Genomic DNA, 56307 nt, shown 5'->3' with positions numbered 1-56307 from the left:
CTCCCCCTGGCGAATGGCCAGTGCCAGATCGTCCTCACTGAGCGAGGGATGGGCGGCCCAGGTAAGCTGACTGCCATCTATACGATGGCGGGCAAGCAGCCCCTGCAGCAGATGGCTGACACCGGCATCGGGCTGGCGGTGGGCAAGGCGAAGGCCTGGTCGGGCGATATCCTCAAGCCGCGTGAGTCCGTGAGGGTTGCCGGGCGCCAGGAGGAGCCCCTGCTGGCGCTTGGCCCAGCGAATCAGCACCAGGTCCCTCATGCCAGTCAAACCCAGGGTGGCCGGATCGTTGTATCGCTCACTCTCCGCGTGCCAGATGTGCATGCCAGCGACCATCGCGCGCCCGTCCACCAGGCGCTGAACCCCATCGCCGCTACCCTGGCACAACATGGCAAGCTCGGCGTTGCTCTCCTTTACCGCCCACTCCAGCAGCGGGTCCTGGCTACCCACTAGCACCGGCAGCGTTGGAGCACTGATCGCATCGTCACCTTCAAGGTGGTTCATCAACCACAAATCAATACGCTGGCGCGGGAACAATAGCTTTCCTGTGACCCGAACGCAGGGAATAACACCCTGGCTGACGAGATCATAGACCTTGCGTTCTTTCAGGCGCAGATACTCAGCAGCCTCGGCCGTAGTGAGGTAGGCGGGAAGGGGCATCAGAATCTCCGGAGGATCAGGTAAAGCATCAGGCTGTTTTTGACTGCATATTTTTCAGCAGGCTGTGCAAAGCGTAGTTAAAAACGCCACGATGCTCAACATTAAAGGAGACGCAGCTGTGGAAGAAAATGCGTTTTACGTGGCGCTGTCGCTACTGGTGAACCTCGACGCTTCGCTGTACCAGATCGTGGTGCTTTCGCTACAGGTTTCGCTTCTGGCGGTCCTGATAGCGGCGTTTTTGGGGTTTCCCCTGGGTGCGGCAGTTGCATTGTGGCAATTCCCCGGGCGCGGCGGTGTGGTTGTTGCGCTGAATGCCTTGATGGGGTTGCCTCCGGTTGTGGCCGGGCTCGGCGTTTACCTGCTGTTATCGCGGGCCGGACCTCTGGGTGAACTGGGCCTTCTGTTCACGCCCAGCGCCATGGTGATTGCGCAGGTGATACTGGTATTGCCCATTCTCGCCGCGCTCTCGCGCCAGAAAGTGGAGGAGTTACTGGGTGAGTACCGGGAACAGTTCGTATCGCTGGGCATGTCCCGGGCGCGGATGATGCCCACCCTGTTGTGGGACGCCCGCTTTGCCTTGCTGACTGTTCTGCTCGCAGGGTTCGGCCGGGCCAGCGCAGAAGTGGGCGCTGTCATGATGGTAGGCGGCAATATTGATGGCGTGACCCGGGTCATGACCACGGCCATTGTGCTGGAGACAAGCAAGGGTGCCCTGCCCCTGGCGTTGGGCCTGGGCATTGTCCTTCTGACACTGGTCATGGTGATCAACGCCACGGCCTACATTTTGAGTGAAACGGCTAAAAGGCGCATGGGATGACTTCACTGAACGTGCCCGTTAACAACCCGATCGAACTCAGTGCACCGCCGTCGCTGCAATTCGAGAGCGTCGAGTTCAACCCTTTCGGCCACCGGCTTTTTGGCCCCTGTTCGTTCAAGCTTGACGGACCCGGCCCCACGCTGGTGATGGGCCCCAATGGCGCCGGCAAAAGCCTCATGCTGCGACTGGCGCACGGACTGCTCACACCGACGGAGGGCGCCGTGAGCTGGTCAGGCGCCAGCGCGCCCCGCCAGGCCATGGTTTTCCAGACGCCGATCCTTTTGCGCCGTTCGGCGCTGGCCAACCTCCGGCACGCACTGGCGGTCAACAATGTGCCACGCAAGTTGCGCACAGAGCTGGCTCTCGAAGCCCTGGCCCGGTTTGGCCTCTCCTCCTGCGCCGACACGCCTGCGCGGGTGCTGTCCGGCGGCGAGAAACAACGCCTGGCACTGGCACGTGCCTGGTCGCTTTCACCGGCAGTGTTGTTTCTGGATGAACCCACCTCCGCACTGGATCCTGCCGCGATTAAGGCCGTGGAACTCGCCGTACAGGAATTTCACAAGCAGGGTACACGCGTCGTAATGACCACCCACGATCTCCACCAGGCCCGGCGACTGGCCGGCGATGTCCTGTTTCTTTCGGAAGGCAAGGTACAGGAACACACACCAGCGGACATGTTTTTCCGTGCCCCGGTCTCGCGGCAGGCACAGGCCTATCTCAACGGCGAGCTCGTAGCCTGACCCACCAATAAGAAACCGCATCGGACCACCGATTTCTTGGTGAATGAATACCAAAAGGAGAAAACAAAATGAAAAAGACCCTTAACCTGGTTCTTGCAGCCGTCACTACCGTGGGCCTGGCCTTCAGCGCCCACGCCGAAGATTACATAACGCTGGCCTCGACAACCTCAACCGAGAACTCGGGCCTGTTTGATTCGATCCTGCCAAAGTTCGAGGACGCCACTGGCATCGAAGTGCGCGTTGTCGCCGTTGGTACCGGCCAGGCCTTCGAAATCGCCCGCCGTGGTGATGCCGACAGCCTTCTGGTGCACGACACCGCCGGCGAAAAACGTTTTGTGGAGAACGGCTACGCCACAGAGCGGGCCGACGTGATGTACAACGACTTTGTATTAATTGGCCCTGCCGATGATCCGGCCAACATCAGCGCAGCGAAAACCGCCGCTGAAGCGCTGTCTGCCATTGCCGAAGCAGAGGCACCGTTTGCCTCTCGTGGTGACGACAGTGGCACCAACCGTGCAGAACTTCGCCTGTGGGAAAGTGCCGGTGTTGAACCGGGCGGCAGCTGGTATCGCGAACTGGGCAGCGGCATGGGCCCGACCCTGAACACTGCCGCCGCCATGGATGCCTATGTGATGTCAGACCGCGCAACCTGGGTCGCGTTTGAAAACCGCCAGAACCTGAAGCTGCTCTTCGAAGGTGACAAAGTGCTGTTCAACCAGTACGGCAGCCTGCTGCTTTCTGAAGAGAAGCACCCGCACCTCAAGCATGAGATGGCCGCGAAATGGCACAACTGGCTAATCTCCGAAGAAGGTCAGCAAGCGATTGCCGACTTCAAGGTGGATGGACAGCAACTGTTTTTCCCGAACGCCAAGTAATTCAGCAGGGCCAAGGGTCACTGGCCTCACCCTGTCTAACCCTGTATTACCTGAACCCCGGCGCTGCCGGGGTTTTTTATTGGTGTAAGGCAGCTGTTTTTCCCCAATGCCAAATAGGCTAATCTCTGGCAATCTCCGTAGATATTCCATTCCGCGGCATTCACGAAACGGCTACAACAAAAATGACGATTGATCCCATACTTCCCGATCCCAAAGATCCCCGACTGTCCCGGCCGGTGGAGGGTGTTGACGAAAACGGCGAGGCCAAATCGATCAGCGTGATCGAGGAACGCCCCCTGACGATCTACCTGAACAGTCAGGAAATCGTCACCGCCATGACCATTGGCGATCACCCGGAGTATCTGGCCCTTGGCTTCCTGTTGAACCAGGGCATGCTGAAAGAGAGCGATCAGGTCACCGGGATCGATTTCGACGAGGAACTTGAGGTCGCGGTGGTGCGCACGGCGGGCGTTACCGATGTTGAGGACAAGCTGGAGAAGAAAACCCGTACCTCCGGCTGCGCCGTGGGCACGGTCTTCGGCGACATGATGGCGGGCCTCGAAGGGCTGTCGCTACCGGACACCCCGGTACACACCAGCAGCTTTTACGATCTCTCCTATCAGATCAACCACACGCCCAGCCTGTACATGGAAACCGGCGCCATTCATGGCACCGCGCTTTGCCAGGGCCAGACAATCCTGGCCTACATGGAGGACGTTGGACGGCACAACGCGGTCGATAAAATTGCCGGCTGGATGCACCTGAACAACATTTCTGCGGCCGACAAGGTCCTCTACACCACCGGACGACTGACCTCGGAAATGGTGATCAAGACATCGCTGATGGGCATTCCCACGCTGATCAGCCGCTCGGGTTTCACCGCCTGGGGCGTTGATATCGCCCGGCAGGTCGGACTGACTCTGATCGGACGGATGCGAGGCAAGAAATTCACCTGCCTGAGCGGCCAGCATCGTCTGGTGTTCGATCAGGACTTGTCGCAGGTACCCGATGAAGACAAGAAGCTGCGTCGCAAAGGCGCTCAGAATGATTAATGGAGGCACTGCATGACTGATTGTGCAGTCATCCTGGCGGGCGGCCAGGCAAACCGCATGGGCGGCGGCGACAAAGGCCGGCTCATGCTCGGCGACCAGTCACTGATCCAGCGGGTAATTGAGCGGATCACGCCTCAGGTCGACGCCGTGGTGTTGAATGCCAACGGCGATTCAAGCCGGTTTGACGACCTGGGGTTGCCGGTAGTGGCCGATTCCATCGAGGGTTTTCCGGGGCCGCTGGCAGGCGTGCTCGCGGGCATGGACTGGGCCGCCGAACAGGGCCATGACTGGCTGATCAGCGTTGCGGCCGATACTCCGTCCTTTCCCAGGGATCTGGCTGTCAGGCTGGCTGAACATGACACCCCGGTGGTGCTGGCGGCCACGCCGGACCCCGAACGGGGCCGGCTGCCCCAGCCGACCTTCGGCCGCTGGCAGGTCGCTTTGCGGCATGATCTGCGAGCCGCCCTGAACGATGGCGTGCGCAAGATCCGCCAGTGGACACAGGCCCAGGGCGAAACCCTGGTAGTGTTCGACGAGGGCGACTTTTTCAACATCAATACGCCGGACGATCTGGCCTGGGCGGAGCAGCACCTGAAGTGAACGTAATAGGCATCGTAGGTTGGAAAAACTCCGGAAAGACCACACTGGCCGCGGCTCTGATTCGGGAGCTCTCCAGCAGAGGGCTAACGGTCAACTCGATCAAGCATGCCCACCACATGGTGGATGTGGATCAGCCCGGAACAGACAGCTACAAGCACCGGTACGCCGGTGCCCGTGAGGTCATACTGGCCGGTGGTCAGCGCTTCGCGATCATGCACGAACTCCGGGGGGCAACAGAGCCAACGCTGGACGAATTACTGTCCCGGCTGGGCCCCTGCGACTGGGTGGTGGTGGAGGGTTTCAAGACCCACTCCCACGCCAAGATCGAGGTGCACCGGCGGGAGGGTTCGCGGTCACCGCTGTTCACCGAGGATCCGAGCATTGTTGCCGTGGCGTCGGACTACGCTGCCGAGTTCTCGGGACCCGTGTTCGACATCAACGATATCCCCGCCATCGCTGATTTTATTCTCAACCGTCAGCCAGCCTGAACAGCCCAACCAGGAGCCGAAGATCCATGAAACCGCTTCGCAACGACTGCTTTGCCCTACCCCCCGGCGTCAACTGGACCCCGGTTGAAGAGGCCCTTGAGCGTTTGCGTTCACGGTTACATCCTGTGGTGGAGATTGAGCGCGCCGTTCCCCTCTCCCAGGTAAACGGCCGCATCCTGGCAAACGATGTCCATGCGCCCCGGGCTCATCCCCCAAGCAACAATTCCGCCGTCGACGGCTATGCCCTGGCCGGACCGGTGACGGACGTGCCCTGCACCCTACCCCTGGTCGAAGGTCGCAGTGCCGCCGGTGAGCCATACACAGGCCAGGTGCCCGAAGGCCACGCAATCCGGATTCTGACCGGAGCGGTCATTCCAGCCGGCACAGATACCGTGGTTCTGGAAGAAGACTGCGATGTCGCGGATGGCCATCTGCACCTGAACGGCACGCTAAAAGCAGGCGCCAATGCCCGCAAAGCCGGAGAAGACATAAAGGCAAAGGACAAGATCCTCACAACCGGAACCCGCCTGAGCCCGACCCAGATTTCGGTACTAGCCAGCGTGGGCGTGGAATCCGTCGACATCTATCAACGACTGCGAGTTGGTGTGCTGTCCACTGGTGATGAAGTGAAACCGGTCGGGGCAACTGTTACCGACTGGCAGATTTACGACGCCAACCGCCCTATGCTCAGCGCCCTGGTTTCGCAACTGGGCTACGAGCTCGTGGATCTAGGCCATGCGCTGGACCGGGCCGAAGAGGTGAAAGCAGCGCTTGAGCGCGGCGCGGAACACTGCGACCTGATCCTGACCAGCGGTGGCGTGTCTGCCGGCGACGAAGACCACGTGTCAAAAACACTGAAAGCCCATGGCGACATCAGCAACTGGCGCATCGCCATTAAACCCGGCCGGCCTCTGGCGCTCGCCATGTTCCAGGGCACGCCGGTCGTTGGGCTGCCGGGTAATCCGGTGGCCGCCTGGGTCTGTGCCCTGCGGTTTGGTGCTCCGGCCATGGCGTTGTTGGCAGGCGCGGAATGGTTTGAGCCACAGGCCTATGTGATGCCGGCCAATTTTTCCAAGAACAAAAAACCCGGGCGCAGCGAGATGCTGCGGGCACGGGTTCGGGATGGGCAGGTTGAGGTGTTCGGTTCGGAAGGCTCCGGCCGGGTGACCGGCCTGGCCTGGTCCGACGGACTGGTGGAACTGGATGAAAGCGCCCAGCAGATAGAGCCGGGCACCCCCGTGCGGTTTATTCCCTACGGCAGCTTCGGGCTGTAATCAGTCAACGCTGCCGTGCACCGCAAAGGCCTCCAGTGAAGCATCCTGCGGCCCCCGGGAACGGTAGGTTTCCTCGACACCCAGCTCGGTCAGCGTGCGGCTGACCATCAGCAAGGTGTTGTCCTCGAAGTCTTCACACATGTTGCGCATCTGATCGATTTCTGCACAGGCCACCGGATAGGCAGCATCAATACTCGGCGCGCCATAATGGTCAACAAATGTCTGGGCGAGGGTTCGTCGCACCTGCTCCAGTTCCGGCTCGGTGATATTGCATACACCCACGAAACTGGCGCGGCCGCCAGACTCAATGCTGTACCAGCCATTAGTGAACGCCTGGCGGGCTTTCCCTTTCAGGTCTGCTTCGGTCCAGTTGGAAAACTCGAAGCCACCGGAGATCGCCCATTCGCCGCTGGGCGCAGGCTTTTCAAATACGTTCTCGTCCGATATATCCAATTGCAGGGTTCGGGCCAGCTTCATACGTGCTCCGCGAATTCAATCAAGCTCAATGTCTCGGTCATCACATCCTGACGCAACAGCATCCGGCCTTTCTCATCCAGGCCAACAAAAAGTCCGGGCCGGGGCCGTTCGATTGTCTTGCCCAACGTGTCACAGCGGGGCCGCCATTCGTTGTGCACCCGCTCGAAGCCACTGTCCATAAAGTAGGTCAGCCACAACAGCGTGTGTTTGGACCAGCTTTCCAACAGGGCCATGGGCGTGATTTCAACGCAGCCTTCTTCGTACAGACAGGTTTCGTTCGGATTTTCTCCCGGCTCGTCGGTCATCGGGATAAAGGGCACCTCAACGCCAATGACCAACCAGTTAGGATGCGCTTTCGGATCAGACACGTCCGCAGCAAACCGGACGATTCCGCAGACAGCTCCGTTGACCTTGATGCGGTCGGGCCATACAAAGTGTACGGGGACTTCGGGCGGGGCCAGAGCACCCAGACTCTCGGCCAGACCTATCTGGGCGACATAGACCGCCTGAATGGCCTCTTCCAGGGGTGTTTCCGGCGCCAGCACCAGGGCCGCACGCAGGCTGTCGCCTTGCTCGGAGTAGAACACCGTGCCGGAGTCAACGCCCGCAATGGCCCGGCTCACGGCCTTGTCAAAAGGGTCGGTGTGCCTGGGTACCACCTCCCCGGTCAGTAACGGTGGGAACTGGGGTGTATCGATCATTGGATGGCCCGGGCGTAGACGTCAGAGGCAACAATTTCATCGGCGATGCGCTGGAACGCTTGCGCCTGGGGACTATCCGGCTTGGATACCACAATCGGCACTCCGCCATCCGATCCCACCCGGATATCGAGATCCAGCGGAATCTCTCCCAGGAACGGCGAACCGAGTTTCTCGGCTTCCGCCCGCGCGCCACCGTGTCCGAACGGATGGTGCTCTTTGCCGCAGCCATCGCAGATAAACGAGGCCATGTTTTCAATCAACCCGAACAGCGGCACATCCATCCGCTTGAACATATCAATACCCTTGCGGGCATCCATCAGGGCGATGTCCTGGGGCGTCGAGACGATAACCGCTCCTGCAACAAAGAACTTCTGGCTCAGGGTCATCTGGACATCGCCCGTGCCCGGCGGCAGATCCACCAGCAGCACATCCAGCCGTCCCCATTCCACCTGGTTCATCATCTGTTGCAGGGCGCCCATCAGCATCGGCCCGCGCCAGACGATGGCTTCGTCTTCCGGGGCCATCAGGCCCAGGGACATCAGCGTTACGCCGTGGTTTCTCAGCGGCAGGATGGTGCTTCCATCCGGGCTGGACGGCCGACCGGAAACCCCCAGCATGCGGGGCTGGCTCGGGCCGTAGACGTCGGCGTCCAGCAGGCCGACCTTGAGACCTTTCGAGGCCAGGGCAACCGCCAGGTTGGACGACACGGTGGATTTGCCAACGCCACCCTTGCCCGAGGCGATGGCGATGATCCGATCAACGCCCCTGGGGTTTTTGTCCTGAGGCCGGGGAGCGTCGGTTCCGATCAGGTTCGGTTTTTTTCCTACTTCGGTGTACTCAACCATGATGTGTCCTGTTGTTTTTAGCTGTCCAGATAATCATCACTGGTGCGGACCCTGGGGCGTTCACCGGCCGCCATGGGTGCGTTGTCACCATGGAACTGGGATTTGACCCGACAGTCGTCGCACATCTTGATCAGCTGCACGTTATCAGAGTTCTTGTACATCCAGTGCTGGTTTTCCAGTTTCTCGACGATCCGGTTAATGGTGCTGGCAACGCCGAACGGGGTTCCGCACTTGATGCATTCGAATGGCTCCTCACCGTGCAATGCCCGGGCACTCAGCGCCGCCTTGGACACATCCAGCTGGGGCTTCAGGGTGATGGCGGTCTCAGGGCAGGTACTCTCGCAGATACCACACTGGACACAGGCGTTTTCCGTGAACTGGACCTCGGGGCGATCCGGGTGGTCACCAAGGGCGCCCGTCGGGCAGAGTGATACACAGGCAAGGCAGAGCGTGCATTTATCGGAATCAATTTCGATCGCACCGTATGGCGCGCCTACAGGGAGCGGAATCGGCTCTTCGATCTTGTCCGACATCGCAGCCACTGTCACCCGTGTGATATCCCGGCGACCGCCAACCAGCAGAACCGGATCGCTCACTCGCCCGGCATTGTCACCCGCATCGCAGAGTTCGATGGCGGAAATGACCCGCACCCGGCTCGGCGAGTTGTGGGTGCCTTTGAGCATGGCCTGGGCCAGTTCCACTTCCGCAGTCACCGCCCGGCGATCCAGCTCATTGTCCGCAAGGATCAGAACCTCGGCGTAGCCGGCGCCGAACGCCGCCATGATTTCAGCGTGCCCAATCCGGTCGACATGCTCGAGCCCCATCGGGATCAGATCATCCGCGAGGCCATTATCGTAGCGGGCCAGGTTGGCAATGGCCTCTGTGCCAGCCTCCAGGGTATGGAACACCAGGCGTGGCGATTCGTGAGTATGCTCGCGATAGACCTTGGCCATCACTTCAACAGCCTTGGTGATCGCCTCGAATGGCGTCTCATTCATGGTCACCGCAGAGGTGGGACAAACGGCGGCGCAGGAGCCACAGCCGGCGCAAATGTCCGAATCGATCTGAATATGGTCGCCAAAGGAGAAAATGGCTTCCGTCGGGCATACATCCAGGCAACGGGTACAACCGGGCTTGTTGGCCCGGGAGTGCGCGCAGAGCGACTCTTCGAGCCTGAAGTACACGGTTTTTTCGAACTCACCCACCATTTCCCTGGCCGTCAGGGCAATGCGCTCCAGCTCGCCGGTCTTCTTCGGGTCGGCCCAGAAGTAACCGTTGCGCTTCTCGTGGCTGGGAAATGCCGGGGCACCGCCACGCAGATCGATGAACACGTCGCATTCGCTGCGGGCGGTGGGCTTGGCTGCCTCATAACCCAGCTTACCGCGACCGGCCGGATGCAGGGGTTGCAGGTGCGCAAATTCCAGCTTGAAATTGCCCAGTGCGCCGTAGGCGCCCGTCAACTGCCCTTTGGCCACGTCGTAGGCAGCAGATGGCAGCTGGATCGGGCCGGCATCATTAACAATGCAGGTCACGCCCAGTTCGTCCTGCACCAGTCCGGCCATCCTTATGGCCTGTTCGGTGGGACCCACAATGCAGCACACGCCGCTGGACTGGATGGTTTTTGCCGGCGCCATTGGTGCCGGCAGCTGGGCAGCGGCAACCAGGGCGGCCTGCTTGGCGTGCAACCGTTCGGGCTTCGCGTCGGGGGCACTCCAGCCGGCGCGATCCCGGATATCAATGGATTGGAGCGGCGCTGAGTGCTGGGTCTCGGCGTAAACGTCCTCCGCAAGGCGCTCGAAAAAAGCCGCCTGCTGGCCACAGGCAATAAGCACGTCACTGCTGGCGCCCAGGTGCTCGGCGGCAATACTCATTTCGTTGCCGCACAGTTGATCCACTGCGATGACCTGATCCGCGGCCGCGGCTTTGCGCAGGGCCTCTGAATCGAAGGTCTGTGATTTGTCGCAGCTACATAGTAATAAGGTCTTATGTGCCGTCATCAGGAAATTGACTCTTTCGTTGTTTTTATACGTATACGCTTACGTATCGCTTTTCGAGCATGCCACAGGCATTATCTTTTGGACAATTGGATAATCTTTTGGGCCCTGCTAGTTTTACGCTATAACAAAAAATGAGAAGCACCATGAGTAGTCGTACAGAACAGTGGAAACGCGAGCTGAGGGTTGGCGCTGTCGTTCGTCGATCCCCGGGCGTCACTCGCTGGGTAAAAGAAATCTGGAAGCCGGTTGCCGTCATACCTGGTGCACCTGATGCATTCTGGAAAGAATTGGTTCGCGAGGGCGACGTGGTCGATTACCACGCGGGCACGGTTACGATGGAGCTGTTCCGGGCCGATGTTGAAGGCTATCTGGTCTCCCTGAACATGGCTGCCCCTTCGGTCTGGATCATCCTGGACAAAGATGTAACGAGCCAGTCGCCGTCCGGGTGGGTTGTCAGCACCGTCACAGCCAGCGCCCATGAGGCTCTGGATGCCCTCGACAGTGGCGAAAGCATTGTCGAGGCGGTTCCTATTCCTGAATCCCTTGCAGCCTGGATAAAAGAGTTTATCGATATGCACTATATCGAGGAGCCGTTCAAAAAACGTCGTCGCGACGAAGTCCGCGTGGATGGCGTTGAGGACGCCAAGGGCGACCCGCGCATACGTCAGGAAAGTGACGTTTTTCGTGCTCCCTCGAACATCAAAAAGCCGAGAATTCAGTGATGGCCGAATCACGTCTTCAGCGCTGGGCTCGCAAGAAGGCCGAAGCCGCCAAGCGCCCGGAACCATCCCCTCCTCCGGTTATCGAGGCTGAGCCAGCCCCGGAGGAGCAGGAACTGGCAATCAATGAAGCATTGCCGGAACACGAGCTGCTAGAGAAGTATGGCCTGCCTGACCCGGAAAACATTGAGCTGGGTACGGACATCACCGGTTTCATGCGCAAGGAAATTCCGGAGTTCCTCCGCCGCAAGGCCCTGAGGGGACTCTGGAAATCCAACCCGGTACTGGCCGTTCTGGACGGCCTCAATGATTACGATGAGGACTACACACTGGCCTCGACGGCCGGACAGACAGTGAAAACTTTATACAAGGTTGGAGAGGGGCTCGTCGACAAAGCCAAAAAAGCCGCGGACGTCGTGGACGATCAGTCGGAAAAGCAGGCAGTCTCGTCGTTGGCAGGGCCTGATTCCACAACCGCCGAGGAACCGGATTCTGAGGACAGTCCCGAACTGGAAGATATGGCAACGCCGACGGAACTTCCCGAGCAGCAGCTTGCCCAAGAAGAGGCGACCTACTCGGAAGAGGAGCCGGAACCACGATTCCGTCCTCGTATGCGTTTTGACTATTAGCAGAATACGTTTCAGCTATTAGCAAGTTAAAGGTCGGTCAGGCCAATATTCTGGATTGTGTACTAGAATAGCGTGACAGGCCGCACATAATAATTAGAAGGAACAGGAATTGAGTAACACTGCGGAAATCCAGTGCCCGCGTTCGATCTCTGAAGAAGATCGTGCCAGGGCCCAGATCTATCAGCTGCTTGGCGTCCTGCTTGTAGACCCGCCCTCCAGTGAATTGCTGAAAGGGCTGGCTTCATTACAAGGCGACGAGACGCCACTCGGTTCGGCCTGCAAAAACCTGGCAGCCCTCGCCGAACGCACCAACCCGTATGACGCCGAGCGAGAGTTCAACAATCTGTTTGTCGGACTCGGTCGCGGAGAACTGCTCCCCTATGCCAGCTACTACCTCACCGGCTTCCTGAATGAGAAGCCCCTGGCGGAGCTGCGTACGGATCTCATGACCCGCGGTATCAAATCCCGCAGCGACGTAAAGGAGCCGGAAGATCACATCGGCACCCTCTGCGAAATCATGGCGGGCATCATCACCGGGGAATTTCCATGCGACAGCGGACTGCCGTCGCAAAAAGCATTTTTTGATGCCCACCTGGCAAAGTGGGCAGCCTTGTTTTTTACCGACTTGGAAGAAGCGCAAAGCGCCATTTTTTACGCACCAGTGGGTTCGCTCGGTCGAGCCTTCATGGCGGTAGAAGCCGACGCCTTTGCAATTCAGTAACCGGGATCTCAAGGTCCCATAAACCCAGGGGGAGGTGTCCAATGGACAACCCGAAGCGTGAAAACAGCCGTCGCCGTTTCCTGCAAATGGCCGCTGCTGCAGCACCGGCTGCGGTGGCAATGACGGTTGCACCGAACGCCGCAGCGGAGGTCGTCAGACAAGACGCGCCGAAAAGCCGCGGTTTACGTGATACCGAACACACACGTAAGTATTTCGAATCGGCTCGCTTTTAACGGGGATTTGAGTTGATCGAGGTTGCGAAAGGCCCTTGAGAGATTCAGCTTTCCGAAAAAACGAGAATAATAAAGAGAGAGGTAAACGACATGTTAAGGAAGAAGACCAACGGGGTAGCGAAAGGCTCCCGTGCAGGCTCTTTGCTTTCTTCTCTCGCTGCCAAGACTCTGGACCGTCGTCAGTTCCTGACAACGTCTGGCGTGGCAGTGGGTGGTCTGGCCGCACTGTCGCTGTCATCGGGACGGGTTGAAGCTGCGGCCCCAACGACCGGGGGTGGCGAAGTCGTCGTCAAAAAATCCGTTTGTACGCACTGTTCGGTAGGCTGCACGGTCGAGGCTGAAGTGCAGAATGGAACATGGATCGGGCAGGAGCCTGGTTGGGACAGCCCCTTCAATCTTGGCGCGCACTGTGCCAAAGGGGCTTCTGTACGGGAGAGTGCCCATGGCGAACGTCGTCTCAAGTCGCCCATGAAGATGGTCAACGGCCAGTGGCAGAAAATCTCCTGGGATACCGCCATCAACGAAATCGGCGACAAGATGCTCGAAATTCGTGAGCAAAGCGGTCCCGATTCGGTCTACTGGCTGGGCAGCGCAAAGTTCAACAACGAGCAGGCCTACCTGTTCCGTAAGTTTGCGGCCTACTGGGGCACCAACAACGTGGACCACCAGGCTCGTATCTGCCACTCCACCACCGTCGCCGGCGTAGCCAATACCTGGGGCTACGGCGCAATGACCAATTCCTACAACGACATCCACAACTCCAAAGCCATCTTCATCATCGGGGGTAACCCTGCCGAAGCGCACCCGGTCTCGCTGTTACATGTGCTTAAGGCGAAGGAAGAGAATAACGCACCTCTCATCGTCTGCGATCCGCGTTTCACACGCACTGCCGCGCACGCCGATGAGTTCGTCCGTTTTCGTCCGGGCTCCGACGTTGCGCTGGTCTGGGGCATACTTTGGCACATTTTCGAAAACGGTTGGGAAGACAAAGAGTTCATCCGCACCCGGGTGTGGGGCATGGATGAGATTCGTGAGGAAGTAAAACGCTGGAATCCGGAAGAAGTCGAGCGTGTAACCGGCGCTCCGGGCGCTCAACTCGAGCGTGTGGCCCGCACTCTGGTCAACAACCGCCCGGGTACCGTTATTTGGTGCATGGGTGGTACCCAGCACACCAATGGTAACAACAACACCCGGGCCTACTGCATTCTCCAACTGGCACTGGGCAACATGGGCGTTGCTGGCGGTGGCACCAACATCTTCCGGGGGCACGACAACGTTCAGGGTGCTACCGACTTGGGCGTGCTCGCCGACACTCTGCCCGGCTATTATGGTCTGTCCGCTGGCGCCTGGGCCCACTGGTCAAGAGTCTGGGAAGAGGATCTGGACTACCTGAAAGGCCGCTTTGCCGTGTGGGACAAGAACGGCAAATCCAAAGCCATGATGAACGAGAAAGGCATTCCGGTATCCCGATGGATTGACGGTGTCCTGGAAGCCAAAGAAAACCTGGAGCAGCCAGACAACACCCGGGCCATGGTGCTGTGGGGCCACGCGCCCAACTCCCAGACCCGTATGACGGAAATGAAGGAAGCGATGGAAAAGCTCGACCTGTTGGTTGTAGTGGATCCCTTCCCGACCGTTTCTGCCGTACTCCACGATCGCAAAGAGGGTGCCTACCTGCTGCCCACGACCACCCAGTTCGAAACCTACGGCTCGGTAACCGCGTCGAACCGTTCTCTGCAGTGGCGAGAAAAAGTAGTAGAGCCGCTGTTCGACTCCAAGGTCGATCATGAAATCATGAAGCTGTTTGCGGACAAGTTCGGCTTCACCGATCGCATGTTCCGCAACATTGCCATTGATGGAGACGAACCGTCGATTGAGGACATCACCCGCGAGTTCAACCGTGGCATGTGGACCATTGGCTACACCGGCCAGTCCCCTGAGCGCCTCAAGAAGCACATGAAATATCAGCACCACTTCGACAAGACTACGCTGCGTGCAGTCGGTGGACCTTGTGATGGTGATTTCTACGGCTTACCGTGGCCTTCATGGGGCACACCGGAGATGAACCATCCGGGCACTGCCAACCTGTACGACATGTCGTTGCCGGTTTCCGAAGGCGGCCTGACGTTCCGGGCCCGCTTCGGAGTCGAGCGTGATGGCGAAAGCCTGTTGGCAGATGGCGTCTACTCGAAGAACTCCGAGATCAAGGACGGCTACCCGGAATTCACCATGCAGATGCTAATGGATCTGGGCTGGGATGGCGATCTGACGGCTGAGGAGCGGGCCAGTATTGAAGCCGTGGCCGGCCCGGAAACCAACTGGAAGACAGACCTGTCTGGCGGCATTCAACGTGTGGCAATCAAGCACGAGTGCGCACCTTTCGGTAATGCCAAGGCCCGCACCGTGGTCTGGAACTTCCCGGATCCGATACCGCTGCATCGCGAACCGCTATATACCAACCGTCGTGATTTGGTTAAGGATTACCCGACATACGAAGACAAGACTTTCTGGCGGGTGCCTACCCTGTACGAGTCCATTCAGAAGAACGACTTCAGCAAGGAGTTCCCGATCATCCTTACCTCCGGCCGTCTGGTCGAATATGAGGGTGGTGGTGATGAGACTCGCTCAAACCCCTGGCTGGCTGAATTGCAACAGGAAATGTTCATCGAGGTTAACCCACGCGATGCCAACAACCTGAACATCCGTGACGGCAATGATGTCTGGGTTTCCGGCCCCGAAGGCGCGCGGATCAAGGTCAAGGCCATGGTGACCGAACGTGTCGGAGAGGGGGTGGCCTTCATGCCATTCCACTTTGGCGGGCACTATCAAGGCAAGGACCTGAGGGACAAGTATCCCAAGGGCGCAGACCCCATCGTTCTGGGCGAATCCACCAACACGGTTCAAACATACGGGTATGACTCGGTCACGCAGATGCAAGAGACCAAAGCCACCCTGTGTTCGATTATGCCGGCATAACAAGAGGTGTAAATCATGGCACTTGAGGGAAAAGCACGCGCAAAATTCCTGGTCGATGCCGAACGCTGCATCGAATGTAATGCTTGCGTAACGGCCTGTAAGAATGAGAATGAAGTCCCCTGGGGTATCAACCGCCGGCGCGTGGTGACCATCGGAGATGGTAAGCCTGGCGAACGCTCGATCTCGGTAGCTTGCATGCACTGTTCAGACGCGCCTTGTATGGCCGTTTGCCCTGTGGATGTCTTCTACCAGACCGAAGACGGTATCGTGTTGCACTCCAAGGATCTGTGTATTGGTTGTGGGTATTGTTTTTATGCCTGCCCCTTCGGTGCGCCTCAGTTCCCCCAGGCGGGCAACTTTGGCAGCCGGGGCAAGATGGACAAATGCACGTTCTGTGCAGGCGGCCCTGAAGAAGACAATTCAACAGCTGAGTTCACCAAGTACGGCCGCAACCGCATTGCCGAGGGCAAGCTGCCAATCTGTGCCGAAATGTGCTCGACCAAAGCGCTGCTGGCCGGTGATGGCAGCGAGGTGGCAGACATCTATCGCCAGCGTGTGGTGAGCCGTGGTTTCGGTTCCGGCGCCTGGGGATGGGGCACGGCCTATGGGAAGAAGGTCCCTTAAGCCCGCCATGAGTTTCGGGGCCCCCCGGGCCCCGCAAAACTCATGGCGGCAACGAACTCTTCTTCTTGATTCTTTTGGGGTGCTCGCATGAAGCGTAAGTTGTTAGGTGCTGTCGTCCTTGCACTGGCGACACTGGTGTTTAATCCTGTCTGGGCGCAAGAGGCCCCCGCGGTTGATCGCACGTCTACCGGGGGTGCTCAAACCCTGGAAGACATCCTGGCTCGTCAAAAACAGTTGGAAATTGACGAGTCTTTTCGCTCGGAAAACCTGGGTAATCCTGCCAATGCGGCACCGATCAGTGGTCGACTCGGCACCCTGGGAGGGCGCTCGGATTCCGACATCTATCGTGCCATTCGATACAACAAGATTGACCCCAGTACCCAGGCCCGGGGGCCTGCCGCTGACGTCCTGATCCAGGACGGAGGCATACCCTGGTACAAGTTACGAGAGGGGCCGGTCATCACTTACGGTGGCAGTGCAATCCTGGCTATCATTGCGCTACTGGCAGTGTTCTATTTTGTGCGCGGAAGAATCAAAATCACAGGCGGCCCTGCGGGCACCACGGTTGAACGATTCAAAGCCATCGAACGATTTGGTCACTGGCTGTTGGCGGGCTCGTTTGTCGCATTAGCTATAACGGGGTTAATCACCTTGATGGGTCGCAGTTTCCTCATTCCGGTTATGGGGCCCGAGGCCTTTGCCACTCTGGCTGCCGGCTCCAAATGGCTTCACAACAACATTGCGTGGGCCTTTATGTTGGGGCTGGTGATGACCTTCTTCATGTGGGTGGCGCACAACATCCCCAACAAGCTCGATTGGCAGTGGCTCAAAGTGGGCGGCGGCATCTTCACCAACGCCCATCCGTCAGCGAGGAAGTTCAACGCCGGTCAGAAAATTGTTTTCTGGACCGTGATGTTGCTGGGTTTTTCAGTCTCGTTGTCGGGCCTGTCATTGTTGTTTCCGTTTGAAATTCCAATGTTTGCCAAGACGTTTGGCGTCGTGAACACTGTTTTGGGAACGGATTTGCCGACAGTGCTGACGCCGCACGAAGAGATGCAGTATGCCAACATCTGGCACTCTATCGTGGCGTTTGTGATGATGCTGGCCATCATTGCCCACATCTACATCGGCTCGGTCGGCATGGAAGGTGCCTTCGACGCTATGGGTAACGGCCAGGTTGATCTCGAATGGGCTCGTCAACACCACGATCTGTGGGTCGCTGAGGTTGAAGCCAAACAAGGCAAAGGAGGTTCGTCGTGAAGGTAATGATTTCGGCTTTTATCGCGGCCCTGCTCATTGCCACGGCTGCACCAATGGTGCTGAACCAATTTGGCTGGTCGTCGGCGGAACAAACCAGCGCAGAGAGCGTTCGCCTTGACTGATCAGTCCGAGGTATACCAGATCGACGCCGTCGGTCTGGTATGTCCTCTCCCCATCCTGCGCTTCAAAAAACGGACCAAAGACCTGCCCGGCGGAACACTGGTCGATTTCCTGGCGGATGACCCCACCGGCCGAAAGGACCTTCAGGCCCTCTGTGATATCACCGGCCACCGGATTGAATGGACCAGAGAAGAAGAAGCTGGCGTCACTCGTTACCGCATTTCCCTGGCATAAAACGGCATCGAAATCGTCAATCTTTTCCTACACTTCACCACGCCCTCTTGGAAAATCAGGCGCCAACCCCCTATCTTAAATTAGGACTCCTAATAATTGGAATTCCGATGAGTTCAGACCCACTGTGGGAAATGATGATGCCTGAAAATGTCGAGGGACTGGCCCGGTCGATTCCTGGTGCTGCGGAAACCATGACCTTCTGGAGGCACGAGTGGCGGATCAAGTCAGCATCCGGTGTTGTGAAATGACTGAGTGGTACCGGCACTCCCAAACAGCGTGAAAACGGAGACATATGCTGGAATAGCGTGATCATTGATGTAACACGGGAACGTCAGATCCATAGCAAGCAAACCACCGTAAGCCTACCCTCATTTCTATTTAATACAGACTAAAAGGCCAAACAATGAGCGACAACAGTCGACCGGTAATTCTGACTGCCCGGCAAATAAGATTCCTGCAGGACCTGATCCTCGAAAAGCAGTACCAGCTTGCCGCTCAGCAGTCAGAGAATCAGCAGAGCACTGATTACAGTCAACTCAGCGAGCAGATGAGCCACACAACAGATCTGCTGATGCAGCTGACCGACGCATTGCCGGAAGATTGCGCAATTCCCCTCCAGGAAACTCCGGAAATCCCGGCGAGCACCTGCCCCTAGTGACCACCTCGTGGATGCTTGCGGGCTTCCAGGTTACCCAGCGACATTTTCACGTCTCGATCCGAAAGTTCTGGAAGATCGTCAAAATTCGAAACTCGCGGAAATTTCGAATCGATCACAGTCGCCAGCGTATCGTCGATGCACAGGGTGTCTGCCACGGCCTGATGACAACCGGGCATCAGGATTGCCCTGATCTCGCCGATTTCTCTTGTTCCCGTCTCAACGTCTCCGGAGCGACTGGCGCTGATCACGGTGAGCTTTTCGGCCCAATCCACAGCGCGGCCATCAACAGGTTTCGCCTCAATCCGCTCACAGGCTGTCAGGGTTGCTTCAAGCAACGTTCGGAAGTTAGCTGATTCAGCCAGCCGCTCGGCCTTTTCGCGAGCACTGCGATCTTCGTCAGGCACCAATAGTATGTAGGGCGTATTATCAACAAAGACACCCCAGTAGTCGGCCGCAATGGCTTCGGGTTTCGGGTAATAAACCCCAGCGGTCAGGGTCGAATGCTTTTTCCTTCTAGCCAGGAAGGCGCCTTTTTTTTCACAATCCAATTCTTTGCCTCGGTCTTTTCCGGTTTTCACTTCTTGCACGGGTCGTCCAGCAATGGCCATTGAACGATAGGCTCGAGCCCCATCGGTGGATCATTTCGTGGACGCAGAAATATGGTGATTGCAAGAAGGTTTTACAAATCCGCAGCCAGGCCTGTGCCTGCCGAGCGACATTTCCGCTCTTTTGGCAGCACATATGCGTCGTAATCTCTGGAATGATTCACGAATGACGCAATAATGATTAAGGAAGCATCGATCCCGGCCGATATAAAAAAAGATCGCAGTAATTTGCGTGCTCCAATAGTCCGTAAAGCTTATAGATTCTGGGGAATCAGCATGTCTATCAGAAAACTGTTCATCGTCTCGATTGCCGCTGTTCTGCTGGTCATCGCAATACTCGCAAGCGTTGTGATCGCTTTAAACACGCAGAAAACGATCACGGCAGATGTCGCTGAAAGGCAGAGTGATCTTGTCGAGGAGATCACCGGAATGCTCTCCATCACCGACGAGCTCATGTCAAAACGGGTGAAGAATTCGCTGAATCTGCTCATTGAACGCGGCCAGCAACTCGGAGCCGCCAGGATCCAGGGAACCGAACCGGTCGCAGGCAAACCCGTTCCGGCACTGTTTCTCGGCGACACCATGATCAACAACAACTTTGACCTGGTGGATGGCATAACCGGGATCATGGACGGCACAGCCACTCTATTCGTCAGGGATGGACAGGACTTTGTCAGGGTTTCCACAAACGTAAAGAAAGACGATGGATCCCGTGCCATCGGCACCAAACTGAATATGGCGGGCGCGGCCGGGCAGGCCATTAGCCGGGGCGAAGCCTACTTCGGACAGGTCGATATTCTCGGCAATCCCTACCTCACCGCTTACAGCCCTATCCGTAACGCCTCAAACCAGATTATCGGCATCTGGTATGTGGGCTATTCAGCGGACCTTGAAGAACTTGAAGCGGACATCACCTCATCCAGCCTGCTGGAAAGAGGATTTCTCGCCCTGGTGGACGACAAGAATCGACTGCGCATGCACTCCAGCTCCATTGAGTCCGATCCACTGCAAAACCTGCTGGAATCTGAGCCGGAAGACTGGAACCTTGCACGTACTGCGTTCGATGCCTGGGGGTACCAGATTATCACCGGCTACTCGGAAGACGAAGTGGCAGCCATGGTTCGCAATCAGACCATCAAGACGGTCATGGCAATTCTGATCGGCGGACTGGTGCTGATCGGCTGCCTGAGTGCCCTGGCACAACTGGTTGTGGCTCGACCTCTCCAAAAAATGATCGATGCCATCAACGACATTGCCAGCGGCGAAGGCGACCTGACGGTGAGGTTCAATGCAACCGGCAAGAGCGAATTGGACGTCATGGCCCAAGGCTTCGATCGCTTGCTAGACCGGTTACAAACTACAATTTCAGAAACCAAAAGATCCTCGGAAAGCCTGCTTGAGGCCTCGTCGAGTCTAAGGGGCATAGCATCAGACTCCGCCACCGTCGTCTCGCAACAAACCGAGGAGACCGAGCAGGTTGCAACCGCCATGAATGAGATGACAGCAACCGCTCAAACTGTTGCCGAAAGCGCCTCCAGGGCTGAAAACATTGCCAAAGAGGCGGATGGTCTGGCCGAAAGTGGCCAATCGCTCATTGCCAAAACCACGGCGAAAATACAGAGCCAGCTCGACAACAACCAGAGCTCAGTGCAAACCAGTGCTTCGCTGAGAGCTGCATCGGATAACATCGGCAATATTCTTTCCGTCATAGAAAACATTTCGGAACAGACTAATCTCCTGGCGCTTAATGCAGCGATTGAGGCAGCGCGAGCCGGAGAACACGGCAGAGGTTTTGCGGTGGTGTCAGACGAAGTCAGAAACCTGGCCCGTCGGACCCAGGAGTCCATCAAAGAGATCCAGGACCAGATCAATCACCTGCAGGAAGGCGTTGCCGGTGTCACCGACGTTATTGAGGTGGGCAGTCAGCTAGCAACTGAAACCAACGACATGATCCGCGAAACCGGCAACGCGATCGAGGCACTGCGCGAGGGCGTTCGAACCATTCGGGACACCAACATTGAAATGGCAAGCGCCGCCGAGCAGCAGAGCCAGGTTTCTGAGGACATCAACCAGCGCCTTGAGCACATTCGGCAAATGGCTGGTAGCAGCCAGGAGAACGCCGCATCAACCAATGAGGCGGCAGAAACGTTGAAGCAACTAGCGGAAAAACTGAAGTCTCAATTGGACTCTTACAGGACCTGACCCAGTTTCCATACCCGGCAATCATTCTTAAATAACGAACGAATCGATCGGATATATATATTTTTGTTCACAGCAAAAGCCTCGGATACTACGCGTATTAAATACTCCTGATTCCGAGGCCCTCGCATGTTCGATGTTCAGGCGATCGAATCCTTGTTCTCACTGCTGGTACCGCTGCTTTTCGGTGCCGGAGCAGTCGCGACCGGATTGGCAACCAACCAGAGCAACCTTCTCGCACGGTCATTGACCTTCAAGCTTGCCTTTGTATCGGCTTTGGCCGCCGCAATCGGAAGTTGGTGGTGGCCGGTCGATGGCGTCTGGTTCAGTCACGCGCCTCTGGCCTCAATCATGTTGCTGCTTATCACTTTGCTGGGAATGGTGCTGGGACGCTTCTCGGAGAGGTATCTTGCGGGGGATCCCGGCCAGCGCCGATTTATGATCTGGCTTCAGGTGATCCTCGCCAGCGTTGCCATGATCGCCATCACCAATCATTTGCTGGTGTTCCTCGTCAGTTGGATTGCCATCAGCGTAAGCCTGCACCAGTTGCTGATGTTCTTTCCTGATCGCCCGCGCGCCGCCCTGGCCGCGCACAAAAAATTCATCTTTGCGCGAATTGCGGAGTTCTGCCTGGCACTGGCGTTCCTTCTGCTTTATGTCCAGTACGACACGCCCTTTATTGATCGGATTCTGGTCCAGGTATCCGGTGCAACAGAGGTGCCCGCCGGCGCCCAGATCGCTGCGGTTTTGATGGCCGTGGCTGCTTTGCTCAAATGCGCACAGATGCCGTTCCACGGTTGGCTGATTCAGGTGGTGGAATCACCCACGCCGGTTTCTGCCCTGCTTCACGCTGGCGTTGTGAACCTTGGCGGTTTCCTGATGATTCTGATGGCACCGCTTATTTCAGAAGTAAGCGCCGCCCAGTGGCTGCTGCTTGCAGTGGCAGGGCCCACGGCGGTGTTTGCCAGCCTTGTTATGATGACCCGTATTTCCATCAAGGTAAGACTGGCCTGGTCAACCTGCTCCCAGATGGGCTGGATGCTGGTTGAGTGCGCTCTGGGGCTGTACGAGCTGGCACTCCTGCATCTGGTTGCCCATTCTGCTTACAAGGCCCACACCTTCCTGAACGCCGGCAACACCGTTGAGTTGTCGATGAAAAAACGCCTGGTTACCGTCAATGAGCCCGGGGCAAAACAGTGGCTGGCCGCTGCCGCCCTGGCCGGCCTGTTCATGCTGCCGACTGTTTTTCTGTCCAATGAGACCAGCACAGCACACATGTTTTCATGGCTTGTCCCGGGCATCGCCCTGACGATTCTGCTCTCAGAATTCCTGTCGGCCGGGGGCGGCGTTGTAACGGTCGGGCGTGGCCTGATTATCGGCGCCGCCTTCTGGGCATTGTACTGGCTTCAGAAAACCTTCTTCGGCATGGTGCTCGCCCCACCGGAGAGCCAGGCAAGCCTGCTGGAAGTGGTTTTTGTCGCGGCCCTTATCGCAATCCTGGTACGCGGCTACTACCAGATTCGCTACCACCGTTTCTCACCCGCAGGCGCCAGGCTTTACCGGTTCCTGTTCGCCGCGGGCTACCTCGATGAGTGGTCCACCCGTCTGACCCTGAAAATATGGCCTGCCAAACTGCCTGATGTCGTGCGGCCGCGAGCCGTGGTCAGCGTGTCTTCAACCTCTGGTTCCAGGGAGTCCGCATAATGTTAGCGTCGAACCTTAATGCCACCACCGAAGCAACCACTCATACACCAGATTGGCAGGCGGCCGTCACCGATGCCTGCGCGCGAATCGCGCCCTCCTGGCCATTGGATCAGATGATCGCCGTGAACCCGTTCTGGGAAATGCGGGACCTGCCATTCACCAGGGTCGCTTCGCGCATGGCGGCACTCAATGGCACCTGCTGCCAGAATCAGGCCGCGCTTGCCGGGCAGGGCAACGGCCCGGCAGCCGCGGAGACCGCCAGCATGCCCGAACACTGGCAGAACCTGAGCGCCCAGCTGGATCGCAATCGCGACACCGCCCATCAGGTAGGCTGGCAGGATGAAGTTGTGCATCAGATAAGCCAGTTCTGCGGCGACTATTTCCAGCGTCTGGATGCCGGTGATTTCAAGGCGGATGCCCAGGACCTTTACCATAGCTGGCTGCAAATGACCCGGGCTGACCGCGGCATTGCCATTGTTATGGGAGAACCATCCCTGCCCTCCCAGTTTCAGGTGTTGCCGGATCAGCATGAAAAACTGATTACCGATGCCCTCGAAGCCCTGGCATCCCAACCGGACTATGCGCCAGATTATGCCCATGCGCTCCTCCTGGATATCAACGGCTGGTCATCCTGGGCCGCCTACTTGCGGTGGCAAGCGCGACTCAGTGGCCACGAGGAAGACCTGCTGCCGGGTCTACTGGCCATCCGACTGGCCTGGGAGCTCGCCATATGGCGGCACGTCCAACACGTTGGCGGGGCCATCTTTGCCGAACTGAAACAACGCTGGCTCAAACAGTGGGATGGCTGGCCAGAGATGCTCCAGACCCACGAGCAATCTCAAACCACAGGTTGGCGCCAGCAAACAGAGGCTGAGTCGGCCTACCAGTCACAGATGGCTGAAAAGCTTCTTACCAGGCCTGAAAATCCCTCGTCGGACGATCAGCCGCTGAAGTTACAGGCGGCCTTCTGCATCGATGTTCGGTCGGAGGTCTATCGTCGTGCGCTGGAAGCCCAGAATCCAGCTATCCAGACCCTCGGGTTTGCCGGCTTCTTCGGCCTCCCGATCTCGTATCGACCCAAGGGCACCGGGTTTTGCCGGCCGCAATTGCCGGGCTTGCTGGCGCCGGCGCTCGAGGTTACTGAGGCCGAACCTGCCGGCAGTTTCAGCCGGCAGTCATTAGCCAACCACTCCCACTGGTCACAGTTTTCCAACGCCGGCCCGGCGAGCTTCAGCTTTATCGAGAGCATGGGCCTGGCAGGTCTGGGACGCATGGTTCGCAAAACCTTTTTTGGCAAGTCCTCGGATAACCCGGTCGATCAACTCCATAAGGGACAGACCGAGTTCGAGATCCGCCAGAACGGGACCCTGCTGGGCGCTGCGGAGAAAGCGGAGTTGGCCGGGGGTATTCTCCGGGCCATGACCCTGACTCATGATTTTGCGCCCACCGTTCTCCTTGTTGGGCACGGCAGTAGTACGCGTAACAATCCCCATGCAGCGGGCCTCGACTGCGGCGCCTGCGGCGGACAGACCGGTTCGGTAAATGTTCGCGTACTTGCCGGCATCCTGAACGACAAGGACGTGCGTGCGGCCCTGGCTGAGCAGGGGATTTTGATCCCCTCCGAAACCCGGTTCGTGGGGGCACTGCATAACACAACCACCGACGAGGTCGAGTGCTCAGGTGATGTTCCCGACGAGATCCGGGGTTTCCTGGCCAATGCCGGCGCCCAGGCACGTCGTGAACGCGCCCTGCGGCTTGGTATCGCAAACGAGAGCGATGTTGACAGCGCCATCAAAAAGCGCAGCCAGGACTGGTCCGAAGTGCGCCCGGAATGGGGTCTTGCCGGCAACGCCAGCTTTATCGTGGCGCCTCGTTCGGCCACGCGACACCTGGACCTGGGTGGCCGCAGTTTCCTCCACGACTATCGCTGGCGCGAGGATGAAGGCTTCAACATCCTCGAACTGATCATGACCGCGCCCATGGTGGTCACCCACTGGATCAACCTTCAGTACTTCATGTCTGTTACCGACAATCTGCATTACGGTAGCGGCAACAAGGTCCTGCACAACGTGGTTGGCGGCCACCTGGGGGTTTTCGAGGGCAACGGCGGCGATTTGCGAATCGGTTTGCCGCTGCAGTCGGTACACGATGGCCAGCGTTGGGTTCACGAGCCCCTGCGCCTGAGCGTTTACCTGGCCGCACCGAAAGAAGCGATTGCCGAGATCGCCCGGAAACACAAGGTCGTAAAGGATTTGATCGGTAACGACTGGCTGTATCTGTTCCGGATCAACGACGAGCACACCTCGATAGAGCGTTTTTATCAGAATCAATGGCAAACTGTTGCCTGTGACTCCAATCGGTAAACCCTGAGACCTTATGCCCGCAACCATCAAGTTAGACGCGACCCAATCCGCTGACGTTGAGAAAGCCGCCAGCCTGCTTCTTGCCGGCCATCTCGTTGCTGTGCCCACCGAGACTGTCTATGGCCTCGCGGCCGACGCCAGCAACGAACAGGCGGTCAGAAAAGTGTTTGAAGCAAAGCAGCGCCCGGTCGGACACCCTCTGATCGTGCACGTTGCGTCACCTGACAGGGTCAGACTCTGGGTCGACCACCTGCCGGAGACCGCCAGGCAGCTGATCAAGGCATTCTGGCCGGGGCCACTCACACTGCTACTGCCAAAGAAAAGCGGCGTCAGCGATTTCATTACCGGCGGCAACCCGGGCGTGGCGGTCAGGATGCCGGCGCACCCGGCCACGCTGGCAACCATGGAGCAGCTCGGCCGGGATCTGGTTGCCCCATCTGCGAACCCCTATGGCAGGATCAGCCCGACCACCGCAGAGCACGTGCTCGCGGGCCTGTCCGGAAAGATCGAGGCGGTTCTGGATGGCGGGGACTGTTCAGTGGGCATTGAATCCACCATTGTCGACCTCACCGGCGACACGCCAGTTATCGCCCGGCCCGGGCAGATCGCACAGAGCGATATCGAAGCCTGCTTGGGAATCACGCTCGCCCCGGGCAAAAGCGCCAGTCAGGCGGTGCCGGGGAGCGTAAAGCGCCACTACCAGCCTGTTACGCCTACGGTTGGAGTGGCCACGGATCAATTCGCCCGGCTTCTGCCCGAAGTTACATCGGCAGGCGAAAAGATTGGCGTGATCTGGTGGCAGTCGCCCCCAGACGAGCGGGCATCCGAGGCCATTATGCTCAGCGCCGATCCGAACGAATACGCTCGCATGCTCTACACCGCCATGCACTCGATGGACAAGGCAAACGTCGATCGGATCGTGATTGAGCTTCCGCCCAGGGAAAGCCAATGGCTGGCCGTCCACGATCGGCTGGGACGGGCCTGTACCGAACAATTCGCCTAAGCCGGCGTGCCCTGGCATGCAGGGCAGTAATACAGGCGCCGGCTGGCCATCATGGTTTTAACTAGCGGCGACGCGCAATCGTGGCAGCGTTGGCCATCGCGGTTGAACACCATGTGTCGGCGCTGCCCGAACGTCCACCCTTCTTTTTTGAGCCGCTCTGCCCGCTCGGGCGGATTGGTGATGCCCTTCAACCGATAGGTTCGCTGCACCAGGGTCAGGATGGCCTCGGCCAATTTCGACTGCTGATCGGCGTCCAGATCACGGGGCCGTGCCCGGGGTGAGACACCCGCTTCAAAGAGGATTTCCGAGCGGAGGTAATTACCGATTCCGGCAACGAACGCCTGGTCCAGCAGCAAACCACCCAGGTTCCGGCCCCGGAAACGCTTGTCGTCAAACACCGCCAGAAGCTGATCGACGCTGACATCCTGATTGAGAGGGTCCGGCCCGAGCCGTGACAGATAAGGCACCTCGCTCAATTCATCGGGCCGAACCAGTTGAATGTCGGAGGCGCTGTACAACCGGGCCGCTTTCTTCGGACCGATAATGGCAAATCGCAGCTGCCGGTTTGTACTCGGTTCCCGATCGGGTGTGCCCATGCGCCACTTGCCATACAGCTGGTTATGGCTGTAAACGCACCACGGCCCGTCTTCATCTGTGGCCTCAAAAAACACCAACACGGCTTTGCTCCGCGCCTCCACTCTCTCGACTCTGCGTCCCCTAAGGGCACTCTCAAAGGGTTTCAGGTGCTCAAAGGCAAAGAACACCGATTGCGCTGTCTTGCCGCCAACGGCCTTATGGATGTCGTCGACCATGCGGCGTATTTCGGGACCCTCGGGCATACTTGTTTCCGCTCCTGACCAGTCTCTCTGCATCACGGGTAAGCTAAACCCTACGTTGCTTCCAGCAATTCGGAGTTGTCGGGTCACAAAGTTTTGCCCGGATCCAGGTAAGCCCTTTGCTCAACCTGCTCGTAGGTTCTGATGTATTCAACGTAAGAGCAAGGTGAGTCATGAAGGACACCAAGCTGGCTCTGTTCATCGCAGCAATCCTGATTGTGCTGGCGGCCGCGACGCGGGAGGAACCGTCTGCCTCTGAAAGCTGGGCGACGACCCGGGTTGTTCCTCTGGTCTTTGCAGAGGAGCTCGGCGCCGATCAATGGCCACCTTCGATGAGGGATCGTTTTCTGAACGATACGGAAAACCAGATCAGAATGAGTCAGCCTGACAGGGTAATGCGTGATGACCGCGGCCCCGATGAGTGGCTGCCGTCTTCAGGTCAATGCGATTACATGGGCAGGTTCATGGCGGTGATGGAGCGCTACCAGCTCCACCACCGCGAGCCCCATTGGCGGGACTGGCAAACGAAAAGGCAGCGCTGTTATACCCAGTTCCAGTAGAAGCAGCCTGACGTTCCGAAGCGGGATGCCTAGCGTTTGTCGTCTGGCCCAATCAGGTCAGACAGCTGCTTGCGAAGGGAATCAACATTTTCTTCGCCGCTTTCCTTGAGCTCATCCAGTTTTTTGCGACCATCTGAGATTTTATCTTCGACCGAGCGCAATGCATCGGAAGCGCTCTGCTGGATATCCGCGCTGGCCTTCTCGTTCTCGGCTTCCGCTTCTTTGGCTTTGGCCTTGGCTTTGAGGGAATCGGCTTGTTTTTCCCATTCTTCTAGCTGGGTTTCGGCCTTTTTGATCAGTTCGTCTTTCAGTGACATGAAATGCCTCCATTGCTTGATTGGCGGATATTTAACCATATCCTCGAGAAATAGAAACGGAAACGCAACCTAGGTCCAACCGAATAGCTGCCTCAGTCCGCTTTTGACGATTGATCCGAGCTGTCAGACTCCGAGCTACCCTTGCGCTCGGGCTGCAACTCCTCTTCAACCCAGCGCCTCACCTGATGTCGATCCTTTCGGCGAACCAGCTGTTCGCTGTGAATATTTCGGGGAAAAATCTGGGGCCCACCTTCGTGGCTGAGAGAAAAACTGCGCCGTACACCCACCGGATACTTTGTGGGCCCGTGAATCACAGCTGCCCGGATTTCAACGCCGGTTATGTCCTCGAACAGGTAATCGCTTTCGCTTTCTTCACTACGACGCCCCAGGATGATGTTCCGGAACGAGCCCAGCACCAGATACCCACCGGGCTGCAAGGGCCCCTGCCGAAGCACCTGGTGCACGTTCGCGTCGTCCGCCCCGACCCGGCGATACTCGGTCACCGTCATGGTCTTCTCTTCGCCTGCCCGGGTATAGAGAACCACCTGAACGCACTGCACGTGCACCGTTTCCTTGCCCATGTTCACCAGCAGACACAGGGCATCCGGGTTTTCATTCTGGGCGTGATGAATCACAAGGTAGGGCCGGTTGTTTCGTTTGTACTGCAGGAAAAACAGCTGGAAGTAGACAATCCAGACGATCGCCATGATTGCGCTGCTGACAGGCGCGATGTAATCCATTTATTAATTCCCTCCCGATTCCAACACTCCGAAAAGCCAGCTTGCTTTGAACCTTCCATACTCAACTGGATAACAGGATCCCAATCGGAGATAATAAACGCGATTATTTAACACCAGTGCCATTCGTTAGTCTCTGGTCATGACCATTTACAGCGTTATTCAATTAGTCATTTTTTCGGTTCTGTTGCTCAATACCGTGCACCTGATGCCAGCTTTTGGCCGCTGTCTGAAGGGTGCAGAATCGGCATTCCAGTCCGGGTATCTCTGCGCCATGCTCACCATGCGCCTGGCCCGCAACATTCTGGGCCTGATCCTGGTAACCGCCAGCACCGCGCCCAACCCGGAAATTCACGCCCTGGTGCCCAAGGGTATCCTGCTGTTCCTGGTTCTGGCACTCATTAACGCCGCCCTGACCCAGTACATGGAACGAATCCGGGTGGAAGAGGGCGCCCGTTTCTAGGCGCCTCGCTGTCAGGCGTAAAGCGACTCGATCACCTCGGTATATTTCTCGTAGATATTGCTCCGGCGGACTTTCATGGTCGCCGTTACCTCGTCATCGTCGTGGTCCAGTTCCTTCGTCAGCAAGTGGAAGCGTTTGATCTGCGCCACCTGTGGTAGCTGCTCGTTGCCCTTGTTTACTTCTGCCTGGATGAGGTCATTCACCTGCGGCTGCTCGGTCAGGCTCCGGAAGGTGGTGTAGGCAATGCGCTCCTGCTCTGCCCACTTTGCCACCGTATCGAAATCAATCTGGATCAGCGCAGACACATATTTTCTGGCCTCACCGATCACAATGCATTCCTTGATATAGGGACTGGCCTTGATGGTGTTTTCGATTTCCGTTGGTGAAAGATTCTTGCCGCCGGCGGTGATCATGATGTCTTTCAGACGGTCGACGATCTTTAGCTGGCCATCCCGCCATTCACCCACGTCACCGGTGTGCAGCCAGCCATCCTTCAAAGTTGAAGCCGTGGCCTCGTCGTTCTTGTAATATCCCTTGAACATGCTGCCACCGCGCATGATGATCTCGTTGTGCTCCCCAAGCGTTACCTCCACTCCGGACACAGCCACACCCACCGTTCCAAGGCGCACGTCATCAACGGGTTGTGCCGTGGCAACGCCGGTACTTTCCGTCTGGCCATATACCTCTACCAGGGGAATGCCGATGGTCCGGAAGAACTCCAGTATGCCGGTTGATATAGGGGCTGCCCCGGTGAGCGCAATGCTGCATCGGCGCAGGCCGATAAAATTCTGCAAGGCGCGCAACACCAGCCAGTAGCTGATGCCATACAGGCATTTTTCCTTCAGGTTCCAGTCTGCGCGGGGTTTCGTGGCCATAGGCGAACACACCCGGATTGCCCATTTGAACAATGCCTGCCGCAAACGCCCGGTCTCCTGAATCTTGATGTAGATGGACGAGTGCAGTTTCTCCCATATCCTCGGCACCCCCAGGAAAAAGGTCGGCGCAATCTCCCGCAAATCCTCCTGAATGGTCCGCAGGCTCTCGCCGAAGCTGACCGTACTGCCCACATAGACCGGTGCAATGTTGGTAAAGGCCTGCTCTGCAACGTGGCAAAGCGGCAGATAGGAAAGGCTCGAGCCGTGTTCGTCCGCCTGCAACAGCTCAATAAGCCCCGGCGCCGCGGCATGAAGGTTGTGCCAGCTGATCATTGCCCCCTTGGGTCGGCCGGTGGACCCGGAGGTATAGATCATCAGGGCGGTGTCATCCATTTGCTGGCTGTCCAGCAATTCATCCACCAGGTTGGGATGCTGCGTTTCGAATTCCCGGCCCCTGGCCTCGATATCCTCGAATGCCGACGGCGGCTCCGGGTAATAGCGCAGGCCCTTCATATCAATGGCAATGCAGTGCTTCAGTTTGGGCAAATCTGGCCAGGCTTCCAGCACCTTGTCGGTCTGTTCCTGATCTTCGCAGATCGCAAATTCCGCGTCGCTGTGCTGCAGGACATAGGCCACCTCGTTCCAGGGACTGGTGGGATAGACCCCGACACAGATGCCCTGCACCAGGCCGATGCCCATCTGGCCGATGACCCACTCCACCCGGTTTTCCGAGATAATGGCCACGTGGCCACCCGGTTCGAGCCCCATGGCACGCAGCCCCAGCCCGAAGTGCCGGGCCCGCCGGTAATAATCCTGCCAGGAATAGGCCTGCCAGATACCGAAGTCCTTCTGGCGCAAAGCAAGGGCGTCCGGCCGCTCCCGGGCATGGGCCCGGAGCATCTGTGTCAGCGTGAGGTCAGGGATGGAAGGCGTTGTCATGACAGCCACCGTTTACGGCGTTTGTAGTGCTTGATGTCTCGATAACTGCGGGCCTCACCTTCCTTGCCACCCACACCCAGATAGAATTCCTGAACATCTTCATTGGCCGTGAGTTTGTCTGCCGGGCCGTCGATTACGATCTTGCCGTTTTCCATGATGTAACCGTAGGATGCAACCGCCAGTGACACCGCGGCATTCTGTTCCACCAGAAGAATGGCAGTCCCCTGTTCCCGGTTGATTCTGGCCACGATGGTAAAGATCTCTTCCACCAGCAGCGGCGCCAGACCGAGGGAGGGCTCATCCAGCATGATCAGGTCCGGCTGTGCAATCAGCGCCCGACCCAGGGCCAACATCTGCTGCTCGCCGCCGGAGAGGTAACCGGCCAACTGCTTGCGGCGCTCCTTCAGTCTCGGGAAATAGTTATAAACCAGCTCATAGCTGTCACTCAGGGACGGCTTACTGCCACTGAGCGCGTAGGTGGCGGCAATCAGGTTCTCCTCAACCGTGAGGTCCTCGAACACTCGTCGGCCTTCCATGACATGAAAGAGTCCGTCGCGCACAAGCCGCTCCGGCGGAACACCTTTTACATCCTTACTCCTGAAGCGTACTTCGCCGGCAGTGACCTCTCCGTCTTCCAGGGTCAGCAGCCCTGAGACGCTTTTGAGGGTGGTGGATTTACCAGCACCATTGGAGCCGAGGAGCGCTACAATGGCCCCCTTCGGAACCCGCAGTGACAGGCCCCGAAGGACCTGCACTGACTTGTTGTAGACTACCTCGATATTATCGATTTCCAGTAAGGCTTCCATACAGCCCCTCAGTCGAGGTGGATCCAGTCCGACACGGGCTCATAGCGGCCCTCGTCAGCGTTCACCCGCCAGATACGGCCTACCGGGAAAGACATGTCCCGCACGGTCACGGGAATCCCGATGATACCGCCGGTGTCCCAGTCCTCGATGGAGGCCAGGGCCTCTGCCATGTTGTCCGCGTTCAGCTCTTTGCCGGCATCCAGGGTGCGCTTGATCACTTCGGTCCAGACCATGGCGTTGAACCAGCCCTGGATATACCCGGTGGGACGGTAGCCGGCCTCCGGATCACTCTTCTCGGCCTGGGCCCTCAGGGCATCCAGCATCGGGCCACTTTCCTCACTGTCGTAGTAGTTATAGGGCATCACGCCCATGTAACCATCAGCATCTGCACCCATCTTGTCGATAATCAGCTTGTCCGAAGACCAGAAGGTACCCATGAATTGGGTATCCAGGCCCATCTGGCGCATCTGCACCATGAATTCGTTGATCGGTGACAGCACATAACCGTGGAAGACCACGTAATCGGGGCGCACCCGACGCAGTTTCAGCACCTCGGCAGAGACGTCGACACTGCCGGGCTTGGTGACAATTTCTTCCACCACTTCAATGCCCAACTCGGCAGCGCGGGCCTTGCCATTCTCGATCGGGTCCTTACCAAATTCGGTATCGCTATAGACAAACGCCACGTTCGGCATATCGCCGCCTTCACCCTGGGATGCGATGTACTCGAGGATGATGCCGAACATCTGGCTGTAGTTCGGCCCCGGAATGAACTGATACGGATAGGTTTCGTTGTCGGTCAGCACGGTAGCGAAGGACGCGCCGCTCATGAGCGTGTTGCCCTGGCTGTTGAGCTCCGAGGCGATGGCCTTCATGAAACCGGTGCTGTCGCCGTAATAGGTAGCCGGCGAGCTGCTGCCGGAGATCTTCTTGAAAGCCGCGACCGAACGGTCCACCTCATAGGCAGTGTCTTCCATGACGTATTCCACGGGATGACCATTGATGCCGCCCTGGCTGTTGATCCAATCGGTGTAGTCGGTGAGACCGGCATGAAGGTGAATACCGGCAAAGGCAAAGACACCGGAAAGCGGTATGGAGCCACCGAACACGATGGGCTCTTTATCCTGAGCCATCGCCGGGGCAGCAACTGTCAGTGCAGCGACCAGGCTACCAAGCCCGGCAAGCCGGCGACCTTTTTCGAGGATGTTTCTGAACATGTTTCTTCTCCTTGCTGCTTCTTGTTGTTGGTGGTGCATGGGCCCGAGGTAGCGAGCCCGTTGAAACACGATTAATTCCTGAACGGCCACAGGCGGAAGAAGCGACGGATCCGGTGCCAGATCTCCGCCAGGCCGTGGGGCTCGAAGATCAGAAAGCCCACGATCAGGGCGCCAAAGATGATTTCCAGCATCGGCGACATGAACACCGGCGCATTCGGATAGAAAGGCGTCAGCGCGGCGGTCAGCAGCTTCAGGGCTTCCGGCACCAGGGTCATGAAGGCGGCGCCAAGAATGCCACCCAGCAAGTTCCCCATACCGCCGACGATCACGGCCGCCAGATAGAAAATGGACATGGAAAGCGGAAAGCTCTCTGGCGTGACCACCCGATAGAAATAGGCGAACAGGCCGCCGGCGATCCCGGCATAGAACGAGCTGAGCGCAAAGGACATGAGCTTGTAGCGCAACAGGTTAATGCCCAGGATCTCCGCGGAGATATCCCGGTCGCGAATGGCGATAAAGGCCCGGCCAATTCTTGTCCGGAATACATTCCTGGCACCCGCTACCATCAGCACCGCCAGCGGCACAATGATGAAATACATCATGAAATCGCTCTGGAAGGTCAGACCGAACAGGTGCGCCGGCTCCAGGCTCAAGCCACCCATCCCGCCGGTTACCGATTCCCACTCGGCGAAGATGAAATGCAGGAACACGCTGGCCGCGAGAGTCGCGATGGCCAGATACAAACCTTTGACGCGAAGCGAGGGCAGGCCGACGAGGATCCCGACGGCGGCTGCCATGAGGCCGGCCAGTACCAGGGTCACCGGGAAAGGCAATGCGGTGTTAATCGACAGCCAGGCAACGGTGTAGGCACCCACCCCCATGAACCCCGCCTGCCCCAGGGAAATCAAGCCGGTAAAACCGGTCAGGATATTCAGGCCGGTAGTACTGATCACGGCAATGCCGACCAGGCATCCGAGGTAGAGCAGGTAGGAATTCACTGCGAAAGGGAAAACCAGCAACACCAGCAGAAAGAATCCCAGCCAGAACTTCTGAGTCTGGCTGGTCCAGATTGCCTCATCGGCCTCGTAACTCTGTTTTGCGTCACCGATGCGCATCTTACACTCGCTCTATTTCGTGGGTGCCAAACAGGCCGTAGGGGCGAATCACCAGGATGATCGCCAGTACCAGGAAGGTGGCCGGCATCCGGTATTCACCGCCCAGATAGGCGCCCGCCACGGTCTCCAGCCAGCCAATGAACACGCCGGCCACCAGGGCGCCGAGAATGCTGTCCAGGCCGCCAACGATCACCACCACAAGAACACTCAGGCCAATGATCCCGAATTGCGGGCTGAGACCCCCGGTGGCCGCCACCAACACGCCTGCCAGGGATGCCGCCAGAGAACCAAAGACCCAGGCCATGTTGAACACCCGGCGCACATTAATGCCCATTGAATAGGCTGCCGCCTGATCCGAGGCGGTGGCTCGCAGGGCCACGCCACCCCGGGAGAATCGGAAATAGAGCAGATAAACAATGAGCAGGCCCGATCCGATAAGAAAGCCGTAGGCAATTTTGGGGGCCAGATACAGCTCGCCGATAAACACCGGCTCACGAGGCAGGAAATTGGGCAGCAGCTGGGGATCCGCTGTCCAGATAAACTCCACCAGGCCCACCAGGATGCTGGCGATGCCGATGGTCACCATCACTACCGAAATCGGTGACTCGCCCAGCATTGGCCGGATCATGGTCTTCTCAATCACACCGCCGAGAATGCTGCCGCCGATAACCGCCAGTGGCAGGGCAATCCAGGGCGACATTTCCATGCCACCGGCAAACGCCAGGAACAGGTAGGCCGCAAACATCATGATCTCGCCGATGGCGAAGTTAATGACTTTCGTGGCCTTATAAATGATCACAAAGCCCAGGGCGATGAGGGCATAAAGGCCGCCCATGGCCAGGCCCGCGAGGCTGATTTCGCCGAAGAACAACCAATCCATCAGGCGGCCTCCCCCTCGGCATTGAGCTTTTTGCGCAGGCTCTCGATATCGCTGTTACCCAGGTACGCCTTGATCACCTCGGGGTTGTTCTGAACGTCCGCAGGCAGACCTTCGGTGATGACCTGGCCAAAGTTAAGCACGGCGATGTGATCAGAAATATCCATCACCATGCCCATGTCGTGTTCCACCATCAGGATAGTGACACCCCACTCTTCCCGGATGTCGAGTATAAACCGGGCCATGTCTTCCTTTTCCTCGCGGTTCATGCCCGCCACCGGCTCATCCAGCATCAAGACTTTCGGCCGCATGGCCAGTGCCCGGGCCAGCTCCACCCGCTTCTGAAGGCCGTAGGAAAGGCTGGCCACCGGCTGGCGACGAATATGGTCTATCTCAAGGAAATCGATGATCCGCTCCTCCACCTCTTTCCGGACGGCCATCTCCTCACGCCGGGCCGGGCCGAAATAGGCCAGGGCACTGAGCAGCCCGCTCTTCATATGCACATGAGCGCCCAGCTTGATGTTGTCGAGAACGGTCATACCCCGGAACAGGGCAATGTTCTGGAAGGTTCGGGCCAGCCCCATTGCGGCTCGCTTCGGTGGCTTGATGCTGCCCGGCAGTGGCTGCCCCTGATAGTGAATAGTGCCCTGCTGGGGTTTGTAGAACCCGGAGATGCAGTTAAACAGCGACGTTTTGCCAGCGCCGTTGGGGCCGATAATGGTGGTTACGGTGTTCTCAGGCACCCGGAAACTCACGTCCTGCAGCGCCTTCACACCACCAAACGACAGAGACAGGTTACTGACCTCGAGGATACTCACGTATAACACGCCCCAAGATGTTTATGATTGTTGTTATTTGCTGGTCCGGACGAGTCTGGAACGTCCAGACCTAAAAATAGTCGACGCAGCTTCCCCGCGCCAGAAAACCGTGTTCTATATTCAGGGTTCAGGTCCGATAAAAAGAGGAACAACAATGACCTCCCCCGTGATCCTGCAGTTCGACGAAAACACCGGCGTGGCTAGCCTGACCTTCAACCGTCCGGAAGCACTCAATGCCATCGACATTCCCATGGCCGAGGCCTTCCTGGAGGCCGCCAAAGCCCTGAGGGACCAGCCTGGACTTCGGTGCGTAGTGCTGACCGGAGCCGGCCGCGCCTTCATGGCCGGCGGGGATGTCGCCAGCATGGCTGGCGGTCCTGAACAGGCCCGGGAAGTAGTCAATGCCCTGCTGGACGACCTCAACCCGTCCATTCTGATCCTGCGCGAACTGAACGCCCCGGTCATTGCAGGAGTCCGGGGCTTTGCCGCCGGTGCCGGGCTGAGCCTGGCCCTAGGCGCGGACCTGATTATTGCTGACGCCAACGCCCGGTTCATGGTCGCCTACGATGGCATCGGCACGGTTCCGGACTGCGGGGGCACCTGGTTCCTGAACCGCCGCATCGGTGCCGGTCGGGCCAGTCAGCTGATGCTGCTGGGCCAAACCTTGACCGCCGAGGAGGCGCTGGACTGGGGGCTGATCAACCGGGTTGCCCCCGAAGGTGAGTTTGACGGTGCCCTGACCGACCTTGCACGCAAGGTTGCGAACGGCCCGAGCCGAGCCTACGCCGCCTTCCGACAACTCTCGGACGATGCCTTCGGGGGCAGCCTTTCCGGACACCTGGAAGCGGAGAGACAAGCCTTCCTGGAGGCGGTTGGAACCTCGGACTTCCAGGAAGGGGTCGCCGCGTTTCTCGCCAAGCGACCGGCACAATTCCGGGGGCAATGAGCGGTGCGGGCACCCGTACCTGAATAGCCGCACTGCCGCGGTCACGAGATCACACCGCGCTCCCTGAGCGCTTCGATCTCTCCGGGAGGCAGGCCGGCAACCCGTTGCAACACCTGCTCGGACTGCTCGCCGAGTAACGGTGGTGCCGTGCGATAGTCCACCGGGGTCAGTTTCAGCTTGATCGGATTACCAACGGTAGGCACCTCGCCCAGGCTGGGGTGAGTGACAGTCTGCCTCATGCCCCGCGCCAGTACCTGGGGGTCCTCAAAGACCTGGTCCAGGGTGTTCACCGGTCCGCAGGGCACGCCAGCCTGTTCCAGAATCCCGACCCACTCCCGGGTCGACCGCATCACGGTGGCCTGCCTCAGTTTCGGGACCAGTTCCTTGCGGTTGGCCACCCGGGCCCGGTTGGTGGCAAAGCGTTCATCGCTGGCCCATTCCGGGTGCCCGAGCACGTCGCACAGCCGGGCAAACTGCTGGTCATTACCCACCGTCAGCACCATGTTGCCGTCCGCGGTGGGGAAGTCCTGGTAAGGCACGATGTTGGGGTGGGCATTGCCCATACGCGCCGGTGCCTTGCCGGTGGTCAGGTAATTCATGGCCTGGTTGGCCAGGCAGGCCACCTGTACGTCCAGCAGCGCGGCCTCCACGTACTGCCCTTCCCCGGTCCGGTCCCGGTGGCTGAGGGCAGCGAGCACTCCGATGGTGGCGTAGAGCCCGGTCATGATGTCCGTCAATGCCACGCCGACCTTCATAGGCCCCGCCCCGGGCTCGCCATCTGGCTGGCCGGTGATGCTCATCAGCCCGCCCATGGCCTGGATCAGGAAGTCATAACCCGGGCGGCTGGCGTAAGGGCCATCCTGGCCAAAGCCGGTAATGGAGCAATAGATGAGTTTCGGATTGATGCGCCTGAGGCTGTCGTAATCCAGGCCGTAGCGCTTGAGGCCGCCGACCTTGAAGTTCTCCAGCACCACATCCGATTCGGCCACTAGCTTGCGGACCAGCGCTTGCCCCTCGGGGTGGGCGATATCCACGGCCAGGGACTGCTTGTTGCGATTGGCGGTCAGGAAGTAGGCGGATAACTCGGCATTGCCATCCGCGCCCTGAAGATAGGGCGGCCCCCAGGACCGGGTGTCATCCCCAGTGCCCGGGCGCTCGATCTTGATTACCTCGGCGCCGAGATCCCCGAGGATCTGACCGGCCCAGGGGCCAGCCAGAACCCGGGAAAGATCCAGCACACGCAGGTGCGACAGGGGGCCTGCCATCCGACTCTCCTCGCAACCGACGTGTTAGCGCATGCCACCGAGGCACAGGTATTTGAGCTCCATGAACTCGTCCAGGCCATAACGGGAACCTTCCCGGCCCAGGCCGCTTTCCTTGACCCCGCCGAACGGCGCCGCCTCGGTGGAAATAATGCCCTCATTGATACCGATCATGCCGGTTTCCAGGGCTTCGGCCACGTGCCAGATGCGACGGATGTCGTTGCTGTAGAAATACGCTGCCAGACCGAATTCCGAATCATTGGCCATGGCAATCGCCTGTTCCTCGGTGTCGAACCGGAACAGCGGCGCCACCGGACCAAAGGTTTCCTCACTGGCCACCAGCATGTCCTGGGTGACGTCGGTAAGGATGGTCGGCTCGAAGAAGGTACCGCCGAGCGCATGCACCTTGCCACCAAGGGCCACCTTTGCACCCTTGGTGGTGGCATCGGCGATGTGCCGCTGGACCTTGTCCAGGGCTGCGGCATTGATCAGCGGGCCCTGCTGGGTGTCACCTTCAAGGCCGGCACCGACGATCATCTTGCTGACGGCTGCCTTGAGCTTTTCAACAAATTCGTCATAGACACCGGACTGGACATAGATACGGTTGGCGCACACGCAGGTCTGCCCGGTGTTGCGGTACTTGGAGGCCATCAGCCCCGCCACCGCGGCATCGAGATCGGCGTCGTCAAAGATGATGAACGGGGCATTGCCACCGAGCTCCAGACTCACTTTCTTGACCGTGCCGCTGGCCTGGCGCATCAGCAACTTGCCCACCGGCGTGGAGCCGGTGAACGACACCTTACGGATGACCGGATTGGTGGTCAGCTCCTCACCCACCTCCGGCGCCCGACCTTTCGAGCAGGTCACGATGTTGAGAATCCCAGGCGGGACACCGGCTTCTTCCGCTAGCGCAGCCAAGGCCAGGGCGCACAGCGGGGTATCCTCGGCCGGCTTGACCACCACCGGACAGCCTGCGGCCAGGGCCGGGGCCACCTTGCGGGTGATCATGGCCACCGGGAAGTTCCAGGGCGTGATTGCCGCCACCGCCCCGATGGGCTGCTTGATCACCACGATGCGCTTGTCGCGACCGTGACCCGGAATCACGTCGCCATAGGCGCGCTTGGCCTCCTCGGCGAACCACTCGATGAAACTGGCGCCGTAACCCACCTCACCCCGGGCTTCCGCCAGCGGCTTGCCCTGCTCCGCGGTCATCAGCCGGGCCAGGTCTTCCTGGTTCTGCATCACCAGATCAAACCACCGGCGCAGGATACCCGCGCGTTCCTTGGCCGGACGGGCACGCCATTCCGGCCAGGCCGCCTCGGCCGACTGGATCGCCTGCCGGGTATCGTCGGCGCTCATGTCCGGCACGTTGGCCAGATGTTCGCCATTGGCCGGGTTGGTCACCGGCAACAGACCACCGGAACGGGCCTGGACCCATTCGCCATTGATATAGGCGCTTTCGCGCAGCAGTTCCGGATTCGTCAAACTGATAGTCATCACAGTCCTCACAGGAGAGAATCAACGCCCTCAGAGCAGATAGCTTTCAATCACATCCCTGACAAAGGCAGCATAGTCGTCAACGGCCACATTCTGGTCGCGGTACTTCCGGCGCTTCAGGTACCAGTCCTGTAGCAGGGCCTTGATCATCGAGGCCACCAGCCGGGCATTCCTCGGCCGGTACACGCCTGCCTCGATACCGTCCTCGATAACACCCAGGAAGATGTCTTCGATCTCCAGTTCGATGGCCACAGCATCCCGCTTTTCCGGTGCCGGCAGGCTCTTCGCTTCCATGTAGGAGAAATAGAACCAGGCCCGCATCAGTTCGCTCAGGTACAGGTGCGCCTTGATCGCCGAGAACAGCTTGTCACGTACGTCATTCACCTCGCGAGTGTAGTGCAACAAAGTGCGGCGGGTGATGGTGAAGCCGTGGCTCTGGATCAGGTGGATCAGGTCGTCCTTGTTGCGAATGTAGGCATAAAGGCCGCCCATGCTCATGCCCGAGTCCGAACACAGATCCCTCAGGGTCATGGCATGGAAGCCCTTGGAATTGGCCAGTCTCAGCGTCGATTCGATGATGCGGATCAGGTTCTTGACCGCCGTCGCCTCCTTCTTGATGCTGATCCTGTCCTTATTCTGCTGATATACCTCTCGGACCACACCTTCCTTGGACAAACTCAACTCGTCGCGAAACGCCTCATAATTTTCAATCATTGCTGCCACGCCTGTCTGCTCCTGCGGCGGGGATTATAAGTCAGATCACGCAACCGACAGGAACCGGTCCTGGGTTGCCTGATCTTTGCGCAACTCGTCGCTGGGTGCCTCATGCACGACCTGCCCTTTTTCCAAGATGTACGCCCTGCGGGCATGTTTCAGCGCGAACTGCACGCTCTGGTCAGTGAACAGGATGGTCGTGGTCTTGCTCAGATCATCGATCAGCTCGCCGATCTGCTGCACAATCACCGGCGCCAGCCCCTCGTTCGGCTCGTCCAGCAACAACAATCTGGGCTGGATCATCAGTGACCGGGCCACCGCCAGCATCTGCTGCTGGCCACCGGAGAGGGTAGCACCGTCCTGGTCCGCCCGTTCCCCCAGCATCTCGTACTTCTTCAGGATACCGTCCACGGTCCAGCGCGCGGCACTGCCCTTACGCTGGTAGGAGGCCACCTCCAGATTGTCACGCACGCTCAGGCCGGGAAAAATCCGCCGATCCTCGGGCACATAGCCGATGCCCGCCCGGGCGATCTGGTGCGCCGGCAGGCCGTGTACCGGCTTGCCATCAAAGATCACCTCGCCGGACCGGGGCGGGGTCAGTCCCATGATGCTTTTCAGGGTCGTGCTCTTGCCGGCACCGTTGCGCCCCAGGATGCACACGGTTTCTCCCTCGTCCAGTTGCAGGGTCACGCCCTGAAGAGCCTGGCTCTCACCGTAGAAGGTCTGGATATTGCGAACATCAAGAATCATGTGTTGGCCTCCTCGACCACCTCGTCTTCTTCCTCACCCAGGTAGGCGGCACGAACCTCCGGATGGCTCTTCACTTCCTCCGGCGCACCGGCGAACAGCTTCTCGCCCCGGTGCATGACCAAGATCCGGTCGGCCAGATTGAAGACCACGTCCATATCGTGCTCGGTGATCAGGAAGGTGTAATCGCCACTGTCCGCCAGGTTTTTAACCAGCTTGGTGGTACGCCGGGTCTCGTCGGGGGTCATACCGGCGGTGGGTTCGTCCAGCAGCACCAGTTTGGGCCGGGTAGCCAGCACCATGGCGATCTCCAGCAGGCGTTTGTCACCGTAACTGATGATCTCGGCGCGCTGGTCCTTGAGACCATCAATACCCAGACGCGCCAGCAGCTCAACGGCTTCTTTCTGGATGCCGGTATTACGCGAGGCAATGTTGAACAGCTTGCGGCTGTGGCCATGATAGGCCGACAGCACCACCTCCACGTTTTCCTGCACCGTCATCTCGGGGAAAATATTGTTGATCTGGAACGAACGGGACACTCCTAGCCGGCTGATTTTGTGCGGCGGCAGCCCGGTGATGTCCTGCCCGTCGAGGGTGATTTTGCCCTCGGTTGGCAGCATCCGCCCGGACACCATGTTATAGAAGGTGGTCTTGCCGGCACCGTTGGGGCCGATGATGGCAATGGTTTCCTTCGGCATGACTTCCAGGTTAATACCATTGACGGCAGTGACCCCACCGAACCGTTTGGTCAGGTTGTCTATGTTCAGGATCGGTTTGCTCATTTCTTCACCTCCATCCACCAGTCAAGGGCGGTACCCAGCAGGCCCTTGCGGAAGAAAATCACCATCATGGCCAGGATGATGCCGAGGACCAGCATCCAGGACTCGGTGAAACTGGTGATCCAGGTCTCCAGCAACACGAACACCGCCGAGCCAACGAACGGACCCAGGAAGTAACCGGTGCCACCGAGAATCGCCATCAGGACCGGCTCGGCGGACATGGACCAGTGCAACAGCTCCGGACTGGCCACCCGCAGGAACGGGGCGATCAGGCCACCGGCCAGACCGGCGAAGGTACCCGCGATGACGAAGGCCACCAGGCGGTAAGTCCGGACATTCAGGCCGGCGAAGGACACCCGCTCGGGGTTCTGGCGGATGGCCTTCAAGATCATGCCGAAGGAACTGCGGCAGATCAGGTACAGCACCACCGCGGCAATGGCGACGATGGCCAGCACCACATGGTAGTAGACCGCCGGGTTACCCAGGGTCAGGTCCAGGCCAAGGCCGAAGGAGCCCAGGGTGAAGCCCGCCAGGCCGTCACTGCCGTTGGTCACGGATCGCCACTGGTAAGCGATGGCAAACACCATCATGCCGAACGCCAGGGTCAGCATGGCGAAATACACCTCGTTGAGGCGAACGCTCAGGAAGCCAATCACCAGGGCCAGCAACGCCGAGGCACCCATGGACACCAGCAGACAGGCCAGGAACGGCCACTCCAGGTGGATCAGTACCAGCGCCGTGGCGTAGGAACCGATACCGAAGAAAGCCGCATGTCCGAAACTGAGCATGCCGGTGTAACCGAAGATCAGATTGAAGCTGGCCGCAAACAGGCCAAGGATCAGGATTTCGGTGAGGATAAAGATATAGAAGTAGGAGGCGATCCAGGGCACTGCAATCAGGCCCGCAATCACCACGGCCAGAAGGCCCATCAGAATTTTGGTCTTCATGCGGCTGCCCCCTTGCCCATGATGCCATTGGGTTTGAACAACAGAACCAGCGCCATGCCAAGAAACGGCAGCAGCAGGTTCACTTCCGGCAGGTAGCGGCCGCCAAAGCCGTGAATCAGGCCGAGGACAATGGCACCGAGCAATGCGCCCGGGAAGCTACCCAGACCGCCGATGACCACCACAATGAACGACTCGATGATGATCTTGTCACCCATGCCAGGGTCCAGTGCCCGCATCGGCGCCGCCACCACGCCGCCAACAGCGGCCAACCAGGCACCAAACGCAAATACACCGGTGACCACCATACGGGTGTTGATACACAGGGCTTCGGCCATGTCCCGGTCCAGTGCCGCGGCACGCATGATGCGACCCACGCGGGTGCGGTTGAACAGGTACCAGAGCCCGGCTAGCAACAGCAGACCGATAACAATGACAAACAGACTGTAGGTGGACACGGAACTGCCCAGCAGTTCGACCGAGCCTGACAGCAACTGAGGTGGCTGGACCACCTGGATACCGCTGCCCCAAATGGTGCGGACACTCTCGTTGATAATCAGCAGGATCGCGAAGGTCAGCAGCAGGCTGTCCGCGACGTCCCGGCTGTAGATGAATCGCAACAGCACACGATCGATGATGACAGCCAGGATGGCCACACCGATCGGTGCCAGTAACAGGGCTGCCCAGAAGGGCATTCCCACAAGGTTGATCAGGGTGAATGCCAGATAGGCTCCCAGCATATAGAGAGCCCCGTGGGCAAAGTTGATGATGTTCAGAACACCGAACACGATATTCAGACCCACTGCAATGATGAATAGCAGCAGCCCGATATCGAGACTGTTCAGCAACGCCGCTCCGATGCCAGACATGGATTACCTCATTAGGTTAGGGCCGGTTACATGGCGCCCCGCAGGGCGGGCGCCACGGCAAGCTTTTGAAAAGGTTCAGATCAGAGCTTGCAACCGGTCTCTTCAATGGTGCGGGCTACTTCTTCACCGTCAAAGATCTGCAGGTTGGTCAGGGTCCGGATACCGTGCTCGGGATGCATCGGGCCGGAAACACCCCAGTTCGGGCTGACCATGGCCTGGTTATCGCCTTTGCGGAAAGTCACCGTACCGTTGGGGGCTTCCATGCTCATACCGCTGAGAGCCTTGGCCACAGCCGGGCCTTCGGTGGTTCCGGCCGCTTCCATCGCCTGCTTGTAAGCATAGATGGCAGCATAGGCACCCTCGGCGTTATAGCTCGGCGGATTGCCGTAGGCATCGATGTAGGCCTTCACGAAACGGTCGTTGATGTCGTTGTCGTAGGCCTCGTACCAGTAACGGGTGGACAGGTGCACACCCTCGGGCATTTCCTCACCCAGGGCAGAAAGCACTTCGGTGGCAGCACCGACGGTGAACATCAGCTCCATGTCCTTCTCGAAAAAGCCACGGGTATTGGCCTGACGGATGAAGTTGACCAGGTCACCACCCCAGACCGAGATCAGCACACCGTCAGCGTCCGAGTTCATCACCCGGTCAATGAACGGAGTGAAGTCCTCGGCCCCGAAGCGCGGGAAGTTGGTCTCCGACATCAAGTTCACATCCGGTTTGATGTCCTTCAGGTAGTTGCCAAAGAACTCCCAGGACTGGTGACCGAAAGCGTAGTCCGGGCCAATGGTGGTCCAGTTGGTGGCATCGGTTTCCGCTGCAACCAGAGCGGCAGCCTTCATGTTCTGGGCCACGTTGACGCTGATGCGGTAGGTGAACGGGTTACACAGCTTGCCGGTGACATCCGGCGTGGCCGCGTGGGTGATGATCAGCGGCTTCTGCAGCTCCGGCATGGTCGGCACCATGCCCTGGGCGACACCCGAGCTGTCCAGCCCCACCAGGGCATCCGCCCCTTCGGAGTAGACCAGCTTACGGGCAGCCTGGATGGCGACCGATGCCTTGCCCTGGCTGTCCTCGTAGATCATTTCCACCTGCCGGCCGAGAATACCACCGGAGGCGTTGATTTCATTGACCGCTAGGTCGATGCCCTTCTGGGCAAACTCACCGTAGGTGGCGGCACTGCCGGAGAGGATATAGAGGCCGCCGATCCGGATCGGGTCCTCGGCATAGCTAGTCCCCGCGGTAGTCAGGGTCGCGGCTGCGGTCATCGCAACCAGCAGTTTCTTCATGCTTGTTTTCTTCATGGTATTGCTCCTGTGTTCTTGTCTTTGTTGTCACTGGAACTGTCAGGCCCGTTACATCGGTGCCCGTTTTCGTTGGTCTGAATGCGTTGTTCGCGCTATCGCAACCTCCTGCTGACCATGGTCAGCCCAATCATCGGGACAGGGAGTCCCGGAGAATGTTCTTGCGGATCTTGCCGGTGGCGGTCTTGGGCAGCTCGCCCAGCACCACCTTCCTCGGCGCCTTGAAGTGCGCCATGTTGTCCCGGCAAAAGGCAATGATGTCCTCAGCGGTCAACTCGTCACCGTCATCAACGGGATTGACGAAGGCACAGGGCACCTCACCCCACTTCTCGTCAGGCATGGCCACCACTGCCGCTTCGGAGACTTTCGGGTGCCGGTAGAGCACTTCCTCAACTTCCAGGCTGGAGATGTTCTCGCCGCCGGAGATGATCACATCCTTGGCCCGGTCCCGGATTTCAACGTAGCGGTCGGGGTGCATGACCGCCAGGTCGCCGGTGTGGAACCAGCCATCCCGGAAGGCCTTGTCGGTAGCGTCCGGGTTCTTGAGATAGCCCTTCATCACGGTGTTGCCCCGGATGCAGATCTCGCCCATGGTCCTGCCGTCGGCCGGTACCGGCTCGCCGCTGGTCATGTCCAGAATGTCCACGTCGTCCAGGCCATGGGTGGGGACACCCTGCCGCGACATCTTCACGGCCCTCTCTTCCAGGGGCAGCGCCTGCCATTCCGGCTGGGGCACGCACAGGTTGGACGGACCAAAGGTTTCGGTCAGGCCGTACAGGTGCGTGATCTCGAAACCGATTTCCTCCGCCTTGCGGATCACACTGCTGGGGGGCGCGGCGCCACCCAGGGCGAAACGGGCACGCCGTGAAAGGGTCAGGTTCTCACGACCAAGATCCTGCACCAGCATGTTCATCACTACCGGGGCGCCGCACATGTGGGTCACGCCGTATTCCTCGATCCGGCGATAGATCTCCCGGGTATCCACTTCCCGCAGGCAGACATGGGTGCCGCCAACGGCGGTGATCGCCCAGGTGTAGGCCCAGCCGTTGCAGTGGAACATCGGCAACGTCCACAGGTAGACAGTCTCGGCGGTCATATCGAAGGCCATGGCGTTCGACATGGCGGCCAGGTAGGCACCCCGGTGATGGTAGACCACGCCCTTGGGATTACCGGTGGTGCCGGAAGTGTAGTTCAGGGTGATGGCATCCCACTCGTCGTCCGGCTGCGACCAAGAGGCTTCCGGGTCGCCCTCGGCCAGCAGGGATTCGTAGTCCAGTTCAGCCAGGCCTTCGCTGGGGCCGGACTTGCGCTCGATAGCCACCAGCAGCGGCGGCACCTCCAGCTCGGCAATCGCCGCCCGGACCTGGTTTTCCCACTGGGTGTCGTAGAACAGCACCCGCGCCTCACCGTGGGCCAGGATGAACGAGAGGGTACCCGCGTCCAGACGGATATTCATGGAGTTGAGCACCGCCCCCGCCATGGGCACCGAGTAATGGGACTCGAGCATTTCATGGCTGTTGGGGCACAGGATCGCTACCGTGTCGCCAGGGGATATACCCCGGGCGCGCAAGGCATCCGCCATCTGCCGGCAACGGCGATACAGATCGCGGTAGGACAGGCTCATGTCATCGTCGATGACCGCCTGCTTGTCCGGGTAGACTCGCGCCGATCGCTGCAGCAGGGTCAGCGGGGTCAGGGCTGAATGGTTGGCGGCGGTCTTGTTCAGGTTCTTGTACTTGTTCATATCGCACCGTGTTGGACTGTCCGGATTACTTCAGAAAGCCCGGATTGTTGATTCTCAACCGGGCCTCCGTCATGCCCTTCAGAACCGATCTCAGTTCCGGATCATCGCCATCGAGCCGGCGGTCACGGAGGGCCCGGGCGAGGGTCTGCTCGCCCTTTGAAGGGTCATCCGGTAACTGGTGTCCAGCCATAAATTTCGATAGTGACCGGTCGGTGGCTTCAGGCTCACCCTGAGCCCGCTGCTCGATCTCCCGGATGGCCATGCCCATGGCGTTGGCGATCATCAGGGCCTGGTATTTATGCTCTCCCGCCAGATCCGGTACCAGGGAATCCAGTAATACCTGGCGGGCCTCGGTCAGCAGGTCGCGGCTATCCGGCTCGTTGATCATTGCCCTTCCTCCAATTCCGGAATCTGGTTCAGCAGGTCGTATTCCATCTGGGCCACCATACGCCCGGTCAGGGCCAGCTCCAGCGAGCGCTGTTCGCCGGACATGTGCCGGCGTGCCTGTTGCAACGCGATCATCGCCCAGCGCACCAGCGCCATGACTTCCCAATAGCTGACAGTCGCCGGATCGATGTCGGCGCCACTCACTTCCCGGTAACTGGCCAGAAGATCGTCTTTGTCGCCAACGCCTCCAACTTCCCGGTCATCACCACCGAAGCGCCAGCTGCGGCAGCAGAGCCAGCCCAGGTCTTCGCAGGGATCACTCCAGGCGGCAAATTCCCAGTCCAGCACTGCAGTCAGCTCGTCACCATCCACCATGTAGTTTCCGGTGCGGAAATCGCAGTGACACAGCACCGTGGGACCGGGTTCCGGCGCGTGGTCTTCGAGCCAGTTCAGGGCCCATTCGAGGACCGGATGCGGTTCCCCGATTTCCTCCAAGTAGCGGCGGTACAGCGCCACCCGGCTCAGGGCCGGATTGTTCCCTGTCGGCAGTCCCAGAAAAGCCAGCGAATCCATCGGCGGCCGCACTGTGTGCAGCCGGGCCAGCTCGGCACCGAGCCGGCGCACGAGGTGCCGACGCTGATCGTCGGTAAGATCACCCTTGACCAGTTTCCGTGGCGAGGCGGACCCGGAAGCCCGGCTCATGACATAAAAGATTCGGCCGCTGACTTCGGCGTCCTCACACAGCCAGAGCGGCTCCGGAGCGGTAACTCCGGCGCCGAATGCGGCCTGCAACACTCGGAACTCCTCCGGCCGGGACAAACTCTCCGACACCCCCGAGGGGGCGTCTTGCCGGACCACGAATTCCTGCCGGCCCGGCCGGTCGCCGCCTTCCAGCTCCAGGGTTAACCCGAAGTTATCCTGGATGGCGCCCCCGGACAGCTTGCTGAACTCGATGACCCGCGCGTTGCGGGCGCCGGTCTGCCGGACAATAAAATTGCAGAAGGTGTCGGCCAAAGCAGACATCAGGGCTTCACTCCCCAGTGCCAGAAATCGGTGCGCTCCGACAGCAGCAGCTTCGAGAACACCATCTTGTGCACTTCCGAGGCGCCATCCACCAGACGTGCCTGGCGGGCATAGCGGTAGATCCACTCCAGCGGAGTATCCTTTGAATAGCCCCGGGCGCCACAAAGCTGGATGGCGGTATCGACGGCCTTGTGCAGGGTATCGGCCACGGCAACCTTGGCCATGGACACTTCCTTGCGGGCAAAGTCGCCCTGATCGAGTTTCCACGCCGCGTGCATGGTCAGCAGCCGGCCGATCTGGATCTCCATGGCGGCCTCGCCGAGCAACCACTGGACACCTTCACGCTGGGCCAGGGTCTGGCCGAACGACTGACGTTTCTCCACGTAATCGGTGGCGATCTCGAGCGACCTACGGGCCAGCCCGAGCCAGCGCATGCAGTGGGTCAGGCGGGCGGTGCCCAAACGGATCTGGGTGACCTTGAGGCCATCGCCCACTTCCATCAGCCGGTTCTTATCGGGAATTTCCAGGCCGTCAAAACGGATCTCGCAATGACCACCGTGCTCCTCCGGCCCCATGATCGGAATGCGGCGGACCACTTCCCAGCCCGGATCGTCCTTGTGGAACATGAAGGCGCTGAGCCCCTTGCGGGTATCGTCGGAGGTACGGGCAATCAAAATGAAATGGGACGCCTCCCCGGCCCCGGTGATGTAATGCTTGTGACCATGGATCACCCAGCGGTCGCCCTTGCGGGTGGCGGTGGTCTGCATCATGCCGGGGTCCGAGCCGCAGCCGGGAGGTGGCTCAGTCATGGCGAAGGAGGAGCGGACCTGGCCCTCGACAATGGGCTTGAGCCAGCGCTCCTGCTGGGCCTCGGTGGCCACCTTGGCCAACACGATCATGTTGCCGTCATCGGGCGCCGCGGAGTTGAACACCACCGGCCCGAAGATGGACCGGTTCATCTCCTCGTAGCAAGCCGCCATGCCCTGGATATCCAGGCCCTGGCCACCCAGGTGCTCGGGAATCTGGAGGCACCAAAGGCCCTGTTGTCTGGCCTTGGCACGCATCTGTTCCAGATACTCCGGTGCAATGTTCTCGTGCTCGTCATATGCCTCCGGGTTCTGCTCCAGCGGCAACAGCTCCTGTTCCACAAAGTCCCGGATACGCTTCCGATACGACTCGTTCCTGGGGTTCAGATTGAAGTCCACAGCCTGCTCCTTACAGCGAGGATTGAAGATGGCCGCCATCCACCACAAGGGTGCTGCCGGTCATGTAGTCGGAAAGATCTGAGGCCAGCAGCAGTAACGGACCACTGAGGTCACCGGCCTGCCCCAGACGACGCTGGGGAATACGGCGGATCATCTTCTGGCCGGGCTCGCTGGCGAAAAAATCACGGTTCAGGTCGGTCTCGATGTAGCCCGGCGCAAGGGCATTGACGCGAATACCATACCGGGCCCATTCCAGCGCCAGTGCCCGGGTCAGCTGCTCGACTCCGGCCTTGGCCGCCGCATAGGGCGCCACATTGCCGGCCACACGATGGCCGAGGATAGAAGAAATCATGATGATGCTGCCGCCCCGGTTGGTGGCGGACAGACGACGGGCAGCCTCGTTGGCTACCAGCCAGCATCCCTTGAGGTTGGTATCGACCACCGTGTCCCAGTCGGAGCCGGTCAGATCCATCGCCTTCTTGCTGGTGGCGACACCGGCATTAGAAACCACCACATCCGGAAGGCCGACATCGTCGGCCATGGTGTCGAAGGCTTCGGTGACACTCGCCTCGTCGGTGACATCCATGGTGACCACATGGATCCGACCGGCATACTCGGGAAAATCGCCCTTGAGAGAGTCCAGCGCCTCGCGGCGGCGGCCACTGACAATGACGGTGGCACCTGTCTCGAGAAGGCAGTGGGTAAAGCTGTGGCCCAGGCCACCGGCAGCTCCGGTCACCAGAGCCGTCTTACCATCAAGTCGCAGGGACCAGTTTGTAGTGCCAAGGTTAGTCTTATTGGAATTGTTCATGTTTCAACCTCCGAGAACCAAAAATAGAACGAGCGCTCGAATTATTCAAGCATGAAATGTAATCTCTCACAAAGAAAGCCTCCTAACCAGACGCCCCCATGTATTTGGCATCACTGGCCACTTAACGCATGCTGGCTAAAAGTAACTGACGAGAGCACCCATGAATCCAACCATAGAACTCCTGAAATCCCACCGTTCCATCCGCAAATTCACCAGCGAGAAAATTCCCGAGAATCTGCTCAGGGAACTGGTTCGCGCCGGCCAGTGCGCCGCCACCTCGAACCATGTGCAGGCGTATTCCATTATTCACGTGATTGATCCGGACAACCGCCGGAGAATTGCCGAACTTGCCGGGGGACAGGGCTATATCGCTGATTGCTCGGACTTCCTGGTGTTCTGCGCCGATATGCGGCGCTCGACCGACGCCGCCGGGCGCGCCGGGGCAGACGTGGTACGGGGGATGACCGAACAGCTGCTGGTTGCCACCATCGACACCAGCCTGATGGCGCAGAATGTCGCGATTGCCGCGGAGTCCGAGGGGCTTGGTCTCTGCTACATCGGGGGCATACGCAACAATCCGGCGGAGATCAGCGAGATACTTCGACTGCCGGAGCATGTGTACCCGGTATTCGGCATGTGCCTGGGCTATCCGGACCAGAACCCCGAGGTAAAGCCCCGCCTGCCGGTGGAGGCGATTCTCAAGGAAGACTACTACTCCGATGCCCGTGACGAGGAACTGGTCGCCGGGTTCGACCGCACCATGAACCAGTACTACCGGGAGCGCACCGGTGGTAACAAGGACACCACCTGGTCCGAGCAGCTCAAGCCGCTGTTCACCTCGAAACTGCGGCCGCACATGCGCGATTTCCTGCGCAAATGCGGCTTCGAGATGAAATAGCCGCTAGGCAGTAGCTTTCGGCCTGGTGACCCGGTCCACCAGATACACGAGGCCATGGTAGTCGATGCCGCTGTGCCGGCTGAGCCCGATCTCGCAGGTACGGCTGGTGGATATCCCTTCCTCGCAGCCGGCCGTCTGCTCGGCCAGCGTTTTCAGCGAGTGGGCGTTCAGCTCCGGCACATTGAAGCCTTTATCCCCGGCAAAGCCACAGCAGTGGATGCCCTCGGGGATCACCACATTACTACTGCAGCGGCGAGCGATATCGATAAGACCCTGTGATTCCCCAAGATGCTGGGTACTACAGGTGACGTGCACGGCCAGCGGGGTCTGCTCCGGCTCGAAATCCAGGCGCTCGTAAAGATGATCACGAATAAACCGGACCGGGTCGAACAGTGTGAGCCCGGCCTCTTCGGCAGCTTCACGGATCTGCAGGGTGCAGGGGCTGGTGTCGCAATAGATCGGATCCACACCATTGCGGCTGGCCCGCAACAGCGCCGAAATCAGTTCATCTTTTTTGGATGCCGCCTGGTCCGGATAGCCCTTGGAGGCAAATGGCTGGCCGCAGCACAGACTGTCCAGCGCCTCCGGATACACCACCTGGTAACCACCTTTCTCCAGCAGCCTCCGGGTCACGCTGATCAACGGCTCCTGCGCCTTATCGCTACGGGCCGGGCCCATGGTCCGGGACACACAGGCGGCCAGATACACCACCCGGGGCCGACCATCGGCCGGATCCTCCTGTGCTGCTGGTGACACAAACCGCACCGGCTGCGGCAGACTCGGATCCCACTGGGCTACCTTGCCCCCGGACACCTTGCGAACGCCCGCACTGAGACGAGTCAGCAGTGGCGCGCCCATCAGCCGTTCGGCCATGGAGGCGCCAGCCAGGACAAAACGGGTCGCTTTCAGTGCGCCGGCAAAATGTTTCGCCAACTGATTGGCTACAGACTGCCCGCTGGCGCTTTCAGTGCGCAGCTTACGCACCAGATCGCCGGTATTGATACCCACCGGACAGCGCTGGGCACAGAGGCCGGTCGCGGCGCAGGTATCCAGGCCGTGGTACTGGTAGGCTTTCTCCAGTTCGGCAGTGTCTTCTCCGGCACGGCGGCGGGCCTGGATATCCCGCCAGATCACGATGCGCTGACGGGGTGAGAGGGTGAGTCCCTCCGAGGGACACACCGGCTCGCAGAAACCGCATTCAATGCATTTATCCACCAGGGGATCGGCCTCGGGAAGGGGCTTCAGATTCTTGAGGTGGATCTGCGGGTCTTCCGAGAGCACAACATCCGGATTGAGCAGATTCTCCGGGTCCAGCAGCCGCTTGATCTGCCACATCAGCTGCCAGGCATCATGCCCCCACTCCAGCTCCACAAACGGCGCCATGTTGCGGCCAGTCCCGTGCTCCGCCTTCAAAGAACCACCAAACTCCACCGCCACCAGCTGCGCCACATCCTGCATGAAGGCCTCATAGCGGGCGACTTCCGCAGGGTCGTCAAAGCCCTGGGGGAACACGAAGTGCAGGTTGCCCTCCAGGGCGTGGCCAAAGATGATCGCGTCGTCATAACCATGCTTCACAAACAGTTCCTGGAGACGGGTAACCCCCTCGGATAGCTGATCGATCGGGAAGGTCACATCCTCGATGATCACGGTGGTACCGTTCGGTCGCACTGCGCCCACAGCGGGGAAGGTACCCTTTCGAATGGCCCACAGCTGGTCAGAGACTTTGGCATCGCGGGTGAAATCCACCTGTTGCTCAAGCGGAAAATCCGCCAGGGACGCACTGATCCGGGCCAGCTGTCCATCCAGACTCTCCGAGGAGGGCGCCCGGGTCTCCACCAGCAGCGCGCAGGCATCCTCCGACAGGTCATGAATCCAGTCAGGCAGGCCGGGCTTGTCCTGCACCGAGCGAAGGCTACGGCGATCCAGCAGCTCCACCGCCGCCACAGGCTGCGACCGCAACGCCGACGCCGCCCGGCAGCAGGTCTCGGCATTACGGAACACCAGCAGCGCCGTGGCCTTGTCGGGGTATTCCGGCACTGTGTTGTAGGTGACAGCACTCACGAAACCCAGGGTGCCTTCGGAGCCCACCATCAGATGGGTGAGAATGTCGATGGGATCCTCAAAGTCCACCAGGGAGTTCAGGGACAACCCGGTGGTGTTTTTCAGGCGGTATTTGTGCCGAATACGTTCCGCCAGCTCCGGATTCTCCCGGGTATTGATAGCCAGCTTTTTCAGGGCCGCCAGCAACTCGCCATGACTGTCGCGGAACACCGCCACACTCGCCGGGTCCTCGGTATCCAGCACGGCGCCGTCTGCCAGCACCAGGCGCATGCCAGCCAGGGTGTGGTAGCTGTTCTGGGCCGTGCCACAGCACATGCCACTGGCGTTATTGGCAACAATGCCGCCGATCTTGCAGGCGTTGATGGAAGCAGGATCGGGACCGATCTTGTAACCCCTGGGCGCAAGCCAGGCGTTGGCCTGGGCGCCGATCACACCGGGCTGCAGGCGAATCTGGCGGCCTTCAGCGCGGATGTCGTGCCCGTTCCACTGGTCGCCAAGGACAATCAGGATGGAGTCGCTGATGGCCTGCCCGGAAAGGCTGGTACCGGCGGCCCGGAAAGTCACCGGCACCTTGTGGTTGCGGGCAATCGCCAGAAGATCGACCACCTCGGCCTCTTCCTGAACCCGCACCACCACCTTGGGGATCAGCCGGTAGAAACTGGCGTCGGTTCCGAACGCGAGGGTGGACACCGGATCGTTGAACACCCGGTTTCCCGGAATCCGTTGCCGGATATCGGCCAATGTGGCTGCGGAAAAGCTCATAGGTCCTCCAGAACCAGCACGATGAGCTCACGAGGCCCGTGAGCGCCATAAGCCAGCACCTGTTCGATGTCCGCAGTCTTGGACGGGCCGGACACCAACAGGACATTGGTGGGCAGCCCGGCTGCCCAGTCCTGAGACACCATCATGTCATACAGATTGTCGTGAATCTCGCTGGCCTTGAGCAGGGCAATATGGACTGGAGGTACCAAACTCATCAACCGCGGTTCGTGGCGATCCGGCCAGAGCACGACTGTACCGGTGGCAGCAATACCACCCAGGGTGCCGGTCAGGCTGGCATCCACATTCCAGAACAGCTCTTCCTTCCAGGCCTCCACCGGCTGATCGTAGGCCAATAACTCGATCGTCTGCTCCGTGGCCTCAAAGTGAGCTTGCAAGGCGCGGCCGTGGTCTGTGCCCGGCGCGCACAACAGATTTCGGAGGTTGCGTTTGTTCAGCAGCTGCGTCACCAGATCCGGCCAGCTGTCAGAACGGCACTGATGCACCTCCGTGTGAACCGCCTCCATCAGGCTGCGCAACCGGGCGACGCGGTCTGCCGGCGCGTAGCGCCACGGCCGAGTTACCAGCCCCTCGTCGAACTCGTCCGGGCGGGGAGTCGTGCCGGCAAGGCTGTTTCTCAGTTTACCAAGGATATTCGCGCGGGCGGTCATGATGGCCGGCCTCCGTTCTGATCAAGATGCCGCGCCGCCAGATCATGCAGGGAACGACGGGCGGGCACCGGTGCACTGTGATTCTCGGTCCAGGGGCCGGCCTTTTTCGGAGCCAGCGCCCGGAAGCGGGTCGCGGCCCAGAGGAAACTGCGATACAGCGCCGGCCGGGTATTCAGCATCTGCCAGCCGCGCCAGATCCAGCGCTCCGCCCGGGAATATTTGGCGCCACCACCTTTCACCTGCTGCGGCTGCTCCGGATCCTTCACATTTTCCTGACGCAGGCGCTGAAGCAGCTCGGGAATGGGAATCTTGACCGGGCACACCTCGCCGCAGGCTCCGCACAGGGAGGAGGCACTGGGGTGATCCGACACCTTGTCCAGACCGGCCATGTGCGGTGTGATGATCTTGCCAATCGGGCCCGGGTACACCTCGCCATAGGTGTGGCCGCCCACTCGGGTATAAACCGGGCAGTGGTTCATACAGGCGCCGCAGCGGATGCAGTTCAGGGTCTGACGCATCTGGGCATCGGCAAAGGCGCCGGTACGGCCGTTATCCAGCAGCACAAGGTGCACTTCTTCCGGACCATCCAGCTCGTGGGGCTTGCGCGGCCCGGATATCAGGTTCACATAGGTGGTAATGGGCTGCCCCAGGGCCGAACGGGTGAGCAGGGAAACCAGCGGCACCACATCCCTCAGGTTCGGCACCACTTTTTCAATGCCCGTAACCGCAATGTGCACCGGCGGCGCCGTGGTGCTCATGCGACCGTTGCCCTCGTTTTCCACCAGCAACAGGGTGCCGGTTTCGGCGATGGCGAAGTTCACTCCGGATACACCCACATCCGCATCCATGAATTTCCGACGCAGGGTCCGCCGGCCGATCTGGATCAGCTGGTTGACGTCTTCGGTCTCCGGCTCCCCCAGCTTGTCGTGAAACAGTTTGGACACCTGCCGGGCATTCTTGTGAATCGCCGGCATGATAATGTGGGACGGCTTTTCGTTATCGAGCTGGACAATGTACTCCCCCATGTCGGATTCCAGGCATTCAATGCCCCGCTCCGCCAGGTAGTCGTTCATCTCCATCTCTTCGCTGACCATCGACTTGCCTTTCACCACCTGGCTGCCCTTGCGGGCTTCAATAATGCCATGCACCAGGTCGTTGGCTTCCTCGACGGTCTCCGCCCAGTGAACCTTGACGCCATTCTCAGTCAGCTTCTGTTCCAATTGTTCCAGCAGGTCTGGCAAGTTAGAAAGGGCACCGGCCTTGATCCGGTTACCCAGTTCCCTCAGCCCTTCGCGCTCATCGGCATCGGGAAACGCGTTGGCCCGCTTGGTCATCAGCGAGTCCATGGCCACCCGGAAATTGTTGCGCAGCTGCCCGTCCGCCAGGGCTTCTTCGGCACGCCCCCGGAAGTCCGGAGTCAGCTCGGTCACCGGAATACGCTGGCTCATGCCACCTCCCCTTTGCTGGCACCATTGACTCGTTCCCACAGGAAGCTGGCCAGATGCCGTCCCCGGAAGCGCTCTTTCTGTTTCTCGAGGGAACCATTGATGTT

General features: G+C 59.3%; 58 protein-coding genes (2 of these 58 only partly in view). 26 read left to right on the top strand and 32 right to left on the bottom strand.

Annotated elements, in window-relative coordinates:
- A protein-coding gene (locus AC13E3_RS12260) for a helix-turn-helix transcriptional regulator (protein WP_008177309.1) crosses the window boundary here: on the bottom strand, nucleotides 1-660 show its 5' portion. Its footprint begins 225 nt before the window's first position; the window shows 660 of its 885 coding nt (coding positions 1-660); its start codon is at nucleotides 658-660; its stop codon lies beyond the left edge, outside the window.
- A 118-nt stretch (nucleotides 661-778) separates the two neighbouring features.
- Between AC13E3_RS12260 and AC13E3_RS12255 the strand changes: the two genes are divergently transcribed.
- The 7 genes from AC13E3_RS12255 to AC13E3_RS12225 all read left to right on the top strand — a co-directional run bounded on the left by AC13E3_RS12255 (nucleotide 779) and on the right by AC13E3_RS12225 (nucleotide 6506).
- The gene (locus AC13E3_RS12255) at nucleotides 779-1477 is read left to right on the top strand and encodes an ABC transporter permease (protein WP_008177308.1); all 699 of its coding nucleotides are present in this window, start codon (nucleotides 779-781) and stop codon (nucleotides 1475-1477) included.
- Nucleotides 1474-2217: an ATP-binding cassette domain-containing protein gene (locus AC13E3_RS12250; RefSeq protein ID WP_008177307.1), complete on the top strand. Its 744-nt coding sequence runs from the start codon at nucleotides 1474-1476 to the stop codon at nucleotides 2215-2217. The genes AC13E3_RS12255 and AC13E3_RS12250 overlap by 4 nt, the downstream gene beginning before the upstream one ends.
- 68 nt (nucleotides 2218-2285) lie before the next feature.
- Nucleotides 2286-3092, top strand: a complete 807-nt coding sequence (locus AC13E3_RS12245; protein ID WP_008177306.1) for an ABC transporter substrate-binding protein — start codon at nucleotides 2286-2288, stop codon at nucleotides 3090-3092.
- Nucleotides 3093-3274: 182 nt separating this feature from the next.
- Nucleotides 3275-4144, top strand: coding sequence for a formate dehydrogenase accessory sulfurtransferase FdhD (locus AC13E3_RS12240; protein ID WP_008177305.1), 870 nt, complete (start codon nucleotides 3275-3277; stop codon nucleotides 4142-4144).
- A 12-nt stretch (nucleotides 4145-4156) separates the two neighbouring features.
- Nucleotides 4157-4744 (top strand): molybdenum cofactor guanylyltransferase MobA, encoded by a 588-nt coding sequence (mobA, locus tag AC13E3_RS12235; RefSeq protein ID WP_008177304.1) that lies wholly within the window; start codon nucleotides 4157-4159, stop codon nucleotides 4742-4744.
- On the top strand, nucleotides 4741-5232 hold the full coding sequence (gene mobB, locus AC13E3_RS12230; protein WP_405418094.1) for a molybdopterin-guanine dinucleotide biosynthesis protein B: 492 nt from the start codon (nucleotides 4741-4743) through the stop codon (nucleotides 5230-5232). The genes mobA and mobB overlap by 4 nt, the downstream gene beginning before the upstream one ends.
- A gap of 26 nt (nucleotides 5233-5258) precedes the next feature.
- Nucleotides 5259-6506, top strand: coding sequence for a molybdopterin-binding protein (locus AC13E3_RS12225; protein WP_053113871.1), 1248 nt, complete (start codon nucleotides 5259-5261; stop codon nucleotides 6504-6506).
- Here AC13E3_RS12225 and AC13E3_RS12220 read toward each other — a convergent pair whose 3' ends face one another.
- From AC13E3_RS12220 to AC13E3_RS12205, 4 genes are read right to left on the bottom strand one after another with little or no spacing between them, the layout of a single operon-like run.
- A complete protein-coding gene (locus tag AC13E3_RS12220; RefSeq protein ID WP_008177294.1) occupies nucleotides 6507-6983 on the bottom strand; it encodes a DUF6505 family protein in 477 nt (158 codons plus the stop codon).
- Complete coding sequence (locus AC13E3_RS12215; RefSeq protein ID WP_482902066.1) at nucleotides 6980-7684, bottom strand: biotin/lipoate--protein ligase family protein; 705 nt, start codon at nucleotides 7682-7684, stop codon at nucleotides 6980-6982. Before AC13E3_RS12215 ends, AC13E3_RS12220 begins: the two co-directional genes overlap by 4 nt.
- Nucleotides 7681-8529: an Mrp/NBP35 family ATP-binding protein gene (locus AC13E3_RS12210; RefSeq protein ID WP_008177290.1), complete on the bottom strand. Its 849-nt coding sequence runs from the start codon at nucleotides 8527-8529 to the stop codon at nucleotides 7681-7683. The genes AC13E3_RS12215 and AC13E3_RS12210 overlap by 4 nt, the downstream gene beginning before the upstream one ends.
- Nucleotides 8530-8546: 17 nt before the next feature.
- Nucleotides 8547-10526: a 4Fe-4S binding protein gene (locus AC13E3_RS12205; RefSeq protein ID WP_482902065.1), complete on the bottom strand. Its 1980-nt coding sequence runs from the start codon at nucleotides 10524-10526 to the stop codon at nucleotides 8547-8549.
- A gap of 143 nt (nucleotides 10527-10669) precedes the next feature.
- Here AC13E3_RS12205 and AC13E3_RS12200 point away from each other — a divergent pair, with 143 nt between their 5' ends.
- From AC13E3_RS12200 to AC13E3_RS12150, 11 genes are all read left to right on the top strand, one after another.
- On the top strand, nucleotides 10670-11248 hold the full coding sequence (locus AC13E3_RS12200) for a DUF3305 domain-containing protein (protein ID WP_482902064.1): 579 nt from the start codon (nucleotides 10670-10672) through the stop codon (nucleotides 11246-11248).
- A complete protein-coding gene (locus tag AC13E3_RS12195; RefSeq protein WP_014579229.1) occupies nucleotides 11248-11874 on the top strand; it encodes a DUF3306 domain-containing protein in 627 nt (208 codons plus the stop codon). The genes AC13E3_RS12200 and AC13E3_RS12195 overlap by 1 nt, the downstream gene beginning before the upstream one ends.
- 109 nt (nucleotides 11875-11983) lie before the next feature.
- On the top strand, nucleotides 11984-12595 hold the full coding sequence (locus AC13E3_RS12190) for a TorD/DmsD family molecular chaperone (protein ID WP_008177286.1): 612 nt from the start codon (nucleotides 11984-11986) through the stop codon (nucleotides 12593-12595).
- Between the two features lie 41 nt (nucleotides 12596-12636).
- Entirely contained in the window at nucleotides 12637-12828 is a 192-nt protein-coding gene (locus AC13E3_RS12185) for a twin-arginine translocation signal domain-containing protein (RefSeq protein WP_008177284.1), read from the top strand.
- 90 nt (nucleotides 12829-12918) lie between these two features.
- Nucleotides 12919-15804, top strand: a complete 2886-nt coding sequence (locus AC13E3_RS12180) for a formate dehydrogenase subunit alpha (RefSeq protein ID WP_405418087.1) — start codon at nucleotides 12919-12921, stop codon at nucleotides 15802-15804.
- Nucleotides 15805-15819: 15 nt separating this feature from the next.
- Complete coding sequence (fdh3B, locus tag AC13E3_RS12175) at nucleotides 15820-16428, top strand: formate dehydrogenase FDH3 subunit beta (protein WP_008177277.1); 609 nt, start codon at nucleotides 15820-15822, stop codon at nucleotides 16426-16428.
- 87 nt (nucleotides 16429-16515) lie between these two features.
- Nucleotides 16516-17688, top strand: coding sequence for a formate dehydrogenase subunit gamma (locus tag AC13E3_RS12170; RefSeq protein WP_008177275.1), 1173 nt, complete (start codon nucleotides 16516-16518; stop codon nucleotides 17686-17688).
- On the top strand, nucleotides 17685-17810 hold the full coding sequence (locus AC13E3_RS12165; RefSeq protein ID WP_264752631.1) for a hypothetical protein: 126 nt from the start codon (nucleotides 17685-17687) through the stop codon (nucleotides 17808-17810). Before AC13E3_RS12170 ends, AC13E3_RS12165 begins: the two co-directional genes overlap by 4 nt.
- Nucleotides 17803-18042 (top strand): sulfurtransferase TusA family protein, encoded by a 240-nt coding sequence (locus AC13E3_RS12160; protein ID WP_053113861.1) that lies wholly within the window; start codon nucleotides 17803-17805, stop codon nucleotides 18040-18042. Before AC13E3_RS12165 ends, AC13E3_RS12160 begins: the two co-directional genes overlap by 8 nt.
- A 107-nt stretch (nucleotides 18043-18149) precedes the next feature.
- Nucleotides 18150-18290, top strand: coding sequence for a hypothetical protein (locus AC13E3_RS12155; protein ID WP_008177269.1), 141 nt, complete (start codon nucleotides 18150-18152; stop codon nucleotides 18288-18290).
- Nucleotides 18291-18445: 155 nt separating this feature from the next.
- Complete coding sequence (locus tag AC13E3_RS12150) at nucleotides 18446-18697, top strand: hypothetical protein (protein ID WP_008177267.1); 252 nt, start codon at nucleotides 18446-18448, stop codon at nucleotides 18695-18697.
- On the opposite strand, the gene AC13E3_RS12145 is transcribed toward AC13E3_RS12150, so the two are convergent.
- Nucleotides 18694-19287, bottom strand: coding sequence for a hypothetical protein (locus AC13E3_RS12145; protein WP_100169531.1), 594 nt, complete (start codon nucleotides 19285-19287; stop codon nucleotides 18694-18696). The two genes, AC13E3_RS12150 and AC13E3_RS12145, sit on opposite strands and share 4 nt — an antisense overlap.
- A 294-nt stretch (nucleotides 19288-19581) precedes the next feature.
- Here AC13E3_RS12145 and AC13E3_RS12140 point away from each other — a divergent pair, with 294 nt between their 5' ends.
- The 4 genes from AC13E3_RS12140 (at nucleotide 19582) to AC13E3_RS12125 (ending at nucleotide 26574) form a co-directional block, all read left to right on the top strand.
- Nucleotides 19582-21507 (top strand): methyl-accepting chemotaxis protein, encoded by a 1926-nt coding sequence (locus AC13E3_RS12140; RefSeq protein WP_405418081.1) that lies wholly within the window; start codon nucleotides 19582-19584, stop codon nucleotides 21505-21507.
- Between the two features lie 126 nt (nucleotides 21508-21633).
- Nucleotides 21634-23208 carry an NADH-quinone oxidoreductase subunit L gene (locus tag AC13E3_RS12135; RefSeq protein WP_104270516.1) on the top strand — a complete coding sequence of 525 codons (1575 nt, stop codon included), beginning with the start codon at nucleotides 21634-21636 and terminating at the stop codon, nucleotides 23206-23208.
- Nucleotides 23208-25571: a YbcC family protein gene (locus tag AC13E3_RS12130; RefSeq protein ID WP_482902063.1), complete on the top strand. Its 2364-nt coding sequence runs from the start codon at nucleotides 23208-23210 to the stop codon at nucleotides 25569-25571. Before AC13E3_RS12135 ends, AC13E3_RS12130 begins: the two co-directional genes overlap by 1 nt.
- A gap of 13 nt (nucleotides 25572-25584) precedes the next feature.
- Nucleotides 25585-26574, top strand: a complete 990-nt coding sequence (locus AC13E3_RS12125) for an L-threonylcarbamoyladenylate synthase (protein ID WP_008177259.1) — start codon at nucleotides 25585-25587, stop codon at nucleotides 26572-26574.
- On the opposite strand, the gene nei is transcribed toward AC13E3_RS12125, so the two are convergent.
- Nucleotides 26571-27413 carry an endonuclease VIII gene (nei, locus tag AC13E3_RS12120; RefSeq protein ID WP_482902062.1) on the bottom strand — a complete coding sequence of 281 codons (843 nt, stop codon included), beginning with the start codon at nucleotides 27411-27413 and terminating at the stop codon, nucleotides 26571-26573. The two genes, AC13E3_RS12125 and nei, sit on opposite strands and share 4 nt — an antisense overlap.
- Before the next feature lie 170 nt (nucleotides 27414-27583).
- On the opposite strand from nei, the gene AC13E3_RS12115 reads away from it, so the two are divergent.
- Nucleotides 27584-27970, top strand: a complete 387-nt coding sequence (locus AC13E3_RS12115) for a hypothetical protein (RefSeq protein WP_008177257.1) — start codon at nucleotides 27584-27586, stop codon at nucleotides 27968-27970.
- 29 nt (nucleotides 27971-27999) lie between these two features.
- Here AC13E3_RS12115 and AC13E3_RS12110 read toward each other — a convergent pair whose 3' ends face one another.
- Entirely contained in the window at nucleotides 28000-28287 is a 288-nt protein-coding gene (locus tag AC13E3_RS12110; RefSeq protein WP_008177256.1) for a hypothetical protein, read from the bottom strand.
- 92 nt (nucleotides 28288-28379) lie between these two features.
- Nucleotides 28380-29027, bottom strand: coding sequence for a hypothetical protein (locus AC13E3_RS12105; RefSeq protein ID WP_008177255.1), 648 nt, complete (start codon nucleotides 29025-29027; stop codon nucleotides 28380-28382).
- Nucleotides 29028-29166: 139 nt separating this feature from the next.
- On the opposite strand from AC13E3_RS12105, the gene AC13E3_RS12100 reads away from it, so the two are divergent.
- The gene (locus AC13E3_RS12100; RefSeq protein ID WP_008177254.1) at nucleotides 29167-29487 is read left to right on the top strand and encodes a hypothetical protein; all 321 of its coding nucleotides are present in this window, start codon (nucleotides 29167-29169) and stop codon (nucleotides 29485-29487) included.
- Nucleotides 29488-29498: 11 nt separating this feature from the next.
- Here AC13E3_RS12100 and AC13E3_RS12095 read toward each other — a convergent pair whose 3' ends face one another.
- From AC13E3_RS12095 to AC13E3_RS12070, 6 genes are all read right to left on the bottom strand, one after another.
- Nucleotides 29499-31301, bottom strand: a complete 1803-nt coding sequence (locus AC13E3_RS12095; protein WP_405418066.1) for an AMP-dependent synthetase/ligase — start codon at nucleotides 31299-31301, stop codon at nucleotides 29499-29501.
- Complete coding sequence (locus tag AC13E3_RS12090; RefSeq protein WP_008177252.1) at nucleotides 31298-32107, bottom strand: ABC transporter ATP-binding protein; 810 nt, start codon at nucleotides 32105-32107, stop codon at nucleotides 31298-31300. Before AC13E3_RS12090 ends, AC13E3_RS12095 begins: the two co-directional genes overlap by 4 nt.
- A gap of 8 nt (nucleotides 32108-32115) precedes the next feature.
- Nucleotides 32116-33324: an ABC transporter substrate-binding protein gene (locus tag AC13E3_RS12085; protein WP_008177251.1), complete on the bottom strand. Its 1209-nt coding sequence runs from the start codon at nucleotides 33322-33324 to the stop codon at nucleotides 32116-32118.
- A gap of 71 nt (nucleotides 33325-33395) precedes the next feature.
- Nucleotides 33396-34439 carry a branched-chain amino acid ABC transporter permease gene (locus AC13E3_RS12080; protein WP_405418062.1) on the bottom strand — a complete coding sequence of 348 codons (1044 nt, stop codon included), beginning with the start codon at nucleotides 34437-34439 and terminating at the stop codon, nucleotides 33396-33398.
- Nucleotide 34440: 1 nt separating this feature from the next.
- Complete coding sequence (locus AC13E3_RS12075; RefSeq protein ID WP_153637081.1) at nucleotides 34441-35319, bottom strand: branched-chain amino acid ABC transporter permease; 879 nt, start codon at nucleotides 35317-35319, stop codon at nucleotides 34441-34443.
- Nucleotides 35319-36134 (bottom strand): ABC transporter ATP-binding protein, encoded by an 816-nt coding sequence (locus AC13E3_RS12070; RefSeq protein ID WP_136629984.1) that lies wholly within the window; start codon nucleotides 36132-36134, stop codon nucleotides 35319-35321. The genes AC13E3_RS12075 and AC13E3_RS12070 overlap by 1 nt, the downstream gene beginning before the upstream one ends.
- 154 nt (nucleotides 36135-36288) lie before the next feature.
- Here AC13E3_RS12070 and AC13E3_RS12065 point away from each other — a divergent pair, with 154 nt between their 5' ends.
- Nucleotides 36289-37080: an enoyl-CoA hydratase/isomerase family protein gene (locus AC13E3_RS12065; RefSeq protein WP_136629985.1), complete on the top strand. Its 792-nt coding sequence runs from the start codon at nucleotides 36289-36291 to the stop codon at nucleotides 37078-37080.
- Between the two features lie 41 nt (nucleotides 37081-37121).
- Here AC13E3_RS12065 and AC13E3_RS12060 read toward each other — a convergent pair whose 3' ends face one another.
- From AC13E3_RS12060 to AC13E3_RS12000, 13 genes are all read right to left on the bottom strand, one after another.
- Nucleotides 37122-38345 (bottom strand): CaiB/BaiF CoA transferase family protein, encoded by a 1224-nt coding sequence (locus tag AC13E3_RS12060; protein ID WP_153637082.1) that lies wholly within the window; start codon nucleotides 38343-38345, stop codon nucleotides 37122-37124.
- A gap of 24 nt (nucleotides 38346-38369) precedes the next feature.
- A complete protein-coding gene (locus AC13E3_RS12055) occupies nucleotides 38370-39833 on the bottom strand; it encodes an NAD-dependent succinate-semialdehyde dehydrogenase (protein WP_288365848.1) in 1464 nt (487 codons plus the stop codon).
- Nucleotides 39834-39869: 36 nt separating this feature from the next.
- Entirely contained in the window at nucleotides 39870-40553 is a 684-nt protein-coding gene (locus AC13E3_RS12050) for a TetR/AcrR family transcriptional regulator (RefSeq protein WP_136630001.1), read from the bottom strand.
- 45 nt (nucleotides 40554-40598) lie between these two features.
- On the bottom strand, nucleotides 40599-41303 hold the full coding sequence (locus AC13E3_RS12045; protein WP_136629987.1) for an ABC transporter ATP-binding protein: 705 nt from the start codon (nucleotides 41301-41303) through the stop codon (nucleotides 40599-40601).
- The gene (locus AC13E3_RS12040; RefSeq protein WP_136629988.1) at nucleotides 41300-42082 is read right to left on the bottom strand and encodes an ABC transporter ATP-binding protein; all 783 of its coding nucleotides are present in this window, start codon (nucleotides 42080-42082) and stop codon (nucleotides 41300-41302) included. The genes AC13E3_RS12045 and AC13E3_RS12040 overlap by 4 nt, the downstream gene beginning before the upstream one ends.
- A complete protein-coding gene (locus AC13E3_RS12035) occupies nucleotides 42079-43026 on the bottom strand; it encodes a branched-chain amino acid ABC transporter permease (protein ID WP_136629989.1) in 948 nt (315 codons plus the stop codon). The genes AC13E3_RS12040 and AC13E3_RS12035 overlap by 4 nt, the downstream gene beginning before the upstream one ends.
- Nucleotides 43023-43892 carry a branched-chain amino acid ABC transporter permease gene (locus AC13E3_RS12030; protein ID WP_136629990.1) on the bottom strand — a complete coding sequence of 290 codons (870 nt, stop codon included), beginning with the start codon at nucleotides 43890-43892 and terminating at the stop codon, nucleotides 43023-43025. Before AC13E3_RS12030 ends, AC13E3_RS12035 begins: the two co-directional genes overlap by 4 nt.
- An 80-nt stretch (nucleotides 43893-43972) precedes the next feature.
- A complete protein-coding gene (locus AC13E3_RS12025; protein WP_153637083.1) occupies nucleotides 43973-45196 on the bottom strand; it encodes an ABC transporter substrate-binding protein in 1224 nt (407 codons plus the stop codon).
- Nucleotides 45197-45326: 130 nt separating this feature from the next.
- The gene (locus tag AC13E3_RS12020) at nucleotides 45327-46940 is read right to left on the bottom strand and encodes a long-chain-fatty-acid--CoA ligase (protein WP_136629991.1); all 1614 of its coding nucleotides are present in this window, start codon (nucleotides 46938-46940) and stop codon (nucleotides 45327-45329) included.
- Between the two features lie 25 nt (nucleotides 46941-46965).
- Nucleotides 46966-47328 carry a DUF6285 domain-containing protein gene (locus tag AC13E3_RS12015; RefSeq protein WP_136629992.1) on the bottom strand — a complete coding sequence of 121 codons (363 nt, stop codon included), beginning with the start codon at nucleotides 47326-47328 and terminating at the stop codon, nucleotides 46966-46968.
- Entirely contained in the window at nucleotides 47325-48350 is a 1026-nt protein-coding gene (locus tag AC13E3_RS12010; RefSeq protein ID WP_136629993.1) for a phosphotransferase family protein, read from the bottom strand. Before AC13E3_RS12010 ends, AC13E3_RS12015 begins: the two co-directional genes overlap by 4 nt.
- Nucleotides 48350-49555, bottom strand: coding sequence for an acyl-CoA dehydrogenase family protein (locus tag AC13E3_RS12005; RefSeq protein WP_136629994.1), 1206 nt, complete (start codon nucleotides 49553-49555; stop codon nucleotides 48350-48352). The genes AC13E3_RS12010 and AC13E3_RS12005 overlap by 1 nt, the downstream gene beginning before the upstream one ends.
- A gap of 10 nt (nucleotides 49556-49565) precedes the next feature.
- Nucleotides 49566-50366, bottom strand: coding sequence for an SDR family NAD(P)-dependent oxidoreductase (locus tag AC13E3_RS12000; RefSeq protein WP_136629995.1), 801 nt, complete (start codon nucleotides 50364-50366; stop codon nucleotides 49566-49568).
- Between the two features lie 160 nt (nucleotides 50367-50526).
- On the opposite strand from AC13E3_RS12000, the gene nfsA reads away from it, so the two are divergent.
- Nucleotides 50527-51264 carry an oxygen-insensitive NADPH nitroreductase gene (nfsA, locus tag AC13E3_RS11995; RefSeq protein ID WP_288365823.1) on the top strand — a complete coding sequence of 246 codons (738 nt, stop codon included), beginning with the start codon at nucleotides 50527-50529 and terminating at the stop codon, nucleotides 51262-51264.
- Nucleotides 51265-51267: 3 nt separating this feature from the next.
- Here the strand turns inward: nfsA and AC13E3_RS11990 are convergent, their stop codons facing one another.
- The 4 genes in view from AC13E3_RS11990 to AC13E3_RS11975 are tightly spaced (each overlapping or abutting the next) and all read right to left on the bottom strand, a layout consistent with a single transcriptional unit that may run on beyond the window.
- Nucleotides 51268-54087, bottom strand: a complete 2820-nt coding sequence (locus tag AC13E3_RS11990) for an FAD-binding and (Fe-S)-binding domain-containing protein (protein WP_405418052.1) — start codon at nucleotides 54085-54087, stop codon at nucleotides 51268-51270.
- Complete coding sequence (locus tag AC13E3_RS11985; protein WP_405418049.1) at nucleotides 54084-54755, bottom strand: LutC/YkgG family protein; 672 nt, start codon at nucleotides 54753-54755, stop codon at nucleotides 54084-54086. Before AC13E3_RS11985 ends, AC13E3_RS11990 begins: the two co-directional genes overlap by 4 nt.
- On the bottom strand, nucleotides 54752-56203 hold the full coding sequence (locus tag AC13E3_RS11980; protein ID WP_405418048.1) for a LutB/LldF family L-lactate oxidation iron-sulfur protein: 1452 nt from the start codon (nucleotides 56201-56203) through the stop codon (nucleotides 54752-54754). The genes AC13E3_RS11985 and AC13E3_RS11980 overlap by 4 nt, the downstream gene beginning before the upstream one ends.
- Nucleotides 56200-56307, bottom strand: the 3' portion of a protein-coding gene (locus tag AC13E3_RS11975) for a (Fe-S)-binding protein (protein ID WP_405418045.1). The gene runs 732 nt beyond the window's last position; 108 of the gene's 840 nt are visible here — the last part of the coding sequence; its start codon lies off the right edge, out of view; it ends in the stop codon at nucleotides 56200-56202. Before AC13E3_RS11975 ends, AC13E3_RS11980 begins: the two co-directional genes overlap by 4 nt.

Source organism: Marinobacter sp. L-80, assembly GCF_056859395.1.
The sequence above is the reverse complement of the archived record's forward strand: the minus strand, read 5'-3'. Positions and strand labels throughout refer to the sequence as shown.

Coding starts and splice junctions, on each gene's coding strand:
- AC13E3_RS12250 (WP_008177307.1), top strand. CDS start 1,474: ATGACTTCACTGAACGTGCCCGTTAACAACCCGATCGAACTCAGTGCA.
- AC13E3_RS12245 (WP_008177306.1), top strand. CDS start 2,286: ATGAAAAAGACCCTTAACCTGGTTCTTGCAGCCGTCACTACCGTGGGC.
- AC13E3_RS12240 (WP_008177305.1), top strand. CDS start 3,275: ATGACGATTGATCCCATACTTCCCGATCCCAAAGATCCCCGACTGTCC.
- mobA (WP_008177304.1), top strand. CDS start 4,157: ATGACTGATTGTGCAGTCATCCTGGCGGGCGGCCAGGCAAACCGCATG.
- AC13E3_RS12225 (WP_053113871.1), top strand. CDS start 5,259: ATGAAACCGCTTCGCAACGACTGCTTTGCCCTACCCCCCGGCGTCAAC.
- AC13E3_RS12220 (WP_008177294.1), bottom strand. CDS start 6,983: ATGAAGCTGGCCCGAACCCTGCAATTGGATATATCGGACGAGAACGTA.
- AC13E3_RS12215 (WP_482902066.1), bottom strand. CDS start 7,684: ATGATCGATACACCCCAGTTCCCACCGTTACTGACCGGGGAGGTGGTA.
- AC13E3_RS12210 (WP_008177290.1), bottom strand. CDS start 8,529: ATGGTTGAGTACACCGAAGTAGGAAAAAAACCGAACCTGATCGGAACC.
- AC13E3_RS12205 (WP_482902065.1), bottom strand. CDS start 10,526: ATGACGGCACATAAGACCTTATTACTATGTAGCTGCGACAAATCACAG.
- AC13E3_RS12200 (WP_482902064.1), top strand. CDS start 10,670: ATGAGTAGTCGTACAGAACAGTGGAAACGCGAGCTGAGGGTTGGCGCT.
- AC13E3_RS12195 (WP_014579229.1), top strand. CDS start 11,248: ATGGCCGAATCACGTCTTCAGCGCTGGGCTCGCAAGAAGGCCGAAGCC.
- AC13E3_RS12185 (WP_008177284.1), top strand. CDS start 12,637: ATGGACAACCCGAAGCGTGAAAACAGCCGTCGCCGTTTCCTGCAAATG.
- AC13E3_RS12180 (WP_405418087.1), top strand. CDS start 12,919: ATGTTAAGGAAGAAGACCAACGGGGTAGCGAAAGGCTCCCGTGCAGGC.
- fdh3B (WP_008177277.1), top strand. CDS start 15,820: ATGGCACTTGAGGGAAAAGCACGCGCAAAATTCCTGGTCGATGCCGAA.
- AC13E3_RS12170 (WP_008177275.1), top strand. CDS start 16,516: ATGAAGCGTAAGTTGTTAGGTGCTGTCGTCCTTGCACTGGCGACACTG.
- AC13E3_RS12155 (WP_008177269.1), top strand. CDS start 18,150: ATGAGTTCAGACCCACTGTGGGAAATGATGATGCCTGAAAATGTCGAG.
- AC13E3_RS12150 (WP_008177267.1), top strand. CDS start 18,446: ATGAGCGACAACAGTCGACCGGTAATTCTGACTGCCCGGCAAATAAGA.
- AC13E3_RS12140 (WP_405418081.1), top strand. CDS start 19,582: ATGTCTATCAGAAAACTGTTCATCGTCTCGATTGCCGCTGTTCTGCTG.
- AC13E3_RS12135 (WP_104270516.1), top strand. CDS start 21,634: ATGTTCGATGTTCAGGCGATCGAATCCTTGTTCTCACTGCTGGTACCG.
- AC13E3_RS12130 (WP_482902063.1), top strand. CDS start 23,208: ATGTTAGCGTCGAACCTTAATGCCACCACCGAAGCAACCACTCATACA.
- AC13E3_RS12125 (WP_008177259.1), top strand. CDS start 25,585: ATGCCCGCAACCATCAAGTTAGACGCGACCCAATCCGCTGACGTTGAG.
- nei (WP_482902062.1), bottom strand. CDS start 27,413: ATGCCCGAGGGTCCCGAAATACGCCGCATGGTCGACGACATCCATAAG.
- AC13E3_RS12115 (WP_008177257.1), top strand. CDS start 27,584: ATGAAGGACACCAAGCTGGCTCTGTTCATCGCAGCAATCCTGATTGTG.
- AC13E3_RS12110 (WP_008177256.1), bottom strand. CDS start 28,287: ATGTCACTGAAAGACGAACTGATCAAAAAGGCCGAAACCCAGCTAGAA.
- AC13E3_RS12105 (WP_008177255.1), bottom strand. CDS start 29,027: ATGGATTACATCGCGCCTGTCAGCAGCGCAATCATGGCGATCGTCTGG.
- AC13E3_RS12100 (WP_008177254.1), top strand. CDS start 29,167: ATGACCATTTACAGCGTTATTCAATTAGTCATTTTTTCGGTTCTGTTG.
- AC13E3_RS12095 (WP_405418066.1), bottom strand. CDS start 31,301: ATGACAACGCCTTCCATCCCTGACCTCACGCTGACACAGATGCTCCGG.
- AC13E3_RS12090 (WP_008177252.1), bottom strand. CDS start 32,107: ATGGAAGCCTTACTGGAAATCGATAATATCGAGGTAGTCTACAACAAG.
- AC13E3_RS12085 (WP_008177251.1), bottom strand. CDS start 33,324: ATGTTCAGAAACATCCTCGAAAAAGGTCGCCGGCTTGCCGGGCTTGGT.
- AC13E3_RS12080 (WP_405418062.1), bottom strand. CDS start 34,439: ATGCGCATCGGTGACGCAAAACAGAGTTACGAGGCCGATGAGGCAATC.
- AC13E3_RS12075 (WP_153637081.1), bottom strand. CDS start 35,319: ATGGATTGGTTGTTCTTCGGCGAAATCAGCCTCGCGGGCCTGGCCATG.
- AC13E3_RS12065 (WP_136629985.1), top strand. CDS start 36,289: ATGACCTCCCCCGTGATCCTGCAGTTCGACGAAAACACCGGCGTGGCT.
- AC13E3_RS12060 (WP_153637082.1), bottom strand. CDS start 38,345: ATGGCAGGCCCCCTGTCGCACCTGCGTGTGCTGGATCTTTCCCGGGTT.
- AC13E3_RS12050 (WP_136630001.1), bottom strand. CDS start 40,553: ATGATTGAAAATTATGAGGCGTTTCGCGACGAGTTGAGTTTGTCCAAG.
- AC13E3_RS12045 (WP_136629987.1), bottom strand. CDS start 41,303: ATGATTCTTGATGTTCGCAATATCCAGACCTTCTACGGTGAGAGCCAG.
- AC13E3_RS12040 (WP_136629988.1), bottom strand. CDS start 42,082: ATGAGCAAACCGATCCTGAACATAGACAACCTGACCAAACGGTTCGGT.
- AC13E3_RS12035 (WP_136629989.1), bottom strand. CDS start 43,026: ATGAAGACCAAAATTCTGATGGGCCTTCTGGCCGTGGTGATTGCGGGC.
- AC13E3_RS12030 (WP_136629990.1), bottom strand. CDS start 43,892: ATGTCTGGCATCGGAGCGGCGTTGCTGAACAGTCTCGATATCGGGCTG.
- AC13E3_RS12025 (WP_153637083.1), bottom strand. CDS start 45,196: ATGAAGAAAACAAGCATGAAGAAACTGCTGGTTGCGATGACCGCAGCC.
- AC13E3_RS12020 (WP_136629991.1), bottom strand. CDS start 46,940: ATGAACAAGTACAAGAACCTGAACAAGACCGCCGCCAACCATTCAGCC.
- AC13E3_RS12015 (WP_136629992.1), bottom strand. CDS start 47,328: ATGATCAACGAGCCGGATAGCCGCGACCTGCTGACCGAGGCCCGCCAG.
- AC13E3_RS12010 (WP_136629993.1), bottom strand. CDS start 48,350: ATGTCTGCTTTGGCCGACACCTTCTGCAATTTTATTGTCCGGCAGACC.
- AC13E3_RS12000 (WP_136629995.1), bottom strand. CDS start 50,366: ATGAACAATTCCAATAAGACTAACCTTGGCACTACAAACTGGTCCCTG.
- nfsA (WP_288365823.1), top strand. CDS start 50,527: ATGAATCCAACCATAGAACTCCTGAAATCCCACCGTTCCATCCGCAAA.
- AC13E3_RS11990 (WP_405418052.1), bottom strand. CDS start 54,087: ATGAGCTTTTCCGCAGCCACATTGGCCGATATCCGGCAACGGATTCCG.
- AC13E3_RS11985 (WP_405418049.1), bottom strand. CDS start 54,755: ATGACCGCCCGCGCGAATATCCTTGGTAAACTGAGAAACAGCCTTGCC.
- AC13E3_RS11980 (WP_405418048.1), bottom strand. CDS start 56,203: ATGAGCCAGCGTATTCCGGTGACCGAGCTGACTCCGGACTTCCGGGGG.